The organism is Amycolatopsis vancoresmycina, from assembly GCF_000716785.1.
In the GTDB taxonomy this organism is placed as follows: Bacteria; Actinomycetota; Actinomycetes; order Mycobacteriales; family Pseudonocardiaceae; genus Amycolatopsis; species Amycolatopsis vancoresmycina.
In genome coordinates, this window is the sequence record NZ_JNYY01000023.1 from 1 (window position 1) to 57,671 (window position 57,671).

Genomic DNA, 57,671 nt, shown 5'->3' on the forward strand with positions numbered 1-57,671 from the left:
GAGCATCGTGTCGTTGTGCCCGTCCGGGCTCTCCAGCTCCACGCTCAGGCAATGCGCCACCACCTCATCGCCGGGCTTCCAGTTGTGCACCCCGACCCCCGTGCGCAGCACCACCCCGGCCAGATCCGAGCCGACCACGTGATACGGCAGGTCGTGCCGCTTGGCCAGCGGCGAAAGCTTCCCGTACTTCTTCAGGAACTTGAACGTCGGGATCGGCTCGAAAATCGAGGTCCACACGGTGTTGTAGTTGATCGCGCTCGCCATCACCGCGACCAGCGCCTCACCCGGCCCCAGCTCGGGGACGGGCACGTCGTCGACGTGCAGCGACTTGCGCGGGTCCTTGTCCCGGCTCTCCAAGCCCTCGAACATGCCGGCCTCATCAGCGTGCACGGTCACCCCGCGGTAGCTCCCGGGCAGCGGCAGCGACGCCGCCGCGCGGGGCTCGCCCCGGACAATGGCCTGCCGGATGTCTCCGAGTTCTCCGTCACCCACAGCTTTCCCTTCTGTCGAGAGGCTCCCTCACGGGAGCAGGCCGAGATCGGCTTCCCCACCCGCACCGGCCGGGCGCCAGAGGGCGGCCCGGTCCGGGGACGGCCGGCGAGCGGCCGAGTCGAGCACGTTCCGCCCGGGGTTGATCAGCCACTCGCGCAGGGCTTCCGCCCACCAGCCGGTGTCGTCGGCCTCGAGCTCGCCGGGCACGGCCGCGAACGCCGTCTCCGCGTCGGCGACGCCGAGCGTCTCGCCGATCGCCGCCCAGGTGAGCCCGTCGGCGCGGGCGGACACGACCGCGCGTTCGCGGTAGCGGGCCGCCAGTTCGGTCAGCGCCCGTGCGGCGCGCAGCGTGGCCCGGTCCAGCTCGTGCGGCCAGTAGTGTTCCGGCACGACGGCGTGCCGGGCGCAGACCGCGATCTCCCACGCCGCTTTGGCGGCGGCGACCTTGGCGTGCAGCGCGGGCGGGAAGGGGTCCTCGGGCACGGCCGTCACCGGCCGCCGTCGAGGATGGTGGCCAGCGCCCGATCGAAGTCCGCCGGTTCGACCAGCGCGGTCACCTTTTCGTGGCCGTCCGCCACCGAAAGCAGGCGCTTGCCGACGAGCAGCAGGTGCCCGTCGGCGGACGAGCGGGCCCGGATGACGGCGTTGGCGAGCACGGTGCCGTCGGTGTATTCCCGCATCCGCTCGGCGAAGCCGTGCCAGTCCCCGACGCTGCGTCCCTCCGGCGAGAAGCGGTAGACCGCCCGCCACGGGCCGGTGCGGCTGCGGCGGTGGAGCGTCTGCCACCCCTGCTGCTCGACCACCTTGTACCGGCAGCCGTACTGGTGCTGCACCTGCGCGTCGAGGCGCAGCGGATCCAGGTAGGACGGTCCGGAGAACCCGACGTCGGCCAGCCACACGTCGTCCCCCACCACGACACCGGTGAACAGGTGCGACAAGTCGGGGGAAAACGTGCCGTCCTCCTGGCGCACCCCCGCCGAGATGATCCGGGTCTCGAAGCCCAGCTCGCCGAGCAGGCGGCGGAACAGCGGGTTCAGCTCGAAGCAGATGCCACCGTGGCCGTCGCGCACGATCTTGTCGAAGGTGGCGTCGAGGTCGACTTCCGCGATGTTGGCGGGCAGCTCGCCGCCGGCCGGGGCGAACTTCGTGTTGTCGTAGGGAATCGTCGTCAGGTGCCGGTGGTGCAGCTGCCGCAGGGTTTCCGGCGTGGCCGTCCGCGGGCCGGTGTAGCCCAGGCGGTCCAGGTAGACCTCGGTGTCGAACATCGTTGTGCCTCCCCGGCTTCAGGCTGTCGTCGCGGTCAGGGCGCGCAGGCGCTCGGTGATGCGCGCCCGCGCCGCCGCGTCCGGTATCGCCGAGATGCTCGCTTCGAGCTTGTCGATCTCCGCGAGCAGGACCTGCGGCTCGAACCCGGGTGGCGGCTCCGGCGGCCGCAGTTCCGCGGCGAGGTGGCCGGCGAGCGCGGCCGGCGTCGGGTGGTCGAACACGACGGCGGCCGAGAGCCGGACGCCGGTGGCCGCGCCGAGCCGGTTGCGCAGCTCCACGGCGGTCAGCGAGTCGAAGCCCCGGTCCCACAGGTCCTGGCCGGGGTCGAGGGCGTCCGTGCCGGTGTGGCCGAGCACCGCCGACGCCGTCGCCAGCACCAGGTCGAGCACGATCGCCCGCTGCTCGTCCGCGGACCGGCCGGCCAGCCCGCGGAGGAACGACCCGCTGTCGACGGCGGTGCTCTCCGCGCTCCGCCGCACCGGGCGGGCCAGCGCGCGCAGCAGCGGCGGCACCGCCTCGCCCGCCGGCCGGTCCAGGTTCATCGGGACCAGCACGGCGTCGGCCGACCGCAGCCCGGCGTCGAACAGCGCCAGACCGTCCTCTTCGGACAGAGCCCGGAAACCCCGGCGGGCCAGGCGCTCCCGGTCGGCGTCGCCGAGCCGGTCCGCCATGCCCGCGGTGCCACCGGCCTGCCAGGCGCCCCAGGCCAGTGCCACGGCCGGCAGCCCCTGGGCTCGCCGCACGTGCGCCAGCCCGTCGAGGAACGCGTTCGCGGCGGCGTAGCCGGCCTGACCGGGACTGCCCACGGTGCCCGCGGCGGAGGAGAAGAGGACGAACGCCGCCAGGTCGCGTTCCCGGGTCAGCTCGTGGAGGTGCCAGGCCGCGTCGGCTTTCGGCCGGAAGACCGTGTCGAGCCGCGCCGCGTTCAACGCCGGGACGACGCCGTCGTCGAGGACGCCGGCGGCGTGCACCACCGCGGTCAGCGGGTGCTCGGCCGGGATCCGGGCGAGCAGGTCTTCGAGCGCGCCGCGGTCGGCCACGTCGCACGCCACCACGGTCGCCCGGGCGCCGTGGGCGGCCAGGTCCGTCACCAGTTCGGCGGCGCCGTCGGCGTCCGGGCCGCGCCGGCCGGCCAGCAGGAGGTGCCGGACGCCGTGCTCGGCGGCCAGGTGCCGGGCGACGAGGGCGCCGAGCGCTCCGGTGCCCCCGGTGACGAGGACCGTGCCTGCCGGGTCCAGCGGGCGGCCCGGGATTTCGGCGCCGGCGGGCCGCCGGGCCAGCCGGGGTACCGTCACCGCTCCGCCGCGCACCGCGGCCTGCGGCTCACCCGAGGCCACCACGGCGGTGACCGCGGCCCGTGAAGCCGGTTCGCCGTCCAGGTCGATCAGCACGATCCGGTCGGGTTCCTCCGACTGGGCGGAGCGGACCAGCCCCCACACCGCGGCTGCCGCCGGGTCGGTGAGTTCCGCGCTGTCGCCCACCGCGACCGCGCCGCGGGTGAGGACCACGAACCGGGCGGCGTCCGCCTGCGGCTCGTCGAGCCAGTCCTGCACCCGCGCGAGGACCGTGGCGGTGACCGCCCGCGCCTGTCCCGGGCCGGCCGGGGACCCGGTGAGGTCGAGGACCGTCCACTGCGCGGGGTCGGCGACCGGCTCCGGCGGGGTGACCGGCGTCCAGCCGATCCGGTACACCAGGTCGTCGATCCCTCGCCGCAGCGCGCCGGGGTCGACCGGGCGCAGGGTGAGGCTGTCGACGGTGAGGACCGGGCGGCCGGTGGTGTCGGTGGCGTACAGGGCCAGCGTCGCCGGCCCGGCCGGGACGAGGTGGACCCGCAGCGTGGTGGCGCCGCCGGCGTGCAGGGTGACGCCGGTCCAGGCGAACGGCAGGTGCGGCGTGGCCGGCGGCGCCGGCGCGAAGGCGTTGGTGTGCAGGGCCGCGTCGAGCAGGGCCGGGTGGATGCCGAACCTGCCGTCGCCGGCCGCCGACGGCAGCGTGATCTCCGCGTGGACGCCGTCGTCGGTGCTCCAGGCCGCGGTCAGGCCCTGGAAGGCGGGGCCGTAGTGGTAGCCGCGCTCGGCCAGCCGGTCGTAGAACGCGGCCGTGTCGAGCGGGCGGGCTCCGGGCGGCGGCCACGTCGGCGGCTCGGCCGGCGCGGGCGGCGGCGAGGCGGGTTCGAGGACGCCGGACGCGTGCCGGGTCCACCCGTGGTCGCCGTCCGGCGGTCCGCCGGTGGTTTCGGTGCGGGCGTGGACGGTGATCCGGCGGCTGCCGGTGTCGCCGGGTTCGGCGACGCGGACCTGGAGCTGGACCGCGTCCCGGTCGCGCAGCAGCAGCGGGCGCTCGAGGACGAATTCCCCGATCGCCGGGCAGCCGGCCTCGTCGCCGGCCCGGACGGCCAGTTCGACGAACAGCGCGCCCGGCACCAGCACCGTGCCCGCGACGGCGTGGTCGGCCAGCCAGGGGTGCGTCCGCGTCGACAGCCGCCCGGTCAGCACCACTTCCCCGCTGCCGGCCAGCCGCACCGCGGCCCCCAGCAGCGGGTGCGACGGCGACTCCAGCCCGGCCGCGGACACGTCCCCCGTCCGGGCCGGGACGTCCAGCCAGAACCGCTCGTGCCGGAAGGCGTACGTCGGCAGGTCCAGCCACTCGCCCCCGCCCGCGCCGAGGTAGGCGGTCAGGTCCACGCCGGACCCGCGCACGTGCAGTTCCGCCAGCGCGGTCAGCACCCCGCGTACCTCGGGCAGGTTCTTGCGGGCGGTCGCGACGAACCCCATGCCGGTGTCCGCGGGCACCGCGGCCACGCCCATGCCGGTCAGCACCGCACCGGGGCCGATCTCCAGCACCGTGGCCACGCCCAGCGCGGCCAGCGCCGCGAGCCCGTCCCCGAAGCGCACGGTGGCCCGGACGTGCTCCACCCAGTAGTCGGGGTCCGACACCCGGCCGGGCTCCACCACGGCCCCCGTCACGTTCGACACGAGCGGGAGCACCGGCTCCCGCAGCGAAAGCTGCTTCACCACATCGCGGAAGCCGTCGAGCATCGGCTCCATCAGCTCCGAGTGGAACGCGTGCGACACCCGCAGGCGCCGCACCCGGCCACCGCGCCCGGCCAGCCGTTCCGAGACGGCCGCGACCGCGTCCTCGGTCCCGGAGACGACCACCGACTCCGGGCCGTTGACCGCCGCCAGCGACACCCCGGAGTCCGGCAGCGCCGCCCGCACGAGGTCTTCGGGCAGCCCGGCGACGGAGGCCATCGCGCCGCCCGGGGGCAGCGCCTGCATCAGGCTCGCCCGCGCGGCCACCAGCCGGGCCGCGCCGGCCAGGTCGAACACGCCGGCCACGAACGCCGCGGTCACCTCGCCGAGGGAGTGCCCGCCCACCACGTCCGGGGCCAGGCCCCACGATTCGAGCAACCGGAACAGCGCCACCTCGAACACGAACAGCCCCGGCTGCGCCCACCCGGTTTCCGCCAGCACCTCGTCGGAGCTGTCGAACATCGCCGCGCGCACCGCGTCGGCGTCCAGCCACCGGCCCAGCTCCGCGCACACCTCGTCCACCGCCGCCCGGAACACCGGGAAGTGTTCGTACAGCTCGCGGCCCATGCCCGCCCGCTGGCTGCCCTGGCCGGAGAACACGACGGCGAGCCCGCCGGCCTTCGCCGGACTCGAGATCGTCCCGGGTGCCCCGTCGGCCAGTGCCCGCAACCCGGCCACCGCTTCGGCGCGGTCGGCGGCCGCCACCACCGCGCGGTCCGGCAGGGACGCCCGGGTGGTCAGCAGCGCCCGGCCCAGCGCGGCGAGCGAGACGTCGTTCTCGTCCACAAAGGACGCAAGCCGGGCGGCCTGGGCGCGCACCGCCGCGGTACCGCGGCCCGAGACGACCAGCGGCACCACCCCGCCGGGCAACTCCGGCGATGCCGCGGCCGGGTCCCGGTCCGGTGCCTGCTGGAGGATCACGTGCGCGTTCGTCCCGCTGATCCCGAACGACGACACCCCCGCCCGCCGCGGCCGGTCCACCGCGGGCCACTCCCGCTGCTCGGTGAGCAGCCGCACCTCCCCGGCGGTCCAGTCGACCTTCGGCGTCGGCTCGTCCACGTGCAACGTCCGCGGCAGCACCCCGCGGCGCATGGCCTCGACCATCTTGATCACTCCGGCGACACCGGCCGCGCCCTGGGTGTGGCCGATGTTCGATTTCACCGAACCCAGCCACAACGGCTCTTCACGATCCTGCCCATACGTGGCCAGCAGAGCCTGCGCCTCGATCGGATCACCCAACGACGTCCCCGTACCATGCGCTTCGACCGCATCGACGTCCGAAGTGGACAGACCGGCACTCGCCAGCGCCGCCCGGATCACCCGCTGCTGCGACGGACCGTTCGGCGCGGTCAGGCCATTGGAAGCACCATCCTGGTTCACCGCCGAACCCGCCACCACACCCAGCACCCGGTGTCCCGCTGCGCGGGCCACCGACAACCGCTCCAGCAACACCAGACCGACACCCTCGCTGAAGCTCGTGCCGTCGGCCGCGCCCGAGAACGCCTTGCACCGCGCGTCGAGCGCGAGACCTCGCTGCCGGGAGAAATCCACGAACAGGTTGGGGGTCGCCATCACCGTCACACCCCCGGCCAGCGCCAAGGAGCACTCACCCCGGCGCAACGCCTGCGCCGCCAGGTGAATCGCCACCAGCGACGACGAACACGCCGTGTCCACCGTCAACGCCGGCCCCACGAAACCCAGCGAATACGCCACCCGCCCCGACACCACGCTCCCGGAGTTGCCGGTCCCGAGGTAGCCCTCGATCTCCTCCGGCACCAGGCCGGCTTCCGGCAGGTACCCCTGGTACATCACCCCGGCGAACACCCCGACGTCGCTGCCCCGCAGGGAAACCGGGTCGATGCCCGCGCGTTCGAACGCCTCCCACGACGTTTCCAGCAGCACCCGCTGCTGCGGGTCCATCGCCAGCGCCTCGCGCGGGCTGATCCCGAAGAACCCCGCGTCGAACCCCGCCGCGTCCTCGAGGAACCCGCCCTCCCGGACGTAGCTCGTGCCCCGGTGCTCCACGTCGGGGTCGAACAGCCGGTCGAGGTCCCAGCCGCGGTCCTCGGGGAACGCCCCGATCGCGTCGGTCTCGCCGGAAACCAGGTCCCACAGCTGCTCCGGCGAGGCCACTCCGCCCGGGAAGCGGCACGCCATCCCGACGATCGCGATGGGCTCGTCCGCGGCCACGGCCGCCACCGCCGTCGTGGCCGGGCGGCGGCCCGCCAGCTCGTCCTTCAGGTAGGCGGCCACCGCCAGTGGCGTCGGGTGGTCGAACAGCAGGGTCGCCGGGAGGCGCACCCCGCTCGCGGCGGTCAGGCGGTTGCGCAGCTCCACCGAGGTCAGCGAGTCGTAGCCGAGGTCGCTGAACGCGCGGTCGGGCTCGATGCCGTCCGCGTTCGCGTGCCGGAGCACCACGGCGGCCTCGGCGCGGACCAGATCCACCAGCGCCTGGCTGCGCTCTTTCTCCGGCAGCCCGGCCAGCCGCTGCAGCAGCGAACCGGCGTCGGGTGCGACGTCCTGCACCGACCGGCGGCCCGGCCGCCCGGCCAGCGCCCGCAGCATCGCGGGGACGGCGTCCCGCCGCGCCCGGACCGCCGCGAGGTCGAGGTGCAGGGGAACCAGCAGTGCCTCGTCCGAAGCCAGCCCGGCGTCGAACAGCGCCATCCCCTCCGCCGAGGTCAGCGCGCGCAACCCGCCGCCGGCGAGCCGGCCGTGCTCGGTCTCGCCGAGCGCGCGGGTCAGCCCGGTGGTCTCCGCCCACAGCCCCCACGCGAGCGACACCGCGGGCAGGCCGGTTGCCCGCCGCCGGTGCGCCAGCGCGTCGAGGTAGGCGTTCGCGGCGGCGTAGTTCGCCTGGCCCGGGTTGCCCAGCACCCCGGCGCCGGAGGAGAAGAGCACGAACGCGGCGAGGTCCCGGTCCGCGGTCAGCTCGTGGAGGTGCACGGCCGCGTCGATCTTGGGGCGGAACACGGTGTCGAAGCGGTCCGGCGTCAGCGCGGACACCACGCCGTCGTCGAGCGCGGCCGCGGCGTGGACGACCGCGGTCAGCGGCCGGTCGGCGGGGATGCCGGCCAGCAGCGCGGCCAGCTCGGCCCGGTCCGCCACGTCGCACGCGGCGATGCGCACTTCGGCGCCCAGTGCGGCCAGCTCGGCTTCGAGCTCCGCCGCGCCGCCGGCCGCCGGGCCGCGGCGGCTGACCAGCAGCAGGTGCCGCACGCCATACGTGGTCACCAGGTGCCGGGCCAGCACCGCGCCCAGGGTCCCGGTGCCGCCGGTGACGAGGACGGTGCCCGCCGGGTCCCACGCCGGGGCCAGGCGGTCCACGGCGGCGGCGCGCGCCAGGCGCGGCACCGAGGCGACGCCCGCGCGGATCGCCACCTGCGGCTCGCCGGAGGCGACGACCGCGGGCAGCACGGCCCGTGACTCGCCGGCGTCGTCGAGGTCGACCAGCACGAACCGGTCCGGGTGCTCCGACTGGGCGGACCGGACCAGCCCCCACACCGCGGCGGCCGCCGGGTCACCGACCTCGCCGGGGTCGTGCACCGCGACCGCGTTGCGCGTGAGGACCACCAGGCGCGCGTCCGGCCGGTCCGCGGCGAGCCAGTCCTGCACCGCTTCGAGCACCCGGCCGGTGGCCGCCCGGGCCGCGGCCGCGTCCCCCGCCCCGGCGGGGACTTCGCAGACCTCTCCGGCGAGCTCGCCGGAGAGGTCTGCGAGCGGGAGCTCGGTCCAGGCGACGTGGAACAGGGAGTTCGCCGTGGCCGTCACCGGGGCGGCGGTGACCGGACGCAGCGTCAGCGACCCGATGGCCGCCACCGGGGCGCCGGCGTGGTCGGCCACCGCGAGCGAGATCCGGTCGGCGCCGAGGTGGGTCGCCCGCACCCGCAGGGCCGCCGGGCCCGAGGCGTACAGGGCGACGTCGTTCCAGGCGAAGGGCAGCAGGGTCCGGCCGTCGACCGTCTCGGCCAACGCGGTGAAGTTCATGCTGTGCAGCGCGGCGTCGAGCAGCGCCGGGTGGATGCCGAAGCCGGCCGCGCCGGCGCCCTCCGGCGGCAGGGTGACCTCGGCGTAGACGTCCTCGCCGCGCTTCCACACCTTGCGCAGCCCCCGGAACGCCGGCCCGTACTCGTAGCCGGCCTCGGCCAGCTCGTCGTAGAACCCGGTGAGGTCCACCGGTTCCGCGTCCGGCGGCGGCCAGTCCGCCAGGTCGAAGCCGGGCGCCGGTTCGGTGGCGGTCAGCGTCCCGGCGGCGTGCCGGACCCAGGCGCCGTCCTGGGCGTCGTCGCGGCTGTGCACCGACACCGGACGGCGGCCCGCCGCGTCCGGATCGCCGACCACGACCTGCAGCGCGACCCCGCCGGTCCCGGAGAGCACCAGCGGCGCCTCGACGATCAGCTCTTCGACGACCGGGCAGCCCACCTCGTCCCCGCCGCGGACGGCCAGTTCCACGAACACCGTCCCGGGGACCAGAACCACGCCGGACACGGCGTGCGCGGCCAGCCACGGGTGCGACCGCAGGGACAGGCGGCCGGTGAACAGCACGCCTTCGCCGCCCGCCAGGCTCGTCCCGGCACCCAGCAGCGGGTGCTTCGGGGACACCAGGCCCGCACCCGAGACGTCACCCGAACCGGAGGGGACCTCCAGCCAGAACCGCTCGCGCTGGAAGGCGTACGACGGCAGCGGCACCCGCCGGCCGCCGCTGCCGCCGAAACACCCGGCCCAGTCCACGCCCACGCCGCGGACGAACAGCTCCGCCGCGCCGGACAGCACCCGCGGGAGCCCGCCGTCGTCGCGGCGCAGCGTCCCGGTCACCACGGTCGGGACGGCTTCGTGCACCGCCAGGGTGTCCTGGACGCTGGTGGTCAGCACCGGGTGCGGGCTCACCTCGACGAACGCGCGGTGGCCCGTGTCCAGCAGCGCCTCGATGGCCGGCGCGAAGCCGACCTGGTGGCGGACGTTGCGGTACCAGTACCCGGCGTCCAGGTCGGTCCCGGTCACCCACTCCTGGGTGACGGTGGACCACATCGGGATCTGCCCGGCGACGCCGCGCACCCCTTCCAGCGCCGCCAGCAGCTCCTCCCGGATGGGCTCGACGTGCGCGGTGTGGGAGGCCACCCCGGCCGGGACGAGCCGGGCCCGGACGCCGTCGGCCTCGCAGTGCTCCCGCAGTTCCGCCAAGGCGTCGAGGTCACCGCCCACGATCACCGACGCCGGCCCGTTGACCGCGGCGACTTCGGCCCGCCCGGCCCACGGGCGCAGCCGCTCTTCGGCCGCTTCCGCGGACAGGGAAACCGCCATGATGCCGCCCGAGCCGCTCATCCGGTTCGCCATCACCCGGCTGCGCAGCACCGCGACGCGGGCCGCGTCGGCCAGTGACAGCACCCCCGCCACGCAGGCCGCGGCGATCTCGCCCTGGGAGTGGCCGACCACCGCGTCGGGGACGACCCCGCACGACCGCCAGACTTCGGCCAGCGCCACGGACACCGCGAACAGCACCGGCTGCACGACCTCCAGCCGGGCCATGTCCGGTGCGCCCGGCGCACCCCGCAGGACGTCGGTCACCGACCAGCCCAGCAGCGGCGCCAGTGCCCGGTCGCAGTCGGCGAACCGGGCGGCGAACGCCGGTGAGGTGTCGAGCAGCTCCAGCCCCATCCCCGCCCACTGCGCCCCCTGCCCGGGGAACACGAACACGAGCTTGCCGTCCACGTCGGCCTGGCCCGAGGTGACGCCCACGCCCGGCGCGCCGTCGGCCAGCGCGCGCAAGCCGGCGACCGCCTCGGCGCGATCGGCCGCGAGGACCACGCCCCGGTCGGCCAGTGCCGCTCGGGTCGTCACGAGGGACAGCCCGGCGTCCACCAGCGGGTCGCCGCCCTGCTCCAGGAACGACGCCAGCCGCGCCGCCTGCCCGCGCAGCCCCGCCGTTCCCCGGCCCGAAACGACCAGCGGGACGACTCCGGCGCGGCTGACGACTCCATCGGTGTCCTCGGTGGTCTCCGCGGGCTCGGGTTCGGGGGCCTGTTCCAGGATCAGGTGGGAGTTGGTGCCGCTCAGCCCGAACGAGGACACCCCGGCCCGGCGGGGCCGGTCGCTCTCCGGCCACGCCTGTTCTTCGGTCAGCAGCCGGACCGCGCCGCTCGCCCAGTCGACCTTCGGCGTCGGCTCGTCCACGTGCAGCGTCCGCGGCAGCACGCCCCGGCGCAGGGCCTCGACCATCTTGATCACCCCGGCCACGCCGGCGGCGGTCTGGGTGTGGCCGATGTTGGACTTCACCGAGCCGAGCCACAACGGCCGTTCCGGCGCCCGTCCCTGCCCGTAGGTGGCCAGGAGCGCGTCGGCCTCGATCGGATCGCCCAGCATGGTGCCGGTGCCGTGCGCCTCCACCGCGTCGACGTCCGAAGTGGACAGTCCGGCACTCGCCAGCGCGGCCCGGATCACCCGCTGCTGCGACGGGCCGTTCGGCGCCGTCAGGCCGTTGGACGCCCCGTCCTGGTTCACCGCCGAACCGCGGATCACGGCCAGCACCCGGTGTCCCGCCGCCCGGGCGTCCGACAGCCGCTCGAGCAGCACCAGCCCCACGCCTTCGCTGAAGCTGGTGCCGTCCGCGGTGGCCGCGAACGCCTTGCACCGGCCGTCGGGCGCGAGCCCGCGCTGCCGGCTGAAGTCGACGAACGCGCCCGGCAGCACCATCACGGCCACGCCGCCGGCCAGGGCCAGCGAGCATTCGCCGCGCCGCAGCGACTGCACGGCCAGGTGGATCGCCACCAGCGACGACGAACACGCCGTGTCCACCGTCAGCGCCGGCCCTTCGAACCCGAGCGAGTACGCCACCCGGCCCGAGGCCACGCTGCCGGCGGTGCCGGTGCCCATGTACCCCTGGCCGGCCCCCGGCACTTTGCCGAGGAATTCGGCGTATTCGTGGTAGAACAGCCCCGCGTAGACGCCGACCGAGCTGCCCCGCAGGGAAACCGGGTCGATGCCGGCGTTTTCAAAGGTCTCCCACGACGTTTCCAGCAACAGCCGCTGCTGCGGGTCCATGGCCACCGCTTCGCGCGGGCTGATCCCGAAGAACGCCGCGTCGAAGTCCGCCATGTCGTGCAGGAAGGCGCTTTCCCGCACGTACGTCGAGCCCTCGCGGTCCGGGTCGGGGTCGCCCAGCGCGTCGAGGTCCCAGCCGCGGTCGTCCGGGAACGGGCCGACGGTGTCCACGCCGTCGGCGACCACCCGCCACAGGTCGTCGGCCGAGGCGATGCCGCCGGGGTAGCGGCAGCCCGTCCCCACGATGGCGATGGGTTCCGATTCGAGGTCCCGCAGGCGTTTCTGGGTCCGGCGGGCGTCGGCGACGACCCGCTTGAGGTAGTCGCGCAGCTTGTCGTCATCGGCCATGGCAGGAAGGCTCCTCGGAGGTGGCTCGCTCGCTCCGGCCCGGTGTCGTCACGCGGTGCCGAATTCGGTGTCGATCAGCTCGAAGATCTGGTCGTCGGTCGCCAGATCGAAGTCCAGATCCGCGCCGCCGGTGTCCGCGTTCTCCCACACCGCGGTCAGCGCCCGCATCCGGGCGACGACCTGGGTGCGCACCGCCCGGTCCGCGTCCGGGGCCCGGTAGGCGGTCTCCAGCCGGTCGAGCTCGGCCAGGATCGACGGCGCCGCACCCTCGCCGGGGACGGCGAGCCGCCCGCCGAGGAAGTCCGCCACCGCGGCCGGGGTCGGGTGGTCGAACACCAGCGCCGCGGGCAGCCGCAGCCCGGTGGCGGCGGTCAGGCGGTTGCGCAGGTCGACCGCGGTCAGCGAGTCGAACCCGACGTCCCGGAATGCCTGGCCGGACCCGATGCCGTCCACGGAGGACAGTCCGAGCACGCCGGCGGCCTCGGTGCGCACCAGGTCGGTGAGGGCGCGCAGCCGGTCCGGTCCGGACAGTCCGGCGAGCTGCCGGAGCACCTCGGCCTGCGCTTCGCCCGCACCGGCGCCGGTGCGGCCGTCGTCGTCTTCGCGCAGGGTCTGGCGCACCTGGGCCAGCTCGCCGAGCAGCGGGCTGGGGCGGCGTGCGGTGAAGCCCGGGGCGAAGCGCTCCCAGTCCACGTCGGTGACCACGAGGCCGCTCCCGGCCCGCTCGACCGCCCGCTCGAGGGCGAGCAGGGCCGGTTCGACGGCCATCGTGCGAAGGCCGGTCCGGCGCAGCTGGTCCTCGACGTCGGGAGAGTCCGACGACATCCCGCCGCCGCCCCACGCGCCCCAGGCGACGGCGGTCGCGGCCAGGCCGCGGGCCTGCCGCTGCGCGGCGAGCGCGTCGAGGTAGGCGTTGGCGGCGGCGTACGCGCCTTGGCCGCCGCTCCCCCAGACCGAAGCGATGGAGGAGAACAGCACGAACGCCGCCAGCGGCCGGTCGGCGAGCAGCTCGTCCAGGTTCGCCGCGCCGGCGGCCTTGCCGGCCAGTACCTCGGCGAACGCCGGCAGGGTGGTGTCCGCGACCGCGCCGGTGGTGGCGACGCCCGCCGCGTGCACGACCGCGGTCAGCTCGGCGGACACGCCGTCGAGCAGCTGCCGCAGGCTTTCGCGGTCGGCGACGTCGCATTCCGCGATCGTGACCCGCGCGCCCCGCGCCTCGAGTTCGGCGGCCAGCTCGGCCGCGCCGGGGGTGCGTGCCCCGCGCCGGGCCGCCAGGACCAGGTGCTCGGCACCGGCGGCGGCCAGCCACCGCGCCACCTGGGCGCCGACGCCGCTGAGCCCGCCGGTCACCAGCACCGTGCCGTGCGGCTGCCAGTGCCGGGCCGGGGGCACCTCGGCGAGCGGGGCGGGCAGCAGCCGCCGCCCGAGCAGCCCGGTGGGCCGGACGGCCAGCTGGTCCTCGTCGCCGTCCCCGGCGAGCACGCCCAGGACGTGCCGGAGTGCGGCCTCGTCCACGACGGCAGGCAGGTCGAGCAGGCCGGCCCAGCGGTCGGGGTGTTCCAGGGCCACCACCCGGCCCAGTCCCCACAGCATTGCCTGGGCGGGATCGCCCACCGGTTCGTCGTCGCCGGGCGCCACCGCGCCCCGGGTGAAGGCCCACAGCGGCGCGGCCACTTCGGCGTCGCCGAGCGCCTGCACCAGCGTCACGGTGGTGGCGACGGCGGCCGGCAGCGCCGGGGACGCGGCGTGCGCGCCACGGGCGAGGCCCAGGAACGACACCACGGCCCGGACGTCGCCGATTTCCGTCACGATCTCGCGGACCCGGTCGGCGACGGCCGTGCGCTCGGCGTCGGCCGGATCGAGGGTCAGCCGGGTGACCCAGGCGCCTTGGGCGGTCAGCCCGTCCGCCACCGCCGCGACCGCCGGGTCGTCGAGCGCGTCTTCGGGCAGCACGAGGATCCAGGTGCCGGTGAGCTCGCGCGGCTCGGGGTCGGCGAGGGGCTTCCATCCGATGCGGTGGCACCAGCCGTCCACTGTGGACTCCTGGCGGCGTTGCCGGTACCAGGCGGACAGCACCGGGGCCACGGTCCGCAGCGACGACTGCTGGTCGGCGGATTCGAGCTGGAGCAGGGTGTCGAGGGCGGCGAAGTCTTCGCGTTCCAACGCGGTCCAGAGTTCGCCGTCGAACCCGTGGGCGGCCGGGCCCGGCTCGTCGGCGGGGTCGTCGAGTTCTTCGAGCCAGTAGCGGTCTCGTCGGAAGGCGTAGGTGGGCAGGTCCACGTGGTTGCCCTGCCCGGTGGTCCAGGTGACCGGGATCCCCCGGACGTGCACCTCGGCCAGGCTGGTCAGCAATCGCCGCAGCCCACCGTCGTCGCGGCGCAGGGTTCCGGTGACCACCGTGGCGACGTCGTGACCGTCCACGACTTCCTGGACGGCGGTAGTGAGCACCGGATGCGGGCTCACCTCGACGAACGCCCGGTGTCCCAGCTCCACCAGTGTCTCGACCGCCGGACCGAACCCGACCTGGTGACGTAGATTGCGGTACCAGTACTCCGCGTCCAGCTCCGGTCCTTCGAGCCATTCCTGGGTGACCGTCGACCACATCGGGATGCCGGTCGCGGTGGGCCGGATGCCGGCCAGTGTCTCGCGCAGCCGGTCGTGCAGGGCTTCGACGTGGCGGGTGTGGGAGGCGTAGTCCACCAGGATCATCCGGGCGCGCACGCCGTCGTTCTCGCAGGTGACGAGCAGTTCGGCCAGGGCGTCGACGTCTCCGGCGACGACCACCGAGGCCGGGCCGTTGACCGCCGCGAGTTCCACGCGCCCGGTCAGGTCGCGCAGCCGCTCGGCCGCGGTCTCGGCGCCGACCGACATCGACAGCATTCCGCCGCGCCCGGCGAGCGACGCCGCGATGGCCTGGCTTCGCAACGCCACCACCATCGCCGCATCTCGCAGCGACAACGCACCCGCCACGCAGGCCGCCGCGATCTCCCCCTGGGAATGGCCGAGCACGGCGTCCGGGGTCACCCCGTACGACCGCCACACCGCAGCCAGTCCCACCATCACCGCGAATGACGCCGGCTGAACCACATCGACCCGGTCCAAATCGCGGCCGTCCCGCAGGACTTCCGTCACCGACCAATCCACCCACGGCGACAGCGCCTTCTCGCACTCCGCCACCACCTCGGCGAACACGGGCGAGACGGCCAGCAGGTCGCGACCCATGCCGACCCACTGCGCCCCCTGACCCGGGAACACGAACACCCGCTTGCCTTCGACGTCCGCCACCCCCGAGACAACTCCCGAAGCCGTCCTTCCCTCGGCCAGCGCACTCAATCCCGCGACCGCGGCGGCGCGGTCGGCGGCCACGACGACACCGCGGTCGGGCAGCGTCGCCCGCTCGGTCACCAGCGCCGCCCCCACATCGGGCAGCGATACGACATCAATGTCCACAAAGGACAGCAGGCTTGCGGCCTGAGCCCGCAGAGCCGGTACGCCGCGGCCGGACACCACCAGCGGCACCACGCCATCGGCGAAGGGCGCCGGTTCGCCCTCGGGTTCGGGATCGGGCGCTTGTTCGAGGATCAGGTGGGCGTTGGTGCCGCTGATGCCGAACGACGACACCGCCGCCCGCCGCGGCCGGTCCACCGCCGGCCATTCGCGGGCTTCGGTCAGCAGCCGCACTTCCCCGGCGGACCAGTCCACCTTCGGCGTCGGCTCGTCCACGTGCAACGTCCGCGGCAGCACGCCCCGGCGCAGGGCCTCGACCATCTTGATCACCCCGGCCACCCCGGCGGCACCCTGGGTGTGCCCGATGTTGGACTTGATTGAGCCGAGCCACAGTGGACGTTCGGATGACCGGCCCTGACCGTAGGTTGCCAGCAGGGCCTGCGCTTCGATCGGGTCACCCAGCGACGTCCCGGTACCGTGCGCCTCCACGGCGTCGATGTCCACACCGGACAGTCCGGCGCTCGCCAGCGCCGCCCGGATCACCCGCTGCTGAGACGGACCGTTCGGCGCCGTCAACCCGTTCGACGCACCGTCCTGGTTGACCGCCGAACCCCGCACCACCGCCAGCACGCGGTGTCCGCGTTCCCGCGCCACCGACAACCGCTCCAGCACCACGAGCCCGACGCCTTCGCCCCAGCCGGCGCCGTCGGCGGCCGCGGCGAAGGACTTGCAGCGGCCGTCCGGGGACAACGCGCCCTGCCTGCTGAACTCGACGAACGTCCCGGACGCCGACAGGATCGTCACGCCGCCGGCCAGCGCCATCGTGCACTCACCGCGCCGCAACGCCTGCACGGCCAGGTGAATCGCCACCAGCGACGACGAACACGCCGTGTCCACCGTCAACGCCGGCCCCTCCAGCCCCAGCGCATACGCGATCCGGCCGGAGGCCACGCTGCCGGAGCTGCCGGCCCCGAGGTAGCCCTCGTACTCGTCGGCGACGCGGTTCAGGCGCATCGCGTAGTCGTGGTAGGCCATCCCGGCGAACACCCCGACTTCGCCGCCGCGCAGGGACGTCGGGTCGATGCCGGCTCGCTCGAAGGCTTCCCACGACGTCTCCAGCAGCAACCGCTGCTGCGGATCCATCGTCACGGCCTCGCGGGGGCTGATCCCGAAGAACCCGGCGTCGAAATCCGCGGCGTCGTGGACGAAACCGCCTTCGCGGACGTAGGACTTGCCGAAAGCGCCGCGGTCCGGGTCGAACAGGTTCCGGACGTCCCAGCCACGGTCGTCGGGGAACGGCGAAATGGCGTCGACCCCGTCGGCGACCAGCCGCCACAGGTCTTCCGGGCCGCGCACCCCACCGGGGAAGCGGCAGGCCGTCCCGACGATCGCCACGGGCTCGGCCGCCGCCGCTTCCAGTTCGTCGGCGCGGTGGCGGGCCCGCTGCAGATCGGCGGTGACCCACTTGAGGTAGTCGACCAGCTTCTCTTCATCCGTCATTTCGGTGCAACCCTTTTCCGTAACGAGCCCGGCGCAGGTCGACCGCGGCCGGACAGCGGTCACTGTGGAGTCATCGGGCCGATCCCAGTCTTGCCCGGCCGCGGCGCCGATGGCCCCTTGGCCAACCCCCTACCGCTCCCCTGTCTTGCCGCGGCCGAGCTGGTTGTCGATGAAGGCGAACAGGTCCGCCGCCGACGCCGCCGGCAATTCGGGTCCGGTGCCGGGGTCGGTCCGTTCCTTCCAGCGCGACAGCATCGCCTGCAGCCGTGCCGTGATCTCGCTTTCGAGCCCGCTGCCCCGCGGGACGTCCGCCAGGCATTCGGCAACGCGGTCGAGTTCCGCCACCACCGGCGGCACGTCGTCCGCCGCCTCGAACAGCTCGGCCTGCAGCAGGCGCGCCAGCGTGGCCGGGTTGGGGTGGTCGAAGAGCAGGGTCGTCGGCAGCGGGACCCCGGTGTGGGCCGTCAGCCGGTTCCGCAGCTGCACGGCGGTCAGCGAGTCGAAGCCGAGCTCGGTGAACGCCCGATCGGCCGGGACCGCGTCGCCGGGTGCGTGGCCGAGGACGGCCGCCGCCTCCGTGCGCACGAGCTCCAGCAGTTCCCGGTGCCGGTCCGCCGGGGGCAGGCCGCGTAGCCGGTCGGCCAGTGCGCCGCGGGTCGCCGCGCTCGCCTGGGCGGCCCGCCGGGCCGGCCGCACCAGGGCCCGCAACAGCGCGGGTACCGGCTCGGCAGCCGACCGGGCCCGCAGCTCGGCGAAGTCCAGCTCGGCCGGCATCAGCACCGGATCGCCGTGGTCCAGCGCGGCGTCGAGCAGCTGCAGCATTTTCGCCTCGGACAGCGGCCGGATGCCGTTGCCGGGCTGCGGCCACGCCAGCGACAGCGCCGGCTGGCCCTGCGCGCGCCGCTGCCGGACGAGAGCCTCGACGCAGGCACCGGCTGCCCCGGCCGCACCGCGACCCGGCTCGCCGACGAGGCCGGCGGCCGAGGAGAAGCAGACGAAAGCGGCGAGGTCCCGGGTCAGCTCGTGCAGGTTCGCCACTTGGTCCACTTCGGACTTCAGGACGGCGGCGAGCCGCTCGGGCGCGAGTTCGGCGAGGGCGCGGTCATCCGGGGTGGCCGCGAGGTGGAACACGGCGGTGAGCGGGTGTTCGGCCGGGATCCCGGACAGGAGCCGGCCGAGCGCCTCGCGGTCCCCGGGGTCGCATTCGGCGATCCGCACGTCGGCTTCCGGTTCGGCCGCGCTCTCCTCGGCCGGGCCGCTCCGGCCGAGGAGCAGGAGGTGCCGCACGCCGTGCTCGGCCACCAGGTGCCGGGCGAGGGCGCGGCCGAGCGTCCCGGTGCCCTCGGTGATCAGGACGGTGCCGGCGGGGTCCAGCGGCCGGGCGCCACCGCTTCCGGCACCGGCGCGAACCAGCCGGGGCACGAGCGGCGCCCCACCCCGGACGGCCACCTCCGGTTCCCCGGTGCGAAGAGCGGCGGGCAGGGCCCGGAGCGAACGGGGGTCATCGTCGAGGGTGGCGAGCAGGAACCGGCCGGGGTGCTCCCACTGGGCGCACCGCACCACCGCCCGGGCGGCGGCACCGCCCGGGCTGGCAGCGTCGCCTGCGTCTCCGGAGTCCGCCGGGTCGCGGGTCACAATGACCAGGCGTGCCGTGGCCGGGCGGCGCTCGGCGAGCCACTCCTGGCACAGCCGGAGGGCCTCTCTCGTCGCGGTGGGCACGTCGGCCGCCTCGATTTCCGCCAGCACCAGTCCGTCCGGCGAAGCCTCGACGGATATTCCGGCGGAGGCCAGCCGTCCGGCCAGGTGCGGGCTCCCCACCACCGTCAGGGCGGTTTCCCCGTCCGGTGCGGCGTCGGCAGGAAGCCAGCCGACCCGGTACAGCGATTCCCCGGCTCGCGGGGCGGCCAGCTCGTCGGCGCCGAACGGCCGCAGGGCAATGCTCTCCACGGTGAGCACAGGCGCGCCCGCCGGGTCGGTGGCCGTCAGGCTGAAGGTGGCCGGCCCGACCGGGGCGACGTGGACGAGCAGGGTGGTCGCCCCCGTGGCGTGCAGGGTGACGCCGGTCCAGGCGGCGGCCAGCTGCGGCGGTTCCCCGGTGAGCGCGATCGCCTGCCGGGCGGCGTCGAGCAGGGCCGGGTGGAGGCCGAATCCCGCGTCGGCGGGCACGGGCGAGGTGACCTCGGCGTGGATCTCCCCCTGGTGGGACCAGGCCGCGGTCAGGCCGCGGAAGGGTGTCCCGTCGTCGTACTCGGAGACGTCGAGCGGCCGGGCCCCGGGCGGCCGCTCGACGACCGGCGGGTGCGACGCCGCCGGGGTGAGGGTCCCCGACGCGTACCGGGTCCACCCGTGGCCGGCGGATTCGGGGCGGGCGTGGACGGTGATCCGGCGGCCGCCCGGCTCGTCGGGCTCGGCCACGGACACCTGCAGCCGGACCGCGTCCGGGCCCGGCAGGGTCAGCGGCCGGTCCAGGACGAGGTCGCCGATCGCCGGGCAGCCGGTCTCGTCGCCGGCCCGGACGGCCAGCTCGACGAACACCGACTCCGGCACCACGGCCACGCCGGACACCGCGTGGTCGGCCAGCCAGGGGTGCGTCCGCACCGACAGCCGTCCGGTCAGCACGACACCGCCGGAATCGGCCAGCGGCACCGCGGCGCCCAGCAGCGGGTGCCCCGGCGCATCGAGTCCGGCCGCGGAGACGTCCCCGGTGTCCGGGGCCGCGTCCAGCCAGAACCGCTCGTGCCGGAAGGCGTACGTCGGCAGCTCCGGCCACCGGCCACCGGTCCCGAGGCAGGCCGTCCAGTCCACGCGGACCCCGCGCACGTGCAGCTCCGCCAGCGCGGTCAGCACCCCGCGCACCTCGGGCAGGGTCTTCCGGGCGGTGGCGACGAACTCCACGCGGGCGTCCGCGGGCAGCGCGTCCGCGCCCATGCCCGTCAGCACCGCACCCGGGCCGACCTCCAGCACCGTCGAGACACCCGACCGGGCCAGCGCGGCGACCCCGGCGCCGAACCGCACCGTCGCCCGCACGTGCTCCACCCAGTACTCCGGATCGGACACTTCACCCGGCTGCGCGACCTCGCCCGTCACGTTCGACACCAGCGGGAGCACCGGCTCCCGCAGCGAAAGCTGCTTCACCACCTCGCGGAAGTCGGCCAGCATCGGCTCCATCAGCTCCGAGTGGAACGCGTGCGACACCCGGAGCTTCCGCACCCGGCAGCCCGCCGCCCGCAGGTAGTCCGCCACCGCGGTCACCGCGGCCAGCTCGCCCGAAACCACCACCGACTCCGGGCCGTTCACCGCCGCCAGCGACACCCCGGAATCCGGCAGCACCGCCCGCACCCGGTCCTCGGTCGCCCCGGCGATCGACACCATCGCGCCGCCCGGCGGCAACGCCTGCATCAGGCTCGCCCGCGCCGCCACCAGCCGCGCCGCCCCGGGCAGGTCCAGCACACCGGCCACGAACGCCGCCGTCACCTCACCGAGCGAGTGCCCGCCCACCACGTCCGGGGCCAGCCCCCAGGACTCGAGCAACCGGAACAACGCCACCTCGAACACGAACAGGCCCGGCTGCGCCCAGCCGGTCTCGTCCAGCACGCGGTCGGCGTCCTCGAACATCACCGCGGGCAGCGCGACCGCGTCCAGCTCCGCGCACACCTCGTCGACCGCCGCCCGGAACACCGGAAAGCGCTCGTACAGCTCGCGGCCCATGCCCGCCCGCTGGCTGCCCTGCCCGGAGAACACCATCGCGAGCCCGCCCGGGACGGCCGCGCCGGTGACCACCCCGGGGGTGCCCTCGGCCAGTGCGCGCAACCCGGCTAACGCTTCGGCGCGGTCGGCCGCCAGCACCACGCCACGATCGGGCAACGCAGCCCGGCTCGTCACGAGCGCGCGGCCCACGTCGGCGAGCGGAATCTCATTACTCTCCACAAAGGACAGCAGGGTGGCCGCTTGGGCACGCAATCCCGCCTCCCCGCGGCCGGAGACCACCAGCGGCACCACACCTCCCGGCACCTCAGCCGGCGTCGCGGCCACCGGCTGAGGTTCCGGTGCCTGTTCGAGGATCACGTGTGCGTTCGTCCCGCTGATCCCGAACGACGACACCCCCGCCCGCCGCGGCCGGTCCACCGCGGGCCACTCCCGCTGTTCCGTGAGCAGCCGCACTTCGCCCGCCGACCAATCCACCTTGGGCGTCGGCTCGTCGACGTGCAACGTCCGCGGCAACACACCCCGCCGCATGGCCTCGACCATCTTGATCACCCCGGCGACACCGGCCGCACCCTGCGTGTGGCCGATGTTCGACTTCACCGAACCGAGCCACAACGGCTCTTCTCGATCCTGCCCATACGTGGCCAGCAGAGCCTGCGCCTCGATCGGATCACCCAACGAGGTGCCCGTACCATGCGCTTCGACCGCATCGACGTCCGAAGTGGACAAACCAGCGCTCGACAGGGCCGCCCGGATCACCCGCCGCTGCGACGGACCGTTCGGCGCTGTCAACCCATTCGACGCACCATCCTGATTCACCGCCGAACCCCGAACGACACCCAGCACCCGATGTCCCGCCGCGCGGGCCACCGACAACCGCTCCAGCAACACCAGCCCGACACCCTCACCCCAACCGGTCCCGTCCGCGCCACCGGCGAACGGCTTGCACCGGCCATCACCGGCCAACCCACGCTGACGGCTGAACTCCACGAACGACACCGGCGATGCCATCACCGTCACCCCGCCAGCCAGCGCCAGCGAACACTCACCCCGCCGCAACGCCTGCGCCGCCAGGTGAATCGCCACCAACGACGACGAACACGCCGTGTCCACCGTCACCGCCGGCCCCACGAAACCCAGCGAATACGCCACCCGCCCGGACGCGACGCTCCCCGCCGAACCGGAACCCAGGTAGCCTTCGACATCGTCCCGCGCGCCGCGGACGCGCGAGCCGTACTCCTGGCTGAACAGGCCGGCGAACACGCCCACATCGGTGCCCCGCAGGGAAAGCGGGTCGATACCGGCCCGTTCGACCGCCTCCCACGAGGTTTCCAGCAACAGCCGCTGCTGCGGATCCATCGCCAGCGCCTCACGCGGGGAAATCCCGAAGAACCCCGCGTCGAACCCCGCCGCATCCGCCAGGAAGCCACCCTCCCGGACATACGACGTTCCCGCCCGGTCCGGATCCGGGTCGAACAACCGGTCCAGATCCCAGCCCCGGTCGTCCGGGAACGCCGAAACGGCGTCACCGCCGCCGGACACCAGGTCCCACAGCTGTTCCGGTGACGTCACCCCGCCCGGGAAGCGGCACGCCATCCCGATGATCGCGATCGGCTCGGCCTCCCGGTCCTCCAGTTCGCGGACCCGCCGCCGGCTCGCCAGCAGGTCGTTGGCCGCCTGCTTGAGATACGTGCGGAGCCTGTCTTCGCTGGTGGTCACGCGTCTCGCCTTCCCCGGGTCTCGCCCAGCTGGTCCAGCAGGTCGAACAGTTCGTCGTCGGTCGCCGCGTCCGGGTCGATGGCTTCCGGTTCGTCCGGCGGCGGGACCTCCAGCAGGCGCACGAGTTCCCGCAGCCGGGCCAGCACCTCCCCGCCGTCGCCGTCGCCGAGCAGCGCGGGCACCGCCAGCTCGACCCGGTCCAGTTCGGACAGTGCCGTTCGGACCGGGGTCGCGGCCGCGGGCGCGACGGCGGTCACGAGTTCCCTGGCCAGTTCCACCGGGGTCGGGTGGTCGAACACGAGCGTCGCGGACAGTCGCGCGCCGGTGGCGTTGGCCAGGCGGTTGCGCAGTTCCACGGCGGTCAGCGAGTCGAAGCCGAGGTCCTTGAACGGCTGCTCGGGGTCGACGGCGTCCGCCCCGGCGTGCCCGAGCACGGCCGACGCCTCGCGGCGCACCAGGTCCAGCACCACGCGGTGCTGTTCGGCACCGCTGAGCCCGGTCAGCCGCTGGTGCAGGCCGCTCGGCGCCCTGGCCGTGCCGCCCGCGCTGCGCGGCGGCGGCCGGTGCACGAGCCCGCTCAGGATTTCGGGCACCGGGCCGGCCCGCAGGGCGGTGGTGTCCACCGCCGCGGGCACCACCGATGCGGCCGCGGCCTCGAGCGCAGTGTCGAGCCGGGCGAGTGCGTCTTCGTCGCTCATTGCCACCGCCCCGCCGCGGGCGATCCGGGCGCGGTCGGCCCGGCCCAGCCCCCCGCTCATCCCGCCGTCCCGGTCCCAGAGGCCCCAGGCCAGCGAAACCGCGGGCAGGCCGTGGCGCGTGCGGTACTCGGCGAGCCCGTCGAGGTAGGCGTTCGCGGCGGCGTACCCACCCTGGCCGGGACTGCCGACGACCCCGGCCAGCGACGAGAAGAGCACGAACGCGGCCAGGTCGGCTTCCCGGGTGAGCACGTGCAGGTTCCAGGCGCCCAGGACCTTCGGCGCCAGCACGGCGTGCACCTGGTCCGGCCGGATCGCGTCGACCGGCGCGTCCGCGAGCACCCCCGCGGTGTGCACGACGGCCTTCAGCCGGTGCCCCCGGACGACCTCGCGCAGCGCGTCGAGGTCGGTGACGTCGCACGCCGAAACGGTCACCTCGGCGCCCAGCCCGGCGAGTTCCCGTTGCAGGGCCGGCGCTCCGTCCGCGTCGGGGCCGCGGCGGCTGAGCAGCAGCAACCGGCGCACGCCGTGCCGGGTGACCAGGTGGCGGGCGACGAGGGCGCCGAGCGCGCCGGTCCCGCCGGTGACGAGGACCGTTCCGTCACCGCCGACGGCCTCCGGGAGGGTCAGGACGACCTTCCCGGTGTGCTTCGCCTGGCTCAGGTACCGGTACGCATCCCCAGCACGCCGGATGTCCCACGCGGTCACCGGCAGCGGCCGCAGGTCGCCGCGGGCGAACAGCGCACCCAGCTGCCCGAGCATCTGCGCGATGGTGTCGAGGCCGGCGTCCATCAGGTCGAACGCCCGGTAGTGCAGCCCGGGGTGGTCGGCCGGGTCCCGGACGTCGGTCTTGCCCATCTCGAGGAACCGGCCGCCCGGCTTCACCAGCCGCAGGGACGCGTCCGCCTGCGCCCCGGCGAGCGAATTGAGCACGACGTCGACCCCGGCGCCGGCGAACACCTCGGCGAACTCGGTGGTCCGCGAGGACGCGATGCGGTCCGCGTCGATCCCCAGCGCGGCCAGCACCGGCCACTTCGCCGGGCTCGCCGTGGCCAGCACCTTCGCGCCCCAGAGCCGGGCGAGCTGGATCGCCGCCATCCCCACGCCGCCCGCGCCCGCGTGCACCAGCACCGTCTCCCCGGCCCGCAGGCCGGCCAGCTCGCGCAGCCCGTACCAGGCGGTCAGGAACACGATGGGGACCGTGGCCGCCTGGGCGAACGACCAGCCGGCGGGAACGGGCGCCACCGACCGCCGGTCGGCCACCACGACCGGTCCCGCGGCCGGCAGCAGGCCGAACACGCGGTCCCCGGCCGCGAGGCCGGTCACGCCCGGTCCCGCTTCGAGCACGACACCGGCGCCTTCACCCCCGAGGGGCCGCTCGTCGGCGACCATGCCGAGCGCGGTGACGACGTCCCGGAAGTTGACGCCCGCCGCCCGGACCGCGATCCGGACCTCGCCGGGTTCCAGTGGCCGGTTGCCGTCGGGCCACGGCTGCAGGACCAGGTCCGACACGCTGCCGGTGCCGCGGGAGGCCAGCCGCCACGGGCCTGGCGGCGGCGTCAGCGGCTCGCCGGGGTCGCGCCGCACCAGCCGGGGCACCAGGGCCCGGCCGGCCCGGATCGCGACCTGGCTCGCGCCCGGCCCGGCGGCCTCGGCCACCGCGGCCCGCGACGCGGGGTCGTCGTCGACGTCGGCCAGGACGAACCGGCCGGGGTGTTCGTTCTGCGCGGTCCGCACCAGGCCCCACACCGGCGCCTGGGCCAGGTCGACGATGTCGCCGGGGGCCGCCGCGACGGCGTGGGCGGTGGCCACCACCAGCGGGTGTTCGCCGTCGGCGGCGAGCCACCGCTGGAGCGCCTCGACGGTCTCGGCGACCACCGTTTCCGGGTCGTCGCCGGTCACCCAGTGGACGTCGGCGGCCGGCCGGTCGTCCCGCTCGGGGCGCGCGGGGGCCGGTGACCAGCCCACGAAGAGGAGGCCGCCGGACCGGCGGCGGACGTCGCCGCCGGTGACCGGCCGGGTGGTGACGCTGTCGATCGCGGCCACCGGCGCGCCGGTGGTGTCGGCGACGTCCACCCGGAACGCGTGCGGGCCGAGCGGGCGCCACCGGACCCGCAGCGCGGTCGCCCCGGTCGCGTACAGCCGGGCGCCCCGCCATTCGAACGGCATCGCGGCGACGCCGTCGGCTTCGACGGCCCCCACGTGCATGGCCGCGTCCAGCACCGCCGGCTCGATCAGGGCACCGGCGCCGGCTTCGGGGAGTTCGACCTCGGCGTAGCGGTCGTCGCCGAGCCGCCAGGCGCGCCGCAGCCCGCGGAACCCGGGCCCGTAGCCGAATCCCGCCTCCTCGAGCGCGTCGTACGCCCCCGTCACGTCGAGGGGCTGGGCGCCTTCGGGAAGCCAGTCCGTCAGCGGCTCGCCCGGATCGCCCGAGGCCGGGCCGGCCACCGCGGTCGCGTGGCACACCCACTCCTCGTCCGGCCCGTCGGCGCACGAGTGCACGGTCACCGCCCGGGTCCCGTCCTCGCCGGGGGCGGCGACGCGCACCTGCACCCGGCGGGCCGCCCGGCCGGCCAGCACCAGCGGGGACTCCAGCAGCAGTTCCACGATTTCCGGGCAGTCCACCTGCGCGCCGGCGTGCCACACCCACTCCGCGATCGCCGTGCCGGGCACCACGACCGTGCCGAACACGGCGTGCCCGGACCACCACGGCTGCAGCCCGGTCCCGACGCGGCCGGTCAGCACGACCCCGGCGTCCGGGGTCAGGTCGACCAGCGCGCCGAGGACGGGGTGGGCGGCGGACCGCTGTCCCAGTGCGGCCGCGTCCACGGCCGTCGCGGAGGCGAACCAGAACCGCTCGTGCTCGAAGGGGTAGGCCGGCAGCGGCACCCGCGCGGCCGGGTGGCCCAGCACCGCGGGCCAGTCCACCGCCAGCCCGGTGGTGAACGCCGCGGCGAGACCGGCGAGCACCCGCTCCGGGCGGTCGTCGTCGCGGCGCATGGTGCCGGCGACCGCCACCGGCACGTCGGCCGCCTGCGCCGTTTCGGTGATCGCCATGGCCAGCGCGCTGTGCGGGCCCACTTCGAGGAAGTTCCGCACACCCTGGTCCAGCGTGAACCGCACACCCTGGTCGAAGCGGACGCTTTCGCGCACCTGCCGCACCCAGTAGCCGGCGTCCGGCGCGATCGGCCGCCCGGTCACCGTGGACACCAGCGGGATCCGCGGCCTGCGGTAGGTCAGCCCGGCCGCGACGCGCTCGAAGTCGGCCAGCATCGGCTCCATCAGCGGCGAGTGGAACGCGTGGCTGACCCGCAGCCGGTTCACCCGCCACCCCTGGGCGCCCAGGTCGGCGGCCAGCGCGTCGACGGCGGCGGTCTCCCCCGACAGCACCGCCGAACCCGGGCTGTTGACCGCCGACACGACCACGCCGGTGCCCGCCAGCAGCGGCGCCAGCCGGCCGGCCGCGTCCCGGCCGTCCGGCGCGGCCACGGCCGCCATCCCGCCGCCCGGCGGGAGCGCCTGCATCAGGCGCGCCCGGGCGGAAACCAGCTTCGCGGCCGACGGCCGATCGAGCACCCCGGCCACGTACGCGGCGGTGATTTCCCCGATCGAGTGGCCCAGGACGTAGTCCGGCCGGACACCCGCCGCGGACAGCAGTTCCCACAGCGCCACTTCGACGGCGAACAGGGCCGGCTGGGTGTAACCGGTCTCGTCGAGGGCGGCGGCGTCGGTGCGCAGCACTTCCGCGAGGCCGGGGCAGTCCAGTTCGGCCACCACGGCGTCCAGGGTCCGGGCGAACACCGACGTCTCCGGCCACGACCGGCCCACGCCCGCCCACTGCGCGCCCTGGCCGGGGAAGACGAGCGCCGTCCGGCCCGGCAGGGCCGTCCCGCGCACGACGGTGGGGGCCGCTTCGCCCGCGGCCACGGCCCGCAGCCCGGCGGTTCCCGCGTCCGCGCCGGTCGCCAGCACGACCGCCCGGTGGGTCATCGCCGTCCGGGCGGCCAGCGTGGCGGCCGTGCCCGTGACGTCGGTGCCGGCGGCCGTCGCGAGGCGCTCGGCGTGGGCGGCCAGTGCGGGCGCGGTGCGCGCCGAGAGGACCCACGGCACGACGTCGCCGGGGAACAGCGCGGGCCCGGCGGCCTCGGCGGCCTCCGGTGGGGGCGCCTGTTCGAGGATCAGGTGGGCGTTGGTGCCGCTGATGCCGAACGACGACACCCCGGCCCGCCGCGGCCGGTCGAGCGCCGGCCACTCGCGCTGCTCGGTCAGCAGCCGTACGTCGCCCGCCGACCAGTCCACCGCCGGTGTCGGCGCTTCGGCGTGCAGCGTCCGCGGCAGCACGCCCCGGCGCATCGCCTCGACCATCTTGATCACCCCGGCGACACCAGCGGCGCCCTGGGTGTGGCCGATGTTCGACTTCACCGAACCGAGCCACAACGGCTCGTCCCGGTCCTGTCCGTAGGTGGCCAGCAGAGCTTGCGCCTCGATCGGATCACCCAGAGACGTCCCCGTGCCGTGCGCCTCCACCGCATCGACGTCCGAAGTGGACAGTCCGGCGCTCGCCAGCGCGGCCCGGATGACTCGCTGTTGCGACGGACCGTTCGGCGCGGTCAGGCCGTTGGAGGCACCATCCTGGTTGACCGCCGAACCCCGTACGACGGCCAGGACGCGATGTCCGCGTTCCCGGGCCACCGACAACCGCTCCAGCAACACCAGACCGGCGCCTTCGCTGAAGCTCGTGCCGTCCGCGCCCCGCCCGAACGCCTTGCACCGGGCATCGGGCGCCAGGCCCTGCTGCCGCGAGAAGTCCACGAACAGGCTCGGCGTCGCCATCACCGTCACCCCGCCGGCCAGCGCCAGCGAACACTCACCCCGCCGCAACGCCTGCGCCGCCAGGTGGATCGCCACCAGCGACGACGAACACGCCGTGTCCACCGTCACCGCCGGCCCTTCGAACCCGAGCGAATACGCCACCCGGCCCGATGCCACGCTGCCCGCGTTGCCGGTCAGCCGGTACCCGTCGAGCTCCTCGACCCCGGCGCGGGTGCTGACGGCGTACTCCTGGTTGATGACACCGGCGTAGCAGCCCACCGCGTGGCCCGCGAAGGCGGCGGGATCGAGACCGGCGTCCTCGAAGGTTTCCCAGGCGACCTCGAGCAGCACCCGCTGCTGCGGGTCCATCGCCAGCGCCTCGCGGGGACTGATGCCGAAGAACGCGGGGTCGAAGTCCGCGGCGCCGCCGAGGAAACCGCCTTCGCGGACGTAGGACTTGCCCGGCTTCCCGGGGTCCGGGTCGAACAGCCGCTCCACGTCCCAGCCGCGGTCGTCCGGGAACGGGCCGATGGCGTCGGTGCCGCCGTCGACCAGGTCCCACAGCTGGGCCGCCGACGCGACCCCGCCGGGGAACCGGCACGCCGTGCCGACGACGGCGATCGGCTCGTCCGGCCCCGGCTGCCCGGTGGCGCGCTTGCGGAGCCGTTCGTTCTCCTTGAGGGAGGTACGCAGGGCTTCGACGAGTTCTTCGTGGGACGTGGGCATTTCGCTTCTCCGTACTCCGCGTCTGGTCCGGGGCTCGCCGGGTTCACAGCCCGGCGCTGCGCCGCGCCTGGTGCACGAGGTCGGCCGCGTCCATCGCGTCGAACTCGTCCTCCGCCGGCCCGGCCTCTTCCGTGCCGTCCGGGCCGGCGAGCCGGAGCAGTGCCTCCAGCACCCCGGCGTCCCGGAACCGGCTCAGCGGGGTCGCGGCCAGCACCCGGCGGAGCTCGTCCTCCCGCGGCTCGCCGGCCGGCTCGTCGCGGCCGCCGGGGAACAGCCCGTCCCGCAGGTGCCGGGCCAGCACCACGGGCTTCGGGTAGTCGAAGACCACCGTCGCGGGCAGGCGCAGCCCGGTCGCCCGGCTCAGCCGGTTGCGCAGTTCGACCGCGGTCAGCGAGTCGAACCCGAGCTCCTTGAACGCCGAATCCGCGTCCAGCTCGGCCGCGTTCGCATGGCCCAGCACCGCGGCGACACCGCCGAGCACCAGGTCGACGAGTGCGCTTTCCTGTTCGGTCGCGGTGGCGCCGTCGAGGCGCTGCGCCCAGGACTCCCCCGGCGCCGATGCCGCGGCGGCCTCGGCGGCCGGGCGTACCGGGCGGACGAGCCCGCGCAGGATCGACGGCACCGGCTCGTCCGCCGCGCGCACCGCCGCCGGGTCGAGGTCCATCGGGACCAGGGCCGCCTCGGCGCTCGCCAGTGCGGCGTCGAACAGCGCCATGCCGGCGTCGGTGGACAGCGGCCGCACCCCGGCCCGGCCGATCCGGCCGCGGTCGGTGTCACCGAGGTGCCGGGTGAGCGAGCTGGTCCGGGCCCAGTAGCCCCAGGCCAGCGCCGTCGCGGGGCCGCCGGTGGCGTTCCACCGCTGGGCCGCCGCGTCGAGGAAGGCGTTGGCCGCGGCGTAGTTGCCCTGACCCGGATTGCCCAGTACGCCGGCGCCGGAGGAGAACAGCACGAACGCGGCCAGGTCGAGGTCGCGGGTCAGCTCGTGCAGGACCAGCGCCGCGTCGGCCTTCGGGCGCAGCACGGTGTCGAGCCGCTGCGGGGTCAGCGCGGACACCACGCCGTCGTCGAGCGCCCCGGCCGCGTGGACCACGGCGGTCAGCGGGTGCCCGGCCGGGATCCCGGCGAGAACCGCGGCCACCGCGTCCCGGTCGGCCGCGTCGCACGCGACCACGTCCACCTGCGCGCCCAGTTCGGTCAGCTGTCCCACGAGGTGCTGTGCTTCCGCGGTCGCGGGACCGCCGCGGCTGAGCAGGACGAGGTGCCGCACCCGGTGCCGGGCGGCCAGGTGCCAGGCCAGCAACCCGCCCAGGGTGCCGGTGCCGCCGGTGATCAGCACCGTGCCGTCCGGGTCCAGCCGCCGCGGCAGGCGCAGCACGACCTTGCCGACGTGCCGGGCCTGGCTCATGAAGCGCAGCGCCTCCGGCGCCCGCCGGATGTCCCGCACGGTGACCGGCAGCGGGGTCAGCTGCCCGGTCTCGAACAGCGTCACCAGTTCGCGCAGCATCTCCTGGATCCGGTCCGGTCCCGCCGACCGGCCCAGGTCGTAGGCCTGGTAGCGGACTCCGGGGTGCGCCGCCGCGACGGCCGCGGCGTCGCGGACGTCGGTCTTGCCCAGCTCCAGGAACCGGCCACCGGGCGCCAGCAGGCCGAGCGAGGCGTCGGCGAGTTCGCCGGTCAGCGAGTTCAGCACGACGTCGACCGCACCGAACCGGCCGGCGAACTCGGCCGTCCGTGAACTGGCGATGTGCGACTCGGCCAGGCCTTCCGCCCGCAGCACGTCCTGCTTGGCCGGGCTCGCGGTGCCGAACACCTCCGCCCCGAAGGACCGGGCCAGCCGCACCGCCGCCAGCCCCACCCCGCCGGTGGCGGCGTGCACCAGCACGCGGTCGCCGGCTCCGACGCCGCCCAGGTCCCGCAGCCCGTACAGGGCAGTCAGGAACGCGATCGGCACCGACGCGGCCACTTCGAACGACCAGCCGGACGGCATCTCGGTGACCAACCGCTCGTCGGTCACCACCACGGGGCCGAACCCTCCGGCCGCGCCGTCGAGGATGCCCATCACGCGGGTTCCCGCGCGCAGCCCGGAAACCCCGGGCCCGGTTTCCGTCACGATCCCGGCGAACTCGCCGCCGAGTCCCTCCTGGCCGGGCACCATGCCCAGCGACACCAGCACATCGCGGAAGTTGACCCCCGCCGCGCGCACCTCGACCCGGATTTCACCGTCTTCCAGGGGCCGCAGCCCCTCGGGGCTGGGCACCGGCCGCAGGCTTTCCAGGGTGCCGTCGCCCGTGCTCTCCAGCCGCCACGCCGGATCGCGCGGCAGCGCCGGTTCCGCGTCGGCGGGGACGCGGGCCAGCCGCGGCAGCAGCACGGTGCCGCCGCGGATCGCCGCCTGCGGCTCCCCGGAAGCGACCACCGCCGGCAGCGCCGCCCGGGCTTCCGGACCGTCCACATCGGCCAGCACGAGCCGGCCCGGGTGCTCCGACTGCACCGACCGCACCAGCCCCCACACCCCGCCCGCCACCGGGTCGCGGACGAGTTCGCCGTCGCGGGCCGCGACCGCACCTTCGGTCACCACGACGAGCCGGGTGCCGGTTTCCGGGGCGTCGAGCCACTTCTGCACCTCGGTCAGGACGTGCCCCACCGCGGCGCGCAGGCCGGCGCCGGGCGGCACGTCCAGGACTGTCCACTGTGGCGGGTCGGTGACGGCGGGCAGCGCCGCCGGGACCCAGTCGGTCCGGAACAGGGCGCCACCGGTCAGTGCGGCGCCGGACCCGATCGGTCCGGCCGGGCGCAGCGTCAGCGAAGAGACGGTCGCGACCGGCGTTCCGGCGCGGTCGGCCACGAGCAGCGAAACGCGGTCGGCGGCGGTTCGCGTGGCGTGCACCCGCAGCGCCGACGCACCCGCGGCGTGCAGCGTCACGCCGGTCCACGAGAACGGCAGCAGGGTCTGCCCGTTCGCCGGGCCGGCGGAGGCGGCGAAGCTGGTGCTGTGCAGGGCGGCGTCGAGCAGAGCCGGGTGCAGCCCGAACGCGGCCGCGTCGGAGGTGCCGCCGGGCAGCGCGACCTCGGCGAAGACCTCGTCGCCGCGGGTCCAGACCTGCCGCAGGCCCCGGAAGACCTCGCCGTACTCGAGGCCGGTGCCGGCCAGGGTGTCGTAGAAGCCGGTGAGGTCGGCGCGCTCGGCGTCCGGCGGCGGCCACTGCGTCAGGTCGAAGGCCGCGGCCGGCGCGACGGCGGTCAGCGTGCCCGCGGCGTGCCGCGTCCACCGTCCGCTGTCGTCGGCGTCGTCGCGGCTGTGGACGCGGACCGCCCGGCGCCCGGCCGCATCGGCGTCGTCGACCACGACCTGCAGCCGCAGCGCCCCGTCGGCCGGCAGGACCAGCGGCGTCTCGACGACGAGTTCTTCGACGACCGGGCAGCCCACTTCGTCGCCGGCGCGGACGGCCAGTTCGAGGAACGCCGTCCCGGGCAGCAGGACGGCACCGGAGACGGCGTGCCCGGCCAGCCACGGGTGCGACCGCGTCGAGATGCGGCCGGTGAGCAGCACGCCGTCGCCGTCGGCCAACGGCAGAGCCGCACCCAGCAGCGGGTGGGCCGGGGAGCTCAGGCCCGCGGTGGAAACGTCGCCGGCCGGGTCGGGGATGTCGAGCCAGTAGCGCTGGTGCTGGAAGGCGTAGGTGGGCAGGTCCACGTGCTTGCCCCGCCCGGTGGTCCAGGTGACCGGGATCCCCCGGACGTGCACCTCGGCCAGACTGGTCAGCAATCGCCGCAGCCCACCGTCGTCGCGGCGCAGGGTTCCGGTGACCACCGCGGCCACGTCGTGACCGTCCAAGACCTCCTGCACCGCGGTGGTGAGCACCGGATGCGGGCTCACCTCGACGAACGCCCGGTGTCCTTGGGCCACCAGTGTCTCGACCGCCGGACCGAACCCGACCTGGTGACGCAGATTGCGGTACCAGTACTCCGCGTCCAGCTCCGATCCTTCGAGCCATTCCTGGGTGACCGTCGACCACATCGGCACCTGCGCGGGCCCCGGCCGGATCGCAGCCAGGGTCCGCGACAGCTGCTCTCGCAGTACTTCGACGTGACGGGTGTGGGAGGCGTAGTCCACCGGGATCATCCGGGCCCGCACCCCGTCCTTCTCGCACGCGGCCCGCACCTCGGCCAGTGCGCCGGGATCGCCGGCCACCACCACCGAGGCCGGGCCGTTGACGGCCGCCACTTCCACGCGGCCGTCCCACGCCCGCACGCGTGCACCGGCCTGGTCCACCGGCAAGCTCAACGACAGCATTCCGCCGCGCCCGGCCAGCGACGCCGCGATGGCCTGGCTCCGCAACGCCACCACCATCGCCGCATCGGCCAGCGACAACGCACCCGCCACACAGGCCGCAGCGATCTCCCCCTGGGAATGGCCGAGCACGGCGTCCGGGATCACCCCGTACGACCGCCACACCGCGGCCAGCGCCACCATCACCGTGAACGAAGCCGGCTGCACCACATCCACCCGGTCCAGACCGAGACCGTCCCGCAGGACCTCCGTCACCGACCAATCCACCCACGGCGACAACGCTTCCTCGCACTCCGCCACCACTCCGGCGAACACCGGCGAGGCGGCGAGCAACTCACGCCCCATCCCGACCCACTGCGCCCCTTGACCCGGGAACACGAACACCTGCTTGCCCTCGACGTCCGCCACCCCCGAGACCGCACCGGTCAGGTCGTGCAGGCCCGCCAGTGCTTCGGCGCGGTCGGCGGCCAGCACCACCGCGCGGTCGGGCAGCAGCGCCCGGCTCGTCACCAGCGCCGCCCCCACCTCCGGCAGGGCCACGTCGTCATCGTCCACAAAGGACGCCAGCCGGGCCGCCTGTGCGTGCAGGCCGGCCGGGCCGCGGCCGGACAGCACCAGCGGCACGATCCCGCCGTCGAACGGCTCCGGCCCGTCGTCGGCGCGCGGCGCGGGTTCGGGGGCCTGTTCCAGGATGACGTGGGCGTTCGTCCCGCTGATGCCGAACGACGACACCCCCGCCCGCCGCGGCCGGTCCACCGCCGGCCACTCGCGCTGCTCGGTCAGCAGCCGCACCGCACCGGCCGACCAGTCCACCTTCGGCGTCGGCTCGTCGACGTGCAGCGTGCGCGGCAGCACGCCCCGGCGGATCGCCTCGATCATCTTGATCACCCCGGCGATCCCGGCCGCGCCCTGGGTGTGCCCGATGTTCGACTTGACCGAACCGAGCCACAACGGTTCTTCGCGGTCCTGCCCGTAGGTCGCGAGCAGCGCCTGCGCTTCGATCGGATCGCCGAGCACCGTGCCGGTGCCGTGGGCCTCGACCGCGTCGACGTCCGAAGTGGACAGTCCGGCACTCGCCAGCGCCGCCCGGATCACCCGCTGCTGCGACGGGCCGTTCGGCGCCGTCAGCCCGTTGGACGCCCCGTCCTGGTTCACCGCGGAGCCCGCCACCACCGCCAGCACGCGGTGCCCCCGTTCCCGGGCCACCGACAACGGCTCCAGCAGCACGAGCCCGACGCCTTCGCCCCAGCCGGTGCCGTCGGCGCCACCGGCGAACGGCTTGCACCGGCCGTCGCCGGCCAGCCCGCGCTGCCTGCTGAACTCCACGAACGGCCCGGGCAGGGCCATCATCGACGCTCCGCCCGCGAGCGCCATCGAACACTCGCCGCGGCGCAGCGCCTGGGCCGCCAGGTGGATCGCCACCAGCGACGACGAACACGCGGTGTCCACCGTCAGCGCCGGACCCTCGAAGCCGAGGGAATACGCGACCCGGCCCGAAGCAACGCTGGCCGACGTCCCGGTCAGCCGGTAGCCCTCGAGGTCGCCGGGGGCCAGGTGGATCCGCACGGCGTAGTCGTGGTTGATCACGCCGGTGAACACGCCGATGTTCTGCCCGTGCAGGGAAGCCGGGTCGATGCCCGCGTTCTCCAGCGTCTCCCAGGACGTCTCCAGGACCAGGCGCTGCTGCGGGTCCATGGCCAGCGCCTCGCGGGGGCTGATGCCGAAGAAGCCCGCGTCGAAGCCCGCCGCGTCGTCGAGGAAACCGCCGGCCCGGACGTAGGACTTGCCCGCCCGGTCCGGATCGGGGTCGAACAGGCCGTCGAGGTCCCAGCCGCGATCGTCCGGGAACGGCCCGACCGCGTCGCGGCCGGCGGCGACCAGGTCCCACAGCCCGGCCGGGGAGGCCACCCCGCCGGGGAACCGGCACGCCATCCCGATGACGGCGATCGGGTCGCCGGTCACGGCGGCGGCGGTCGCCGGGGCGGCCACCGGGTCCGCGGTGCCGAGGAGTTCGGTCCGGACCCGGCGGGCGAGCGCGTCCGGGGTGGGGTGGTCGAAGACGACGGTGGCCGGCAGCCGCAGGCCCGTGGCCGTGCTGACGCGGTTGCGCAGTTCCACCGCGGTCAGCGAGTCGAACCCGGCTTCCTTGAACGCCTGGGTGGTGCCGATCGCCGCCGGCGTCGCGTGGCCGAGGACGGCGGCGGCTTCAGCCCGCACGAGCTCGACGAGCAGGCGCTTCTGCTCCGGTTCCGCCAAGCCGCGCACCCGGTCCGCCAGCCCGCCACCGGCGGCGGCACCGGTCGCCGCGACGCGCCGCCCCGGCCGCACCAGGCCCCGCAGCAGCGGGGACACCGCGGCGGGGTCGGTGTTCCCGCGCAGGCTCGCCAGGTCGAGCTTCACCGGCACGAGCGCCGCTTCGGGCGACCGGAGGGCGGCGTCGAACAGGGCGAGCCCTTCGGCCGACGACAGGCCGGTGACCCCGCTTCGCCGGTGCCGCTGCAGGTCCGCGCGGCCCAGGTGGCCGGTGAGGCCGCTGACCTGGGCCCAGTAGCCCCAGGCGAGCGACGTCGTGGGAGCCCCGGTGGCGTTCCACCGCTGGGCCGCCGCGTCGAGGAAGGCGTTGGCCGCGGCGTAGTTGCCCTGACCCGGATTGCCCAGCACACCCGCGCCGGAAGAGAACAGCACGAACGCGGCCAGGTCGAGGTCCCGGGTCAGCTCGTGCAGGTGTACCGCCGCGTCGGCCTTCGGGCGCAGCACCGTGTCGAGCCGCTGCGGGGTCAGTGCGGTGAGCACCCCGTCGTCGAGTGCGCCGGCGGTGTGGACCACGGCGGTCAGCGGGTGCTCGGCCGGGACGTCGGCGAGGACCGCGGCCAGCGCGTCCCGGTCGGCGACGTCGCAGGCCACCACCCGCACGCCGGCCCCCAGCTCGCGCACCAGGTCGGCCGCGCCGGGGGCGTCGGGACCGCGGCGGCTGAGCAGCAGCAGGTGCCGCACGCCGTGCTCGGCGGCCAGGTGCCGGGCCAGCAGCCCGCCCAGGGTGCCGGTGCCGCCGGTGATCAGCACCGTGCCGTCCGGGTCCAGCCGCCGCGGCAGGCGCAGGACCACCTTGCCCACGTGCCGGGCCTGGCTCATGAACCGGAACGCCTCGGGCGCCTGCCGGATGTCCCACCGCGTCACCGGCAGCGGGGTCAGCCGGCCCGCTTCGAACAGCGCCACCAGCTCGCGCAGCATCTCCTGGATCCGGTCGGGGCCCGCCGTGCGGCCCAGGTCGTAGGCTTCGTAGTGCACCCCCGGATGGGCGACGGCGACGACTTCGGCGTCGCGGATGTCGGTCTTGCCCAGCTCCAGGAACCGGCCGCCGGGCGACAGCAGGCCGAGCGAGGCGTCGACGAACTCCCCCGACAGCGAGTTCAGCACCACGTCGACCCCGGCGAACCGGTCGGCGAACGCCAGCGATCGCGAACTGGCCAGGTGCTCGTCGTCCAGGCCCTCGCCGCGCAGGACGTCCCACTTGGCCGGGCTCGCGGTGCCGAACACCTCCGCCCCGAAACAGCGGGCCAGGCGCACCGCCGCCAGCCCGACCCCGCCCGCGGCCGCGTGCACCAGCACGCGGTCGCCGGCTCCGACGTCACCCAGGTCGCGCAGCCCGTACAGGGCGGTCAGGAACGCGACCGGCACCGATGCGGCCACCTCGAACGACCAGCCGGACGGCACCTCGGTGACCAGCCGCGCGTCCACGACCACCACCGGGCCGAAGCCGCCGAACGCCCCGCCGAGCACGCCCATCACGCGGGAGCCTTCGCGCAGCCCGGAAACCCCCGGGCCGAGCTCGGTCACGACCCCGGCGAACTCGCCGCCGATCCCTTCCTGACCGGGCACCATGCCCAGCGACACCAGCACATCGCGGAAGTTGACGCCCGCCGCGCGCACCTCGACCCGGAGTTCGCCGTCTTCCAGGGGCCGCAGCGCTTCGGGGCACGGCACCGGCCGCAGGTCCGCCAGGGTGCGCCCTTCGCCGCTCTCCAGCCGCCACGGGGCCGAGCCGACCGGTTCCGGGCCGAGCGCCCGGACCAGCCGCGGCAGCAGCACGGTGCCGCCCCGGACGGCCGCCTGCGGCTCGCCCGAGGCCACCACCGCGGTGACCAGCTCCCGCGACGCCGCGAGGTCGTCCACGTCCACCAGCACGATCCGGCCCGGGTTCTCCGACTGGGCCGACCGCACCAGTCCCCACACCGCGGCGGCCGCGGGGTCGACGAAGACGCCCGGATCGCCGGCCGCCACGGCGTGCCGGGTCAGGACGACGAGCTGGTCGTCGCCGGCCCGCTCGTCGGCCAGCCAGCGCTGCACCGTCGCCAGCGTGTGTTCGAGCGCCGCCCGGACGTCGCTCCCGGCCGGCACCTCGGCCACGGTCATCGGCACCGGCTCGGCGACCGGCGCCACGGGCGCCGCGGTCCACTCGACACGCAGCAGCGAGTCCGGCACCGGGTCGCGGTGCGCCAGGCGGTCGGTGTCCACGGGCCGCAGCACCAGGGAGGCGATCGACGCCACCGGTGCGCCGGCCGGGTCGGTCACGTCGAGGGAAACGCCGTCGGCGCCGATCGGCACCGCCCGCACCCGCAGGGCCGAAGCGCCGGACGCGTGCAGGGCCACGCCGGTCCAGGCGAACGGCAGCGGCGTCCGCCCGGACTCGGCCGGCTGGTCGTGGCAGAAGGTGCTCGCGTGGAGCGCGGCGTCGAGCAGGGCCGGGTGCAGCCCGAACCCGGCGCCACCGTCGCCGTCGCCGGGCAGCGCGACCTCGGCGAACACCTCCCGGCCGCGGGTCCACACCCGCTGCAGGCCCTGGAACACCGGGCCGTACTCGTAGCCCTGGGCGAACTGCCGCGGGTAGAAGCCGTCGACGTCGGCCGCCACCGCGCCGGGCGGCGGCCAGGCGGCGGGATCGGGCGACGGCGTCCCGGCGTCCGGTGCCAGGGTGCCGCTCGCGTGCCGGACCCACGAGGGATCGGTGCCGGCTTCGGCGGGCGCGGAGTAGACGCCGAACCGGCGGCGGCCGTCCGCCGACGGCGGGTCGAGCTGGAGCTGGATCCGGACGGCGTCCGAGCCGGACAGCACCAGCGGCGTCTCGATGACCAGCTCGTCGACGACCGGGCACCCGGTTTCGTCGCCGCCGCGGATCGCCAGCTCGACGAAGACGGTCCCGGGCACGAGGGTCACGCCCGACACCGCGTGGTCGGCCAGCCACGGGTGCGTCCGCGTGGACAACCGGCCGGTGAACAGCACGCCTTCGCCGGCGGCCAAGCTCGTCGCGGCCCCCAGGATCGGGTGCTCCGCGGACACCAGCCCGGCGCCCGAGACGTCACCCGTGGCGGGTGTGCGGTGGAGCCAGAAGTGCTCCCGCTGGAACGCGTAGGTCGGCAGCGGGACGTGCCGCCCGTCGCGGCCGGCGAACCGGCCCCGCCAGTCCACCCCCACCCCGCGCACGAACAGCTCCGCCGCGCTCGTCAGGAGCCGGCGCAGCCCGCCGTCGTCGCGCCGCAGCGTGCCGGTCACCACCGTGGGGCCCTCGTCCCGGGTGTCGAGGACGTCCTGGATGGCGGTGGTCAGCACCGGGTGCGGGCTCACTTCGGTGAACACGCGGTGGCCCCGGTCCAGCAGCGCCTCGATCGCGGCCGCGAAGCCGACCGGGTGCCGGAGGTTGCGGTACCAGTACCCGGCGTCCAGTTCGGGACCGGCCAGCCACTCCTGGGTGACCGTCGACCACATCGGGACCTCGGCCGGGCCGGGCCGGACGTCGGCCAGTGTCTCCCGCAGCCGGTCGTGCAGGGCTTCGACGTGGTGGGTGTGGGAGGCGTAGTCCACCGGGATCATCCGGGCCCGCCCCCCGTCGGCCTCGCAGGCGGCCCGGATCGCGGCGAGCGCGTCGGGGTCGCCCGCGACGACCACGGACACCGGCCCGTTGACCGCGGCGACCTCCACCCGCCCGGCCCACGGTGCCAGCCGCTCGGTGGCCTGTTCCACCGGCAGCGCGAGCGACAGCATGCCGCCCCGGCCGGCCAGGGACGCGGCGATGGCCTGGCTGCGCAACGCGACGACCTTCGCCGCGTCCGCCAGGGAAAGCGCGCCCGCCACGCAGGCGGCCGCGATCTCGCCCTGGGAGTGCCCGACGACGGCGTCCGGCGCCAGGCCCCAGGAGCGCCACACCTCGGCCAGGGCCACCATGACGGTGAACGAGGCCGGCTGCACCACGTCGACCCGGTCGAGGCCCGGCGCGTCCGGTGCCCCGCGGAGCACCTCGGTCACCGACCAGTCGACCCACGGGGACAACGCCTTCTCGCACTCCGCCACCACTTCGGCGAAAACCGGGGAGTCCGCCAGCAGGTCGCGTCCCATGCCGGCCCACTGCGCGCCTTGACCCGGGAAGACGAACACGCGCTTGCCTTCCACGTCGGCGCTGCCCGAGACGACACCGGCAGCCGCGGCGCCCCCGGCCAGCGCGCGCAGCCCGGCCACCGCCTCGGCGCGGTCGGCGGCCGGCACCACCGCCCGGTCGGGCAGCAGCGCCCGGCTCGTCACCAAGGCCGCACCGACGTCGGCGAGGGCGTCGCCACTTTTGTCCACAAAGGACGCCAGGCGGGCCGCTTGGCCGCGCAGGGCGGCCGGGCCACGGCCCGAGACGACGAGCGGTACCAGATCCGGTACGCCCGCGAGTTCCGCCGGGTCCGGTGCGTGGTCCGGCGCCTGTTCGAGGATCACGTGCGCGTTGGTCCCGCTGATCCCGAACGACGACACCCCGGCCCGGCGCGGCCGGTCCGCCTTCGGCCACTCCCGCTGCTCGGTCAGCAACCGCACCTCGCCCGCCGACCAGTCCACCGCCGGGGTCGGCTCGTCCACGTGCAAGGTCTGCGGCAGCACCCCGCGCTGCATCGCCTCGACCATCTTGATCACCCCGGCCACCCCGGCGGCACCTTGGGTGTGGCCGATGTTCGACTTGATCGACCCCAGCCACAACGGCTCTTCACGATCCTGCCCATACGTCGCCAACAACGCCTGCGCCTCGATCGGGTCACCCAACGAGGTGCCGGTGCCGTGCGCTTCGACCGCATCGACGTCCGAAGTGGACAGACCGGCACTGGCCAGGGCCGCCTGGATCACCCGCTGCTGCGACGGGCCATTCGGCGCGGTCAGGCCGTTGGAAGCACCATCCTGGTTCACCGCCGAACCCGCCACCACACCCAGCACACGATGTCCGCGTTCCAGCGCTACCGACAACCGTTCCAGCAAAATCAGCCCGGCGCCTTCGCCCCAGCCCGTACCGTCCGCACCCCCGGCGAACGGCTTGCACCGGCCGTCCTCGGCCAACCCGCGCTGGCGGCTGAACTCCACGAACGACACTGGTGTCGCCATCACCGTCACGCCACCGGCCAATGCCAAGGAGCACTCACCACGCCGCAACGCCTGCGCCGCCAGGTGAATCGCCACCAGCGACGACGAACAGGCCGTGTCCACCGTCAACGCCGGACCCACGAAACCCAGTGCATACGCCACCCGGCCGGACGCGACACTGCCGGCGGTTCCGGTGCCGATGTAGCCCACCAGGTCCGGCGGCACCGGCTCGGTACCGGGGCCGTAGTCGTGGTGCATCACACCGGCGAACACGCCGACGTCGCCGCCGCGCAGGGTCGCCGGGTCGATGCCCGCGTTCTCGAAGGTCTCCCACGACGTTTCCAGCAACAGCCGCTGCTGCGGATCCATCGCCAACGCCTCCCGCGGGGAAATCCCGAAGAACCCCGCATCGAACCCCGCCGCATCCGCCAGGAAACCACCCTCCCGGACATACGACGTCCCCGCCCGAGCCGGATCCGGGTCGAACAACCGGTCCAAATCCCAGCCGCGGTTATCCGGGAATTCCCCGATCGCGTCCCGGCCCGCATCCACCAGGTCCCACAACTGCTCCGGTGACGCCACCCCGCCCGGGAAGCGGCACGCCATCCCGACGATCGCGATCGGCTCGTCTACAAAGGAGGGAGCCGGAACCGGCGGCGCCTCGGTGCCGCCCAGCAGTTCCCGTTTCAGGTAGCGGGCGACGGCGTTCGGGTTCGGGTGGTCGAAGGCCAGCGTGGCCGGCAGGGCGAGCCCGGTCGCGGCGCTGAGCCGGTTCCGCAGTTCGACCGCGTTCACCGAGGTGAAGCCCAGCTCGCGGAAGGCGCGCTCCGCCGCGACCGCGCGGCCGCCGGGCAAGCCGGCCACGTGCGCGGTTTCGGCCCGCACCAGCTCGGCGAGCAGGGCGACCTGGTCGCCGTCCGCCGTGCCGGCCAGCCGGCGTCGCCACTCTTCCGTCGCTTCGGCGGACGGCGCCGGCGCGTCGGCCAGGCCGAGCAGTTCACGCAGGAGGTTCGGCACCGCACGCTGTTCCGCCTCGCCCTGCGCGGCGAGGTTCAGGCGCAGCGCGACAAGAGAAGTCCGGCCGGCCGCGAGCGCACCCTCGAAGACCGCGAGTCCTTCGTCGACGGAGAGCGTGGTCGCGCCGCCGGTTCCTGGCTCCCCGATGTCCCAGGACAGCGCCACGGCGGGCAGACCGAGGGCCCGGCGATGGTGTGCCAGCGCCTCGAAGCAGGCCGTGGTGGCCGAGGGTGCGCCGTCGGCCAGCAGGCCCGCCACCGGGGACACGAGCAGGAAGGTCGACACCCCGGCGCCGAGCGTCAGCTCGTGGAGGTTCCGGGCCGCGTCCACCACGGCCCGGCCGAACGGCGCGGCGGGCTGGACGTGCACCACGGCCGTGACGGGCCGGTCCAGCCCGGCCAGCAGCGCCGCGAGCGCCGTCCGGTCGCCGGGGTCGGTGGCCACCAGGGTCGCGGTCACGCCCGCCTCGGTCAGGTCGGCCGCCAGCCGCACCGCCGCCTCGTCCTCGAGGGCACCGGGGTCCAGCAGCAGGACGTGGCGGGCGCCGCGGGTGGTGGCCAGGTGCCGCGCGACGGCCGCGGCGGCAGGGTCGGTGACGCCGGTGACCAGCACCGTGCCGGAGGTGTCGACCTCGCCGGTGACTTCGGCGCCGGAGGTCGACACCCGGGCCAGCCGGGGCACCAGCACCGCGCCGGCGCGCACGAGCGTGCGGGGTTCGCCGGCGGCGACGGCATCGCGGACCGCCGCGGCCCACTCGTCGCCGCCCTCCTCCGGCTCCGCGACCACAACGGAAAGCCGGCCGGGGTACTCGCTCATCGCTTCCGAGAGCGGCGCGTAGGCGAACGGGTCCCGCGCGCCGGTGTCAACGACGACCACGCGGATCCCGGTCAGCCGTGCGTCGGCGAGCCACTGCCGCAGCCGGGTGGTCAGGCCGGCCGGCACGGCCACGACGGCCGGGGCCGGTTCGCCGTGGTCCAGCGCCTGGTCGAAGCCGTCGACGTCGGCATAGGCGTGCACCCGGGCGCCGGTCGCCTCCAGCCCGGCGGCCAGGCCGGGAACGTCGAGGCCCGCGATGGCCCAGGTTTCGCCCGCGGGACGCGCCACCGGTCCGGCCGGGACCCAGCTGGTGCGGTAGAGGTGCTCGTGGTGGCTGTCGCCGATCGCCCGGAGGCGGGCGGGCAGGTCGAGCAACGCGTGCCGCTTGACCTTGCCCGACGCGGTCCTGGGCACCGCACCGATCTGGTAGATCGCCACCGGCACCTTGAAGAAGGCCAGCCGATCCCGGCAGACCCGCAGCACCTCCGCCGGATCGAAGTCGTCGGCCCCCGGTACGACGTAGACGACCGGCACCTCGCCGAGCACCCCGTGCGGCCGGCCCGCCGCCGCGACGTCGGCCACCCCGGGGACGCCCCGCACGACCTCTTCGATCTCCCCCGGGTGCACGTTCTCCCCGCCGCGGAGGATCAATTCCTTCACCCGGCCGGTCACCGTCAGGAAACCCGACTCGTCGGCCCGGGCCAGATCACCCGTGCGCAACCACCCGTCCACCAGGACCTCGGCCGTCGCCGCCGGCTGGTTCCAGTACCCCAGCATCACGTTCGGGCCCCGGAGCCACACCTCCCCCTCCGCGCCGACCGCCACGTCCGACGCGCCTTCGCCGACCAGCCGCACCGCCACGCCCGGGACCGGCAGCCCGCACGACCCGGCCGGCCCGGCGCCCCGCCAGTTCACCGCGATCGCGCCGCAGGACTCCGTGCTGCCGTAGGCATCCACCAGCGGCACGCCGAACACGTCCTCGAAGGACCGGCGCAGGCCCGCCGGCAGCACCGCACCACCGACCAAGCCGGCCCGTACCGACGGCAGCACACCGCGGTCGCCGGAATCCACCAGGCCCTGGTACACCGTCGGCACCCCCGCCAGCACCGTCGGATCGAACTCCCCGGCCACCCGGACGACGTCACCGGCCGAAAACCCCGGCAGCACCCGCACCGAGGCCCCTACCGACACCGCGCCCAGCACGCACACCACGTGCGACAAGGAATGGAACAACGGCAAGGGCCACAGCACCCGGTCATCCGCCGACAGGCCCAACGCCGGCACATAACTCGCCGCCACGGACCACAAACAACTCCGCTGCGTCGACACAACCCCCTTCGGCAACCCCGTCGTCCCCGACGTGTAAAGAATCCACGCCGGCTCGTCCAGCCCCAGATCGTCACGAGCCGGCACCGGGGAGTCCGTTGTGGACAGCCTGGCGAACGAGCGGGTGCCCGCCGGGGCGGGTCCGTCGCCGGTCACGAGCAGCGCCCGGGCGGGCCGGTCCGCCAGCACCCGGCGGACCTGGTCGAGCCGCTCGGGATCGGTGATCACCACGGTGGCGCCGCTGTCGGCGAGGAAGTGGCCGAGTTCGGCGTCGGCCGAGCGCGGGTTCAGCGGCACGCCGATCGCGGCGGCGCGGGTGATCGCGAAGTAGCTTTCGACGGCTTCCACGCCGTTGCCGAGGTAGATCGCCACCCGGTCACCGCGGCCGGCACCGAGTGCGGCCAGGTGCCCGGCCAGCCGCCGCGTGCGCAGTTCCAGTTCGGCGTAGCCCACGGTGCGCCGTCCGTCGGCGTAGGCGATCTTGTCGCCGAACTCGTCCGCGTGCGCCCGCACCGTGTCAGGCAGAGGACGGATCAACTCGGTACGCAGCATGCCGCCGACACCCCTTGGTCGAATGGGACGTCCCGGCGCGGTTCGCCGCCGCACTCCGGCGTGGCGCCGGGACCGTTCGGACGGCACGTTCCCGCGAGACGGCCGTCCCGCCCAGTCTTGCCGGAGTTCCGGAATCGGTGCCCCCTAGCCGCCCCCCGGGGTGTCCCCAGCTTCACGGCGGAAAGGCCGACCCCCCTTGTCATCCCCCTGTCCGCGACGCTTTTCCCACCCTCCGCGCACGGGTGGACCCGCCGTCGGGCAAAACCCTAGGATAGGTGCGTTTCCCGGTTCACCGACTGGTGGGAGTGGTCGTGGTCAAGGGTGTACTCGTGCGTTTCGACGAGACTCGAGGATACGGTTTCGCGTCGCCGGAAACGGGCGGGGACGACGTCTTCATCCACGTCAACGACCTCAGTTCCGACAAACGCCTGCTGGTCGCCGGGGCCACCCTGGAATTCGAGGTCGGGGACGGCGACCGGGGCCTGAAGGCCTCCGCCGTCCGCATCCTGCAGTCCCCGGCCGCGCGGCAGGCCGGCCCCGGGCCCGGCGCCGACGACGGCCTGTGCGACGTGCTGCCGACCGGTGAATACCGCCAGGAAATCACCGAAGTGCTGCTCGGCGCCGACCCGGCCATCACGGGCGCGCAGATCATCCGCATCCGCGACGAGCTCGTCCGGCTCGCCCTCGCCCACGGCTGGCTCGAGGACTGACCCCGGCCGCCCCCCTAAAACCGCCCAGACTTCCGGCGGGCCTGCGTCCCGGCCGGAAACCGGTGGTAGAAATCGGTGGTCACGGAACAGCCGATTCGGGAGTCGAGTTCATGACCGGCGAATGGTTTTGTCTGCACCTCGGTGAAAAAACCGGCACGGGAGAACTGCCGGCGTGGCGCGGTGAACTCGACCTGATCCGCGGCCTGCCGTGGTTCTTCGACCGGCTCGACGACGGTTTCCTGCTCTGGATCCGCACCGACGCCTGGAACCGCCGCGAAATCGTCCGGCGGTTCCGGAGTTCGGCCGCACTCCGCGGCTTGCAGGTGGTGCCACGGGTGGCCGCGCCACCGACCGCGAGGTTCACCGACCCGCGCGACCGCCGCCACGCCGAAGAGCTGGCGCTCGTTTCCAGCGAACTCGCCCTGGACCTGTGCCGGGCCGGGGAACCCGCCGCCGGCGCCGAGCTGCCGGCGGCGGTGCTGCACGTGTGGTCCCTGCTCGGCGGCGTGGACGGCAAGTCCCGCCCGTCGTTCCTGTTTTCCCTGTGGGAACACTGGACCCGGCGGATGCGCCCGCACCAGCGGGTCGCGCTCGCCGCCCGCGCGGCGGATCCGGTCGCGGCCGCGACCGGGGCGCTGCTCGCCGACAGCCGGCTCCACGCGCCTTGGCACCACCAGCTGCGCGTCGTCGCGCGAGTCGCGCGTGACGCGGGCGCCACGCCGGTGAACTACCTGCTGTACGAGCACGCGAAGACCGGCGCGGCCCGGCTCGGCCTGCCACCGGACAGCCTGGCCTTGGCCGCCGCCGTGCTCCGCGGGGAAGTTCTCGCCGGCACCGTCACCGCCCACCCGGCGGTACGGGCTCCGGAATTCGTGCCGGCGGCGCGGTGAGCTGCCGGGCGGCATCCCGGACCAGGTCGGCCACTTCGGCCTCGTCGCGGGCGACACCGAAGAGGTAGAAGTCGGGGCGCACCAGGGCCGCGACCGCCCCCATGCCGGCCAGGTACGGCCCGTAGCACCCGTCGACGTCGACGACGTCGAAGTCACTCGGCGGGGTGCCGGCGGGGCGAACGCGGACGAGCCGCGCCCCCAAGGCCGCCAGTGCGTCCGGACACGACCGGTCCAGGACGGCCGCGCAGTCCAGCGTGCTGATGAGCACGAAGCCGAGTCCGGCGATCTCGTCGAACAGCCCGGTCCGCCCGCCGCGGCTCACCCTGGCCTGCGGCGTGGAGTCGCCCGCGTACGGCGCCGGCCGCCCCGCGGCGTCGTGGCGCAGGAACCCGGTCACGAGGGCCTTCACCGCGGTCCGTTCCCGCGCCGGCGGGTCGATGTTCCGGCGGCGCGCGGTCAGCATGGCGCGGTCGCGGTCGGCCGCCGCGGCCGGGTTCACCACGCACACCACCTTGCCGAGCTCGACCGACATCGTCACCGCGTGCCGCACGTGCGCCCGCCGCTCGGCGTCGTAGGTGTCCAGCAGCTCCGCTGGCGCGTGGCCGGCCAGGACGAGGTCGAGCTTCCAGGCCAGGTTGGCGGCGTCCCGGAACCCGGAGCACATGCCCTGGCCCGCGAACGGCGGCATCAGGTGGGCCGCGTCGCCCGCGATGAGCAGGCGCCCGGACCGCCAGCGATCCGCCCAGCTCGCCCGGAAGGTGTACACGGCGTGCCGGTCCAGCCGTGCGTTCTCCGGGTTGACGTCGACCAGGCGCAGCAGGCGCCAGGCGTTTTCCGCGCTGCCGAAGTCGCTTTGCCGCTCCCCCGGCAGGCGCATGAACTCCCAGCGCCGGTGCCCCGGCCCCGCCGACACCGCGGTACGCGGCCGCGCCGGGTCGCAGATCTGCAGGTTGTTCGGGGTGAACTCGCGCGGCTCGCGCAGGGTGACGTCGCAGATCAGCCAGTCGTGGGCGAAGCCGAGATCGGTGCTCGTGGTGCCCAGTCGCTCCCGGACGAAGCTGTTCGCCCCGTCGCAGCCGATCACCCAGCCGGCGTCGAAGTCCTGCCGTGTGCCGTCGGCCGTCTCGGCCGTGACGCGCACCCCGTCGTCGTCTTCGAGCGCGTCCACCACCGTGTACCCCCGCAGTACCCGCAGGTTCGGCAGGCTGCTGCCGCGGGCCGTCAGCGCGGCTTCCAGCTCCGGCTGGTAGAACGATGTCGAGTCGGGCCACGCGCAGTGCCCCCGCTCGGCCACGTCGAACTCGATCAGGGTTTCCCCGCGGGCGGTGCGCCACGCGTACTCGCGAGACGGCTCGCCGAACCGGGCGAACGCGTCGCCGATCCCGGCCGCGGCGAGGATGCGCCCGGCCTCGCTGTCGAACCCGACGGCCCGCGGCTGCCGGAAGGGTTCGGGCCACCGCTCCAGGGCGGTCACCCGCCATCCTCGCTGGGCGAGCAGGACCGCCAGCAGCTGGCCGACCGGGCCGTAGCCGACGATCAGCACGTCGGTGCCGGGAGCGGGCATGGTCACTCTTCTCCTTCCGGGGTGGCGGGCCACCGGTTCGCCGGGGTCAGGTCGATCAGGTCGTGCAGCACCACCGGGGTGGGCGCCCGGACGTTCGCCGCGTCCACCCGCAGCACGGACAGCGCGCGGTGACCGGTCGCGAGGGCGGCGTCGACCATCGCGAGACCGTCCGCAGTGGACAGTGGGCCGATGCCGGGGAACCGGGACCGGCCCTCCTCGGTCATCGGTCCCCACGCCAGCGCCAGCGCGGGCCCGCCACGCCACTGCGCGAACGCTTCGGCGAAGGCGTCGACGGCGGCCTGGTCCGCGTGGCCGGCGCGGCCGAGCGGGCCACCGGCCGACGTCAGGAGGACGAACGCCCCCGGCCGGTGCCGCCGGGTGAGCTCGTGCAGGTTCAGGATGCCCCGGACGACCGAGGTCACCGGGTACCGGCTGGACGTCTCCTCCGCGTGCACCACCCCGGTCAGCGGGCGCTTGACCCCGCGCAGCAGCGCCGCGAGGGCCGCGCCGTCGGCCGCGGTGCCGGTCGCGAGCGTGACGTCCGTGCCGGTGGCCCGGAACTGCGCCGTCAGCTCGGCCGCCGTCCGCTCCGGCCAGCCTTCGGCGCTGAGCAGCACCAGGTTCCGCACCCCGTGGGCGGCCGCCAGGTGCCGGGCGAACGCGGCCCCGCGGAGCCCGTCGGCGCCGGCCAGCAGGACGGTGCCGCCCGGATCGACCGCGGGTCCGGGGTGCTCCGGCACCGAGACGCGGGCCAGCCGGGGCACCAGCACGACCTCGCCGCGGACCGCGACCTGCGCCTCACCGCCGAGCACGGCCCGGACCAGCGAAGCCGGCCCGGGCGCGGGTGCCTCGTCGACGTCCACGAGGTGGACCCGGCCGGGGTGTTCGCCCTGCACCGAGCGCACCACGCCCCACAGGGGAGCGTGCCGCAGCCGGGCCACGCCGTCCTGGCCGCTGGTGACGACCGCGCCGCGGGTGAGGACCACGACCCGCGACCCGCGCAGCCGCTCGTCGGCGCACCAGGCGTCCAGTTCGGCGGTCCAGGCGGGCACATCGGCTCCGACCGCTTCCGCGAGGTCCTCCGCGGCCCCGTCGGGCGCGGGCAGCACCAGCACGTCCGGCGCGGGTTCGCCGGCGGCGACGGCGGCCCGGAGCCCGGCCGGGGACGCGGCGGTCCGGACGTCGGCGGTCCCGCCGGCCGCCCGGCGCAGCGCGGCCGCCAGCGCGCCGGCGTCCGGCCCGGCCACCGCCCAGGAACCGGCCGGTCCGAGCGGGGCGGGCAGCAGGGGCCGGGGAACCCAGTCCAGGCGCAGCAGCGATTCGTATTCGCCGTCGCCGACGGCACGCAGCCGGGCGGGCAGGTCCAGCAGCGCGTGGCGCCTGACCTTGCCCGAGGCGGTCCTGGGCACCGCACCGATCTGGTAGACCGCCACCGGCACCTTGAAGAAGGCCAGCTGCTCCCGGCAGACGCGCACCAGCTCCGCCGGATCGAAGCCACCCGGCCCCGCCACCACGAACACGACCGGCACCTCGCCCAGCACCCCGTGCGACCGCCCCACCACCGCCACGTCCAGCACCCCCGGGACCGCCCGCACCACCTCCTCGACCTCACCGGGATGCACGTTCTCCCCGCCCCGGACGATCAATTCCTTCACCCGGCCGGTCACTGTCAGAAAGCCCGACTCGTCGGCCCGGGCCAGATCCCCCGTCCGCAACCACCCGTCCACCAGAACCTCGGCCGTTGCCGCCGGCTGGTTCCAGTACCCCAGCATCACGTTCGGCCCCCGGACCCACACCTCGCCTTCGGCACCGGCGGCCACGTCCAGCCCCGAATCCACCCCCACCAGCCGCACCGCCAGCCCCAGCACGGGCAGTCCGCACGACCCCGCCGGGCCGCTACCGCCCACCCAGGTCACCGCGATCGCCCCGCACGACTCCGTGCTCCCGTAGGCGTCCACCAGCGGCACACCAGTGACACCCTCGAACGCCCACCGCACGGCCACCGGCAGCACCGCACCACCGGTCAGACCCACCCGCACCAGCGGAAAACCGGCACCGCCCGCGTTCACCAGGCCCTGGTACAGCGCCGGCACCCCGGCCAGCACCGTGGGCTCGAACTCGTCCACCGCACCCAGGACATCACCCACGGAAATCCCCGGCAGCACCCGCACCGAAGCCCCCACCGACACCGCACCCAGCACACACACCACATGCGACAACGAATGGAACAACGGCAACGGCCACAACACCCGGTCATCCGCCGACAACCCCAACGCCGGCACATAACTCGCCGCCACCGACCACAGACAACTCCGCTGCGTCGACACAACCCCCTTCGGCAACCCCGTCGTCCCCGACGTGTACAGAATCCACGCCGGCTCGTCCAACCCCAGATCGTCACGAGCCGGCGCTTTCGGTTCCCTGGCCACCAGGGACTCCCACGACACGCAGCCGGCCACCGGCGGCCCGGCGCCGACCAGCACGAGCGGCTGGCCCGGCAGCAGCCGCCGGAACCGCTCGGCGTGCGCGTGGTCGGTGATCACCAGCCGGGCGCCGCAGTCTTCCAGCCGGTAGGCCAGCTCGGCGTCGGTCGCCCCGGGATCCACGGGCACGGACAGCGCGCTCGCGCGCAGCACGGCGAAGTAGCTCTCCACCGTCTCGACCCGGTCGCCCAAGCAGATCATCGCGCGGTCACCGGGTTGCAGGCGCAGCCCGGCCAGGTGCCCGGCGAGGCGGCGCGTCCGCATCTCGAGCTGCGCGTAGGTCAGTGACCGCTCGCCGTCGCTGTAGGCGAGCCGGTCGGCGTGGTGCAGGGCGCGCTCGCGCAGCAGTTCGGGCACCGGGCGAATCAGGTCGGTACGGAGCATGCCACCACACTTCCCGCTCGGGCAGGCACAGCCAGTCTCTCCGGCGCCCGGCGGCGGCACCCCCCTGACCGGTCCCCGTAGGCCCCCTGAATCCGCGCCGGAGCGGGCGAGGCCGTAATACCCTTCGGCCGTAACAGTTTCCTCGGCGAGAGGCCCGGAAAGTGCCCAACGGAACCAGAAGCGTCACCGTCGACCTGGCCGAGCGGTCCTACCCCGTGCACATCGGCCCGGGCGTCCGCCGGGCCCTGCCGGAGCTCGTCGCGGGCCTCGGCGCGCGCAAGGCGGCGGTCGTGACGGCCAGGCCGGAGGCGGAGGTTCCCGACCCCGGTGTCCCCCACACGGTCATCCCGGCCCAAGACGGGGAAGCGACCAAAACGCTGGCGGCCGTGGAGGAACTGTGCCGCCGGTTCGTCGAATCCGGCCTGACCCGGTCCGACGTGGTCGTGTCCTGCGGCGGCGGCACGACGACCGATACGGTGGGCCTGGCGGCCGCGCTGTACCACCGCGGGATCCCGGTGCTCCACCTGCCGACGTCCCTGCTGGCCCAGGTCGACGCGAGCGTGGGCGGCAAGACGGCGGTGAACCTGCCGGCGGGCAAGAACCTCGTCGGCACGTACTGGCAGCCGAGCGCGGTGCTGTGCGACCTCGACTACCTGGAGACGTTGCCCGCCCGGGAATGGCGCAACGGTTACGGCGAACTGGCCCGCTGCCACTTCATCGGCGCGCCGGGTCTCCACGGCAGGCCGCTGCTGGACCAGGTGGCGGCGAGCGTCGCCTTGAAGGCCCGGATCGTGGCGGCGGACGAGCGCGACGCCGGGGCGCGGCACCTGCTCAACTACGGCCACACGCTGGGCCACGCCCTCGAACGGGCCACGGGTTTCGCCCTGCGCCACGGCGAAGCGGTGGCGATCGGCACCGTGTTCGCCGGACGGCTGGCCGGCGAGCTCGGGCGGATCGGACCGGCCCGGGTCGCGGAGCACCACGAGGTGGTGGCGAGCTACGGCCTGGCGGCCGAGCTGCCGGCCGGGCTCGCCGACGGCGAGCTGATCACGTTGATGCGCCTGGACAAGAAGGCGACCGAGGGGTTGAGCTTCGTCCTGGACGGACCGGACGGGCCGGGCCTGGTCCGGGACGTGCCCGAGGACGCGGTGGCCGGTGCGCTGGCCGGGATGCCCCGGAGCTGATCCGGGGCATCCCGGCCGGCGCACCCGATCACGGAGTCAGCAGGTTGCCGGCGATCCGCGGCGTGCACCACGACAGCGCGTCCCCGCGGCCGGCGATCAGGTTGAACCCCGACGCCGACACCGCGAGCTCGATCAGCGCCGCCTTCTGCAGCGGGCTGAGCGACGCGATGCTTTCGAGCAGGAGTGGATCCTGGTACAGGTCTTCGGGCCGCAGCACCGACAGCGCGCTCGCGCCCGGCCCGGCGCCCGCAAGGTCCACGTGCGGGTTGCCCCGGGACGCCCAGACGCGGTCCACGGCCACCCAGTCGGCCAGTGGCTCGAGCACCGCGGCGACCTCGCCGATCCGCATCGTGTGGACGACCGGGTTGAGGAACGCGTCCGCGTCCACGATGTCCTGGTAGTCCGTCGAGGCCGCGAGTTCGAGGTGTTCTTCGGAGAGCCCGTAGCTGGCCGGCGACAGCTGCACACCCAGGGCCCGGACGGTCCGGATGCCGTCCTTGCCTTCGAAGCGGTTCAGCAGCTGCACCAGCTCGCGCTGGCGCATCCGCTCCGCTTCGCCGATGCTGCCGTAGATCCACAGGTGCAGCAGCGCGTCCGCGGCCAGGTGCCCGCTCAGCCAGCGGATCGCCGCGGCCGGGTCCGGGATGTGGTGCACCACCCCGTAGCTGTAGATGAAGTCGAACTCAGTGCCGAGCGGTTCTCCCGAGATGCTCGCGTCCACGAACTCCAGGTTCTCGACGCCGGCTCGGACGCGAAGGCGTTCGGCGACCTCGCGGGAGGGGCCGTTCGGTTCCAGCCCGACGAAGTGCACGTCCGGGTAGGCGCGGGCCATGCCGACCACGGTCTGCCCGGTTCCGCACCCGGCGTCGAGCACGGTCCACCCACGCCGGAAACCGCCTTCGACGACCGCGGGGATGTCGTCCGGGAGTTTCACGTCCGAGTTGTCGATGTTCGATGATGGAAAGGGGAAGTGTTCGTACACCGACGCGGTCGCCGAATATGCCATTTCGTCCTCTTCGTGGTGGGGAATTTCAGTGGCTGAACGCGACCCGGCCGGACGCCAGCCACTCCAGCAGGTCTTCCGGCTTCCGCAGGGTCGCATCCGGTCCGGCCGCCAGCAGCGCCGCCTCGTCCGTTTCGCCCCAGAAGGCGGCGACGGCGGTGACACCGGCGCCGCGCGCGCTCTGGAGGTCGGTCACGGCGTCGCCGATCATGATCGTCTCCTCGGCCTGCGCGCCGAGCAGGGACATCGCGCGCCGCACGATGTCCGGGGCCGGTTTGGGGTGGGCCACCTCGTCCGAGCCGAGGACGTGGTCGAACAGCGGCAGCAGTGCGAGCCGCTCGAGCAGCGACCGCGCGCGCGGCCCGCTCTTCCCGGTCGCCACCGCCAGGCCATACCCGTTCTCCCGCAACGCGGTCAGGACCTCCCGCACCCCGGGGAACACGCGGACCAGGTGGGCCAGCCGGTAGCTCTCCCGGACGAACGGCTCCTCCATCGCCAGTGGCAGCCCCATGATGCGCATGATGTCGGGGAAGTACCGGCCGAGGTGGCGGTTGTACTCGGCGAACGGCGCGGGGCCGTCCCCCACCACCTCGGCGTAGGCGGTTTCGAAGGCTCGGCGCATGACGCCGAAGCTGTCCACGAGCACGCCGTCGAGGTCGAACACCACCGCGCGCACCGGCCCGGTCATCGGCCGACGCCGCTCAACGGGCGCCCGGCGGGCGCCGACGCGTAGACGCGCTCGATGACGTCGATCACCCAGCGGGCGTCCTCGATGGCCCGGCCGCGGGAGGCCGGATCGGCGAGCAGCGCGGGCAAGGCGTCGAGCTGGCGGTCGTACTCCGCGCCGACCGGTTCGGCGGGCGCCCCGGCCGGCGCGGCCACCCCGCCGACCGTGTGGGAGAGCCGGGAGCCGTCGAGCCGGTTCGGGCTGAAGCCGAAGGTGCACCGCAGTTCCGCGGTGCCCTCGCTGCCTTCGATCCGCAGCACGGTCCGGTCCAGGGCTTCGTGGGAAGCCCACCCGGCGGTGAGGCCCACGGACAATCCGTCCGCGGTGACCAGGAACGCGTGCGCGGTGTCCTCGACGTCGGCGGCGCCGTCCACCGGGTCGTCCTCCCGCCACGCCGCCCGGAACGACCGGCCGTCGACGAAGTCGGCCGACACCGAGCCGGCGACCTGCTCGACCGCCAGCGGGCCCAGCAGCAGCCGGGCGACGTCGAGCAGGTGCCAGCCGAGGTCGACCAGCGCGCCACCCCCGGCGAGGTGCCGGGCGGTGAACCAGCCGGCGCCTGCCGGCACCCCGCGGGCCCGGCGCCAGGACAGCTCCGCGTGCCGGATCGTGCCGAGCGACCCGGTCAGCTCCCGCAGCGCGGCCACGTCGGCGCGGTAGCCCGCCGCGCTGCCGCCCAGCAGCGTCGCGCCGCCCGCCGCCTCCGCGGCCGCCAGCCGGTCCACCTCCGCCGAGGTCAGGCACAGCGGCTTTTCGAGGAACACCGGGATGCCCGCGGTCAGCAGCTCCGCCGCGACCGGGGCGTGCAGGTGGTTGGGCACGGCGACGACCGCGAGGTCGACCGCGTCCGCGGAGAGCCGGTCGGCCGAGGCGTGGACGGCCGTGCCGCCCGCTTCCCTGGCCACGCTCGCCCGGAGCACCGGGTCGGGCTCCACCAGTGCGACCAGCTCGTAGGCCGGGTGGCTGCGCAACCGGCTGAGCCAGATGGTGCGGCCCGCCCAGCCCAGCCCGATCACGGCGACCCGGACCGGCGGCTTCCGGCGGCCGGTCATCCGCGGCCCGCCACGTCGGCCACGGCCGCGGCCACGTCGTACATCTGGGCTTCGGTGCCCAGCAGCAGGCGGTGGTGCAGCCAGACGCAGTCGGCCGTCAGCGCCTCGGCGTTCGGGCAGCGCCGGGCGAGCTCCTCGACCGGCAGGTCCGGCGCCCCGCTCTCCCAGAAGGCGTCGGTGCGGTAGACGGCCCGGAACCCGACGAAGGCCGGGATCCCGCGCGCGTTGAGGGCTTCGACGATCTCGCCGCGCCGCTCCTCGGTGACGCCGGGCAGGCGGAACATGGCCATGTAGTGCGGGTTGCGGTCGCACCGGTCGTCGCCGGCCTGCGGGACGACCCCGTCGATGCCGTCGAGCAGCCCGGAAAGGACCTGCCACCGCTGTTCCCGCACGGCGATCTGCTCGTCGAGCCGGGCCAGCTGGGCCCGGAGGACGGCCGCCGAGAACTCGTTCATCCGGAAGTTCGACCCGGAGGTCCGGTGGAAGTAGCCGCGGTCGCCGCGGGGCCGGCCGCAGCTGTGGCGCACGAAGCCGGTCTCGTACAGTTCGGCGTCGCCGAAGAGGACCGCGCCGCCTTCGCCCGCGGTCATCAGCTTGCCGTTCTGGAAGCTGAAGGCGGCCACCGAACCCAGGTCGCCCACTTTCCGGCCCCGCCACCGCGCGCCGTGCGCGTGCGCGGCGTCCTGCAGCAGCGGCACGCCGGAATCGGCGGAAAGCTTCGCCAGCGCGTCCATGTCGGCCACGAGCCCGGCCATGTGCACCGGCATGATCGCGCTGGTCTTCGACGTGATCGCGGCCGCCGCCGCGGCCACGTCGATGTTGTAGGTCCCCGGGTCGACGTCGACCGGCACGGCCACCGCCCCGAGGCGCTGCGCGGCCTGGGACGAGGAGATGAACGTGAACGCCGGGACGACGACCTCGCTGCCGGGCGTGACCCCCAGCACCTGGAGCGCGAGTTCCAGCGCGTGCGTGCCGTTGGTGACCGCCAGCGCGTGCTCGGCGTCGTGGTACGCGGCGAACTCCCGCTCGAACGCGTCGACCTCGCTCCCGCCCATCCGCCACCACTGCCCCTGGTCCAGTGCGCGGTGCAGCCCGGCCCGCTCCTCGTCGCCGTACTGGGGCCAGACCGGGAATTCCAGCTTCGGGTGCACTTCACTCATGGATTTCCGCCCCTACCTTCACACCTGAGAATGCCACCACACGAACCACCGACCAAACAGCAGCCACATTAGCGGCGGAAATGCGAGCCGACCAATCCCCTGCCGCACCCCTAGGGTCCCCCTAGCGTTTCCGGCCGGGCGAATCGGAGATCGATCATTGCTATTCTGGAAATGACCGTTGACCGACGACCGAATGAGGACGGCGACCACGTGGACGAATTGCTGCTGCTGAACGGTCCCAATCTCGGCATCCTGGGCCGCCGGGAGCCCGGGATCTACGGTTCGGCCACGCTCGACGACATCGAGAAGGCGGTGACCGCCGAGGTCGCCGCCCGCGGGTGGCGGGTCACCGCGTTCCAGTCGGACGCCGAAAGCGAGCTGATCGGTGTCCTGCAGGACAAGTACGACACCGTCGGCGCGATCCTCAACCCGGGCGCGCTGATGATCGCCGGCTGGAGCCTGCGCGACGCGCTCGCGAACTACCCCCGCCCCTGGATCGAGGTGCACCTGTCCAACGTCTGGGCCCGTGAGCAGTTCCGGCACGAATCGGTGCTGGCCCCGCTCGCCACCGGAATGGTCGCCGGGCTCGGCGCGCTCGGTTACCGGCTCGCGGCCCGCGCCCTGCTGGAGGTTTCCCCGGCCTGAGCGTCGCGGCCCAGTTCCCGGGCCGCGGCCACGGCACCGTGCAACGACGACAGTCCACCGAGGACCGCCGGCCGCACCGGCGCCGGCCGGCGTCCCGGGCGCGCCAGCCGGCGCACTTCGCCGGCGACGAGCGGCACGAAATCCGGGACACCGGCGGCGAACCCGCCGCCGATCACGGTCGCGGCCGGCGCGCACAGCTCCCCGGCGCTCACCACCGCCACCGCCAGCGCCCGCGCGCTTTCGGTCACCGCCGCGACGGCCCACGGCTCACCGGCCCCGAGCCCGGCACGCAACTGCGCGGGCGTCACCGGGCTGCCCCGCAACCGCGTCGCCCGGCGCAGGGTCGCCGGTCCGGAAGCGAGCGCTTGGACGCAGCCCCGGCGACCGCAGTCGCACCGGGCCCCGGCCCGGTCCACCACCACGTGCCCGAGTTCGCAGGACGCGCGCTCGAACCCCGGCCACGAGCGGCCGTCCAGCACGATCCCGCCGCCGATGCCCGAGCCGACGCCGAAATAGACCAGATCGGCGCAGCCGGCCGCCTTCGCCTCGGCGATCGCGGCGAGGTCACCGTCGTCGGCTGCGCGCACCGGAACGCCGGGGAACAACGACCGCAGCGCCGCCCCGAAATCGACACCGGTCCAGCTCGGCCGCATCGGCCAGGCCAGCACCCGGCCGGTCCCGTCCAGGGTCGCCGGGACCGAGACTCCGACCGCGGTGATCCGCTCGCGCGGCAGGGTTCTCGCGGCCTCGGCGCCGAGCAGCCGCAGGTCCGCGGCGGCATCCGGGCCGGGTTCCGGCCAGGCGAAGGAGAATTCCTCCGCCGCACCCGGTTCCCCGTGCTCGAACCGGAAAGCGACCTTCGTGCCGCCGATGTCGATCCCGAGGTAACCGATGACGCACCTCCCACGCCGTGGCCGCGGCCCGGCTCATCGTTCGGCCAGCGCGAACCTGACCGCCACCGTCGCCGCCCGCAGGGCGTGCACGGCCTCCTGCTCCCGGGGGTCCGCCGCCGCGGCGCCGTCGGCGACCAGGCCGGCGACGCTGTGCGCCGCCTCCAGGCAGGCGACACACGCCTCGACCAGCGCATCGGACCGCACGCGATGCTCGCCGAGCTCGGTGAGCAGGCGGTCCAGGTCCGCCCGCACCGCGGCCGCGGAGGTCCGCATCGCCGCGTCCCGCCTCCGGGCCGGACCGGCGACGGGTTCGTTGAGTGTCCGGTGCACGCTGCCTCCACTGACTTCGGCGACCACCTGGCTCATCGCCGGGGCTCAGGCAGGCGTCAGGTTCAGCAGCCGCTGCTGCCACAGGTCGTACAGTTCGTCGCGGACGGCGTCCGGCTCGCCGCCCGCAGCCGCCAGCAGCGCACCCAGCGTCGTCCGGCCGTCCACCCGGCGAAGCAGCTCGTACAGCGGCTCCGACACGGTCGCGACCGGGCCGCCGGAGTAGTCCAGGTGGATCTCGCGGGCGACGGTGACCGCGGCGGCCGAGCCGTCACCGGAGCGTTCGGCCAGCCGCGTCACCGGCCGGAAGGCAGGCACCAGGCTGTCGAGCCCGGCGCGTGCGTCGCTCCGGCGCCGGACGAGGAAGTCCTCGACGACCAGGTAGTCGAGCTCGGTGGTCAGGAACGAAGTCACGACGTCGTCGACGCTCTGCACGATCGGCTCGGCGTGGTTGTTGAACGAGGTGTTGAGCAGGACCGGCGTT

At 74.8% G+C, this 57,671-nt stretch carries 19 protein-coding genes and 2 pseudogenes (1 of these 21 running past the window's edge); 4 read left to right on the forward strand and 17 right to left on the reverse strand.

What is annotated here, in order from left to right; all coding sequences use genetic code 11:
• The 8 genes and pseudogenes from OO60_RS37555 to OO60_RS45220 form a co-directional block, all read right to left on the reverse strand.
• The coding region (locus tag OO60_RS37555) for an alcohol dehydrogenase catalytic domain-containing protein (protein ID WP_033263148.1) at positions 1-492 on the reverse strand (492 nt) is incomplete at its 3' end.
• A 27-nt stretch (positions 493-519) separates the two neighbouring features.
• Complete coding sequence (locus OO60_RS37560; protein ID WP_156081346.1) at positions 520-975, reverse strand: hypothetical protein; 456 nt, start codon at positions 973-975, stop codon at positions 520-522.
• A 5-nt stretch (positions 976-980) separates the two neighbouring features.
• Positions 981-1,757 carry an arylamine N-acetyltransferase family protein gene (locus OO60_RS37565; RefSeq protein ID WP_033263150.1) on the reverse strand — a complete coding sequence of 259 codons (777 nt, stop codon included), beginning with the start codon at positions 1,755-1,757 and terminating at the stop codon, positions 981-983.
• Positions 1,758-1,775: 18 nt separating this feature from the next.
• Positions 1,776-12,164 (reverse strand): annotated as a pseudogene (locus OO60_RS47555) (SDR family NAD(P)-dependent oxidoreductase); the annotation flags it as partial.
• A 60-nt stretch (positions 12,165-12,224) separates the two neighbouring features.
• Positions 12,225-17,186 carry a type I polyketide synthase gene (locus OO60_RS37575; RefSeq protein WP_420835544.1) on the reverse strand — a complete coding sequence of 1,654 codons (4,962 nt, stop codon included), beginning with the start codon at positions 17,184-17,186 and terminating at the stop codon, positions 12,225-12,227.
• Between the two features lie 66 nt (positions 17,187-17,252).
• The gene (locus tag OO60_RS37580) at positions 17,253-22,547 is read right to left on the reverse strand and encodes a type I polyketide synthase (protein ID WP_003070830.1); all 5,295 of its coding nucleotides are present in this window, start codon (positions 22,545-22,547) and stop codon (positions 17,253-17,255) included.
• Positions 22,544-28,747: pseudogene (locus OO60_RS37585) on the reverse strand (type I polyketide synthase); the annotation flags it as partial. The gene OO60_RS37580 and the pseudogene OO60_RS37585, both read right to left, overlap by 4 nt.
• A 76-nt stretch (positions 28,748-28,823) precedes the next feature.
• Complete coding sequence (locus tag OO60_RS45220) at positions 28,824-44,126, reverse strand: type I polyketide synthase (RefSeq protein ID WP_051767899.1); 15,303 nt, start codon at positions 44,124-44,126, stop codon at positions 28,824-28,826.
• A 368-nt stretch (positions 44,127-44,494) separates the two neighbouring features.
• Here OO60_RS45220 and OO60_RS37600 point away from each other — a divergent pair, with 368 nt between their 5' ends.
• Together OO60_RS37600 and OO60_RS37605 are read left to right on the forward strand one after the other, a co-directional pair.
• The gene (locus OO60_RS37600; RefSeq protein WP_244885641.1) at positions 44,495-44,875 is read left to right on the forward strand and encodes a cold-shock protein; all 381 of its coding nucleotides are present in this window, start codon (positions 44,495-44,497) and stop codon (positions 44,873-44,875) included.
• A 110-nt stretch (positions 44,876-44,985) separates the two neighbouring features.
• Complete coding sequence (locus tag OO60_RS37605; RefSeq protein WP_033263152.1) at positions 44,986-45,765, forward strand: hypothetical protein; 780 nt, start codon at positions 44,986-44,988, stop codon at positions 45,763-45,765.
• Here OO60_RS37605 and mhpA read toward each other — a convergent pair.
• Both mhpA and OO60_RS37615 read right to left on the reverse strand, forming a co-directional pair.
• Complete coding sequence (gene mhpA / locus OO60_RS37610; protein ID WP_051767901.1) at positions 45,713-47,329, reverse strand: bifunctional 3-(3-hydroxy-phenyl)propionate/3-hydroxycinnamic acid hydroxylase MhpA; 1,617 nt, start codon at positions 47,327-47,329, stop codon at positions 45,713-45,715. The two genes, OO60_RS37605 and mhpA, sit on opposite strands and share 53 nt — an antisense overlap.
• Positions 47,330-47,331: 2 nt before the next feature.
• Positions 47,332-50,196: an AMP-binding protein gene (locus tag OO60_RS37615; RefSeq protein WP_033263153.1), complete on the reverse strand. Its 2,865-nt coding sequence runs from the start codon at positions 50,194-50,196 to the stop codon at positions 47,332-47,334.
• A 161-nt stretch (positions 50,197-50,357) separates the two neighbouring features.
• Between OO60_RS37615 and OO60_RS37620 the strand changes: the two genes are divergently transcribed.
• On the forward strand, positions 50,358-51,380 hold the full coding sequence (locus OO60_RS37620; protein ID WP_004558829.1) for a 3-dehydroquinate synthase family protein: 1,023 nt from the start codon (positions 50,358-50,360) through the stop codon (positions 51,378-51,380).
• 28 nt (positions 51,381-51,408) lie between these two features.
• Here OO60_RS37620 and OO60_RS37625 read toward each other — a convergent pair whose 3' ends face one another.
• The 4 genes from OO60_RS37625 to OO60_RS37640 are packed head-to-tail and all read right to left on the reverse strand — an operon-like array spanning position 51,409 to position 55,322.
• The gene (locus OO60_RS37625) at positions 51,409-52,386 is read right to left on the reverse strand and encodes a class I SAM-dependent methyltransferase (RefSeq protein ID WP_004558828.1); all 978 of its coding nucleotides are present in this window, start codon (positions 52,384-52,386) and stop codon (positions 51,409-51,411) included.
• Between the two features lie 25 nt (positions 52,387-52,411).
• Positions 52,412-53,071 (reverse strand): HAD-IA family hydrolase, encoded by a 660-nt coding sequence (locus OO60_RS37630; RefSeq protein WP_004558827.1) that lies wholly within the window; start codon positions 53,069-53,071, stop codon positions 52,412-52,414.
• Positions 53,068-54,162: a Gfo/Idh/MocA family protein gene (locus OO60_RS37635; protein WP_004558826.1), complete on the reverse strand. Its 1,095-nt coding sequence runs from the start codon at positions 54,160-54,162 to the stop codon at positions 53,068-53,070. Before OO60_RS37635 ends, OO60_RS37630 begins: the two co-directional genes overlap by 4 nt.
• Positions 54,159-55,322, reverse strand: a complete 1,164-nt coding sequence (locus tag OO60_RS37640) for a DegT/DnrJ/EryC1/StrS family aminotransferase (protein ID WP_004558825.1) — start codon at positions 55,320-55,322, stop codon at positions 54,159-54,161. The genes OO60_RS37635 and OO60_RS37640 overlap by 4 nt, the downstream gene beginning before the upstream one ends.
• A 210-nt stretch (positions 55,323-55,532) precedes the next feature.
• Here OO60_RS37640 and OO60_RS37645 point away from each other — a divergent pair, with 210 nt between their 5' ends.
• Positions 55,533-55,967: a type II 3-dehydroquinate dehydratase gene (locus OO60_RS37645; RefSeq protein ID WP_004558824.1), complete on the forward strand. Its 435-nt coding sequence runs from the start codon at positions 55,533-55,535 to the stop codon at positions 55,965-55,967.
• Here OO60_RS37645 and OO60_RS37650 read toward each other — a convergent pair.
• The 3 genes in view from OO60_RS37650 to OO60_RS37660 are tightly spaced (at most 45 nt apart) and all read right to left on the reverse strand, a layout consistent with a single transcriptional unit that may run on beyond the window.
• Complete coding sequence (locus OO60_RS37650) at positions 55,922-56,860, reverse strand: ROK family protein (RefSeq protein ID WP_051767905.1); 939 nt, start codon at positions 56,858-56,860, stop codon at positions 55,922-55,924. The genes OO60_RS37645 and OO60_RS37650 overlap by 46 nt on opposite strands.
• Positions 56,861-56,893: 33 nt before the next feature.
• Complete coding sequence (locus OO60_RS45225) at positions 56,894-57,190, reverse strand: hypothetical protein (protein WP_244885642.1); 297 nt, start codon at positions 57,188-57,190, stop codon at positions 56,894-56,896.
• A 45-nt stretch (positions 57,191-57,235) separates the two neighbouring features.
• Positions 57,236-57,671 carry the end of a carbamoyltransferase family protein gene (locus tag OO60_RS37660; RefSeq protein ID WP_240490821.1) on the reverse strand. 1,568 nt of this gene lie beyond the right edge of the window, so the window shows 436 of its 2,004 coding nt (coding positions 1,569-2,004); the start codon falls outside the window, past its right edge — the gene reads right to left on this strand; its stop codon occupies positions 57,236-57,238.

Excerpts from the sequence above, each read along its gene's own strand:
- OO60_RS37565 (WP_033263150.1), bottom strand. The coding sequence starts at position 1,757 with ATGTTCGACACCGAGGTCTACCTGGACCGCCTGGGCTACACCGGCCCG.
- OO60_RS37605 (WP_033263152.1), top strand. The coding sequence starts at position 44,986 with ATGACCGGCGAATGGTTTTGTCTGCACCTCGGTGAAAAAACCGGCACG.
- mhpA (WP_051767901.1), bottom strand. The coding sequence starts at position 47,329 with ATGCCCGCTCCCGGCACCGACGTGCTGATCGTCGGCTACGGCCCGGTC.
- OO60_RS37615 (WP_033263153.1), bottom strand. The coding sequence starts at position 50,196 with ATGCTCCGTACCGACCTGATTCGCCCGGTGCCCGAACTGCTGCGCGAG.
- OO60_RS37625 (WP_004558828.1), bottom strand. The coding sequence starts at position 52,386 with ATGGCATATTCGGCGACCGCGTCGGTGTACGAACACTTCCCCTTTCCA.
- OO60_RS37630 (WP_004558827.1), bottom strand. The coding sequence starts at position 53,071 with ATGACCGGGCCGGTGCGCGCGGTGGTGTTCGACCTCGACGGCGTGCTC.
- OO60_RS37635 (WP_004558826.1), bottom strand. The coding sequence starts at position 54,162 with ATGACCGGCCGCCGGAAGCCGCCGGTCCGGGTCGCCGTGATCGGGCTG.
- OO60_RS37640 (WP_004558825.1), bottom strand. The coding sequence starts at position 55,322 with ATGAGTGAAGTGCACCCGAAGCTGGAATTCCCGGTCTGGCCCCAGTAC.